The 54903-nt window shown below is 62.7% G+C and carries 58 protein-coding genes, 2 tRNA genes and 1 pseudogene (2 of these 61 cut by a window edge); 32 read left to right on the forward strand and 29 right to left on the reverse strand.

What is annotated here, in order from left to right:
- On the reverse strand, positions 1 to 154 hold the 5' portion of the coding sequence (locus NKI24_RS03575; protein WP_023677660.1) for a hypothetical protein. It extends 20 nt beyond the left edge of the window; only the first 154 of its 174 coding nucleotides appear in the window; it begins with the start codon at positions 152 to 154; its stop codon lies beyond the left edge, outside the window.
- 131 nt (positions 155 to 285) lie between these two features.
- On the opposite strand from NKI24_RS03575, the gene NKI24_RS03580 reads away from it, so the two are divergent.
- The 8 genes from NKI24_RS03580 to NKI24_RS03615 all read left to right on the forward strand — a co-directional run bounded on the left by NKI24_RS03580 (position 286) and on the right by NKI24_RS03615 (position 9455).
- A complete protein-coding gene (locus NKI24_RS03580) occupies positions 286 to 465 on the forward strand; it encodes a hypothetical protein (protein ID WP_023677659.1) in 180 nt (59 codons plus the stop codon).
- A 447-nt stretch (positions 466 to 912) separates the two neighbouring features.
- Positions 913 to 2790, forward strand: a complete 1878-nt coding sequence (locus tag NKI24_RS03585; RefSeq protein WP_352743382.1) for an ABC-F family ATP-binding cassette domain-containing protein — start codon at positions 913 to 915, stop codon at positions 2788 to 2790.
- A gap of 4 nt (positions 2791 to 2794) precedes the next feature.
- Positions 2795 to 2992: a hypothetical protein gene (locus NKI24_RS03590; RefSeq protein WP_352743384.1), complete on the forward strand. Its 198-nt coding sequence runs from the start codon at positions 2795 to 2797 to the stop codon at positions 2990 to 2992.
- A gap of 42 nt (positions 2993 to 3034) precedes the next feature.
- Positions 3035 to 5143 (forward strand): molybdopterin-containing oxidoreductase family protein, encoded by a 2109-nt coding sequence (locus NKI24_RS03595; RefSeq protein WP_352743385.1) that lies wholly within the window; start codon positions 3035 to 3037, stop codon positions 5141 to 5143.
- 56 nt (positions 5144 to 5199) lie between these two features.
- Complete coding sequence (locus NKI24_RS03600) at positions 5200 to 5898, forward strand: DUF2270 domain-containing protein (RefSeq protein ID WP_352743386.1); 699 nt, start codon at positions 5200 to 5202, stop codon at positions 5896 to 5898.
- Between the two features lie 170 nt (positions 5899 to 6068).
- Positions 6069 to 8291, forward strand: coding sequence for a cation:proton antiporter domain-containing protein (locus NKI24_RS03605; protein ID WP_502901428.1), 2223 nt, complete (start codon positions 6069 to 6071; stop codon positions 8289 to 8291).
- Between the two features lie 378 nt (positions 8292 to 8669).
- Complete coding sequence (locus tag NKI24_RS03610) at positions 8670 to 8906, forward strand: DUF680 domain-containing protein (protein WP_352743390.1); 237 nt, start codon at positions 8670 to 8672, stop codon at positions 8904 to 8906.
- Between the two features lie 276 nt (positions 8907 to 9182).
- Positions 9183 to 9455, forward strand: coding sequence for a DUF680 domain-containing protein (locus NKI24_RS03615; RefSeq protein ID WP_352743392.1), 273 nt, complete (start codon positions 9183 to 9185; stop codon positions 9453 to 9455).
- 109 nt (positions 9456 to 9564) lie between these two features.
- On the opposite strand, the gene NKI24_RS03620 is transcribed toward NKI24_RS03615, so the two are convergent.
- The 7 genes from NKI24_RS03620 to NKI24_RS03650 form a co-directional block, all read right to left on the reverse strand.
- Positions 9565 to 10080 carry a SixA phosphatase family protein gene (locus NKI24_RS03620; protein ID WP_352743394.1) on the reverse strand — a complete coding sequence of 172 codons (516 nt, stop codon included), beginning with the start codon at positions 10078 to 10080 and terminating at the stop codon, positions 9565 to 9567.
- A gap of 138 nt (positions 10081 to 10218) precedes the next feature.
- Positions 10219 to 10422: a hypothetical protein gene (locus NKI24_RS03625; protein WP_352743396.1), complete on the reverse strand. Its 204-nt coding sequence runs from the start codon at positions 10420 to 10422 to the stop codon at positions 10219 to 10221.
- 18 nt (positions 10423 to 10440) lie between these two features.
- Complete coding sequence (locus NKI24_RS03630) at positions 10441 to 10734, reverse strand: type II toxin-antitoxin system RelE/ParE family toxin (protein ID WP_352743398.1); 294 nt, start codon at positions 10732 to 10734, stop codon at positions 10441 to 10443.
- Entirely contained in the window at positions 10727 to 11014 is a 288-nt protein-coding gene (locus NKI24_RS03635; RefSeq protein ID WP_352743400.1) for a type II toxin-antitoxin system ParD family antitoxin, read from the reverse strand. Before NKI24_RS03635 ends, NKI24_RS03630 begins: the two co-directional genes overlap by 8 nt.
- A gap of 59 nt (positions 11015 to 11073) precedes the next feature.
- A complete protein-coding gene (purN, locus tag NKI24_RS03640; RefSeq protein WP_352743402.1) occupies positions 11074 to 11781 on the reverse strand; it encodes a phosphoribosylglycinamide formyltransferase in 708 nt (235 codons plus the stop codon).
- Positions 11778 to 12842, reverse strand: a complete 1065-nt coding sequence (purM, locus tag NKI24_RS03645) for a phosphoribosylformylglycinamidine cyclo-ligase (protein ID WP_352743404.1) — start codon at positions 12840 to 12842, stop codon at positions 11778 to 11780. The genes purN and purM overlap by 4 nt, the downstream gene beginning before the upstream one ends.
- Positions 12843 to 12953: 111 nt before the next feature.
- Positions 12954 to 13361 carry a hypothetical protein gene (locus NKI24_RS03650; RefSeq protein WP_352743406.1) on the reverse strand — a complete coding sequence of 136 codons (408 nt, stop codon included), beginning with the start codon at positions 13359 to 13361 and terminating at the stop codon, positions 12954 to 12956.
- Positions 13362 to 13716: 355 nt separating this feature from the next.
- Between NKI24_RS03650 and NKI24_RS03655 the strand changes: the two genes are divergently transcribed.
- Positions 13717 to 14169, forward strand: a complete 453-nt coding sequence (locus tag NKI24_RS03655; RefSeq protein ID WP_352743408.1) for a hypothetical protein — start codon at positions 13717 to 13719, stop codon at positions 14167 to 14169.
- Between the two features lie 94 nt (positions 14170 to 14263).
- Here NKI24_RS03655 and NKI24_RS03660 read toward each other — a convergent pair whose 3' ends face one another.
- On the reverse strand, positions 14264 to 14914 hold the full coding sequence (locus NKI24_RS03660; protein WP_352452979.1) for a glutathione S-transferase family protein: 651 nt from the start codon (positions 14912 to 14914) through the stop codon (positions 14264 to 14266).
- A 198-nt stretch (positions 14915 to 15112) separates the two neighbouring features.
- Between NKI24_RS03660 and NKI24_RS03665 the strand changes: the two genes are divergently transcribed.
- The 3 genes from NKI24_RS03665 to hdaA are packed head-to-tail and all read left to right on the forward strand — an operon-like array spanning position 15113 to position 17590.
- Entirely contained in the window at positions 15113 to 15670 is a 558-nt protein-coding gene (locus NKI24_RS03665) for a CDP-alcohol phosphatidyltransferase family protein (protein WP_352743497.1), read from the forward strand.
- The gene (locus NKI24_RS03670; protein WP_352743410.1) at positions 15642 to 16883 is read left to right on the forward strand and encodes an AI-2E family transporter; all 1242 of its coding nucleotides are present in this window, start codon (positions 15642 to 15644) and stop codon (positions 16881 to 16883) included. The genes NKI24_RS03665 and NKI24_RS03670 overlap by 29 nt, the downstream gene beginning before the upstream one ends.
- Before the next feature lie 5 nt (positions 16884 to 16888).
- Entirely contained in the window at positions 16889 to 17590 is a 702-nt protein-coding gene (gene hdaA, locus NKI24_RS03675) for a DnaA regulatory inactivator HdaA (protein WP_352472673.1), read from the forward strand.
- Positions 17591 to 17790: 200 nt separating this feature from the next.
- Here hdaA and NKI24_RS03680 read toward each other — a convergent pair whose 3' ends face one another.
- A complete protein-coding gene (locus tag NKI24_RS03680) occupies positions 17791 to 18792 on the reverse strand; it encodes a GlxA family transcriptional regulator (protein ID WP_352743412.1) in 1002 nt (333 codons plus the stop codon).
- Between the two features lie 131 nt (positions 18793 to 18923).
- Between NKI24_RS03680 and NKI24_RS03685 the strand changes: the two genes are divergently transcribed.
- Positions 18924 to 19751 carry an alpha/beta fold hydrolase gene (locus tag NKI24_RS03685; protein WP_352743414.1) on the forward strand — a complete coding sequence of 276 codons (828 nt, stop codon included), beginning with the start codon at positions 18924 to 18926 and terminating at the stop codon, positions 19749 to 19751.
- Between the two features lie 116 nt (positions 19752 to 19867).
- Here NKI24_RS03685 and NKI24_RS03690 read toward each other — a convergent pair.
- Positions 19868 to 19944 (reverse strand) — tRNA-Pro (locus NKI24_RS03690).
- 159 nt (positions 19945 to 20103) lie between these two features.
- Between NKI24_RS03690 and NKI24_RS03695 the strand changes: the two genes are divergently transcribed.
- The 3 genes from NKI24_RS03695 to NKI24_RS03705 all read left to right on the forward strand — a co-directional run bounded on the left by NKI24_RS03695 (position 20104) and on the right by NKI24_RS03705 (position 21822).
- A complete protein-coding gene (locus NKI24_RS03695) occupies positions 20104 to 20409 on the forward strand; it encodes an ETC complex I subunit (RefSeq protein WP_352479279.1) in 306 nt (101 codons plus the stop codon).
- A 56-nt stretch (positions 20410 to 20465) separates the two neighbouring features.
- Positions 20466 to 20542, forward strand: a tRNA-Arg gene (locus NKI24_RS03700).
- A 59-nt stretch (positions 20543 to 20601) separates the two neighbouring features.
- The gene (locus NKI24_RS03705) at positions 20602 to 21822 is read left to right on the forward strand and encodes an anion transporter (RefSeq protein WP_352743416.1); all 1221 of its coding nucleotides are present in this window, start codon (positions 20602 to 20604) and stop codon (positions 21820 to 21822) included.
- 107 nt (positions 21823 to 21929) lie between these two features.
- Here the strand turns inward: NKI24_RS03705 and NKI24_RS03710 are convergent, their stop codons facing one another.
- From NKI24_RS03710 to NKI24_RS03725, 4 genes are all read right to left on the reverse strand, one after another.
- Positions 21930 to 22241 carry a cupredoxin domain-containing protein gene (locus tag NKI24_RS03710; protein WP_352743500.1) on the reverse strand — a complete coding sequence of 104 codons (312 nt, stop codon included), beginning with the start codon at positions 22239 to 22241 and terminating at the stop codon, positions 21930 to 21932.
- A 14-nt stretch (positions 22242 to 22255) separates the two neighbouring features.
- Positions 22256 to 22780 (reverse strand): DUF4142 domain-containing protein, encoded by a 525-nt coding sequence (locus NKI24_RS03715; protein WP_352615724.1) that lies wholly within the window; start codon positions 22778 to 22780, stop codon positions 22256 to 22258.
- Between the two features lie 104 nt (positions 22781 to 22884).
- Positions 22885 to 23556, reverse strand: coding sequence for an RNA polymerase sigma factor (locus NKI24_RS03720; protein ID WP_023677637.1), 672 nt, complete (start codon positions 23554 to 23556; stop codon positions 22885 to 22887).
- A gap of 252 nt (positions 23557 to 23808) precedes the next feature.
- The gene (locus NKI24_RS03725; protein ID WP_352743417.1) at positions 23809 to 24978 is read right to left on the reverse strand and encodes a cystathionine beta-lyase; all 1170 of its coding nucleotides are present in this window, start codon (positions 24976 to 24978) and stop codon (positions 23809 to 23811) included.
- A 427-nt stretch (positions 24979 to 25405) separates the two neighbouring features.
- Here NKI24_RS03725 and NKI24_RS03730 point away from each other — a divergent pair, with 427 nt between their 5' ends.
- The 4 genes from NKI24_RS03730 (at position 25406) to NKI24_RS03745 (ending at position 29667) form a co-directional block, all read left to right on the forward strand.
- Positions 25406 to 26434 carry an amino acid ABC transporter substrate-binding protein gene (locus tag NKI24_RS03730; protein WP_254820740.1) on the forward strand — a complete coding sequence of 343 codons (1029 nt, stop codon included), beginning with the start codon at positions 25406 to 25408 and terminating at the stop codon, positions 26432 to 26434.
- A gap of 63 nt (positions 26435 to 26497) precedes the next feature.
- Positions 26498 to 27685: an amino acid ABC transporter permease gene (locus tag NKI24_RS03735; RefSeq protein WP_352452783.1), complete on the forward strand. Its 1188-nt coding sequence runs from the start codon at positions 26498 to 26500 to the stop codon at positions 27683 to 27685.
- 4 nt (positions 27686 to 27689) lie between these two features.
- Entirely contained in the window at positions 27690 to 28847 is a 1158-nt protein-coding gene (locus NKI24_RS03740; RefSeq protein WP_352452782.1) for an amino acid ABC transporter permease, read from the forward strand.
- A 70-nt stretch (positions 28848 to 28917) separates the two neighbouring features.
- Complete coding sequence (locus NKI24_RS03745) at positions 28918 to 29667, forward strand: amino acid ABC transporter ATP-binding protein (RefSeq protein ID WP_031194215.1); 750 nt, start codon at positions 28918 to 28920, stop codon at positions 29665 to 29667.
- Positions 29668 to 29793: 126 nt separating this feature from the next.
- Here NKI24_RS03745 and NKI24_RS03750 read toward each other — a convergent pair whose 3' ends face one another.
- Positions 29794 to 30231 (reverse strand): YqaA family protein, encoded by a 438-nt coding sequence (locus NKI24_RS03750; RefSeq protein WP_352743421.1) that lies wholly within the window; start codon positions 30229 to 30231, stop codon positions 29794 to 29796.
- 13 nt (positions 30232 to 30244) lie between these two features.
- Positions 30245 to 31675 carry a multicopper oxidase family protein gene (locus NKI24_RS03755; RefSeq protein ID WP_352743423.1) on the reverse strand — a complete coding sequence of 477 codons (1431 nt, stop codon included), beginning with the start codon at positions 31673 to 31675 and terminating at the stop codon, positions 30245 to 30247.
- 664 nt (positions 31676 to 32339) lie between these two features.
- Here NKI24_RS03755 and NKI24_RS03760 point away from each other — a divergent pair.
- Positions 32340 to 34256 (forward strand): multicopper oxidase domain-containing protein, encoded by a 1917-nt coding sequence (locus NKI24_RS03760; RefSeq protein WP_352743425.1) that lies wholly within the window; start codon positions 32340 to 32342, stop codon positions 34254 to 34256.
- Positions 34257 to 34281: 25 nt separating this feature from the next.
- Here NKI24_RS03760 and NKI24_RS03765 read toward each other — a convergent pair.
- Both NKI24_RS03765 and NKI24_RS03770 read right to left on the reverse strand, forming a co-directional pair.
- A pseudogene (locus NKI24_RS03765) lies at positions 34282 to 35292 on the reverse strand (cation diffusion facilitator family transporter); the annotation flags it as partial.
- Between the two features lie 5 nt (positions 35293 to 35297).
- Positions 35298 to 35561: a metal-sensing transcriptional repressor gene (locus NKI24_RS03770; protein WP_023677629.1), complete on the reverse strand. Its 264-nt coding sequence runs from the start codon at positions 35559 to 35561 to the stop codon at positions 35298 to 35300.
- A gap of 104 nt (positions 35562 to 35665) precedes the next feature.
- Here NKI24_RS03770 and NKI24_RS03775 point away from each other — a divergent pair, with 104 nt between their 5' ends.
- Positions 35666 to 36337, forward strand: coding sequence for a TIGR02117 family protein (locus tag NKI24_RS03775; RefSeq protein ID WP_352743427.1), 672 nt, complete (start codon positions 35666 to 35668; stop codon positions 36335 to 36337).
- Between the two features lie 9 nt (positions 36338 to 36346).
- On the opposite strand, the gene NKI24_RS03780 is transcribed toward NKI24_RS03775, so the two are convergent.
- Both NKI24_RS03780 and NKI24_RS03785 read right to left on the reverse strand, forming a co-directional pair.
- A complete protein-coding gene (locus NKI24_RS03780) occupies positions 36347 to 37579 on the reverse strand; it encodes an FAD-dependent monooxygenase (protein WP_352743429.1) in 1233 nt (410 codons plus the stop codon).
- Positions 37580 to 37598: 19 nt separating this feature from the next.
- A complete protein-coding gene (locus tag NKI24_RS03785; RefSeq protein ID WP_023677627.1) occupies positions 37599 to 37844 on the reverse strand; it encodes a zinc-finger domain-containing protein in 246 nt (81 codons plus the stop codon).
- 149 nt (positions 37845 to 37993) lie between these two features.
- Between NKI24_RS03785 and NKI24_RS03790 the strand changes: the two genes are divergently transcribed.
- Genes NKI24_RS03790 through NKI24_RS03800 form a run of 3 tightly spaced genes read left to right on the forward strand, consistent with a single transcriptional unit; the run spans position 37994 to position 42402 of the window.
- A complete protein-coding gene (locus NKI24_RS03790; protein ID WP_352458380.1) occupies positions 37994 to 40195 on the forward strand; it encodes an RNA degradosome polyphosphate kinase in 2202 nt (733 codons plus the stop codon).
- On the forward strand, positions 40195 to 41727 hold the full coding sequence (gene ppx, locus NKI24_RS03795; RefSeq protein ID WP_352743432.1) for an exopolyphosphatase: 1533 nt from the start codon (positions 40195 to 40197) through the stop codon (positions 41725 to 41727). Before NKI24_RS03790 ends, ppx begins: the two co-directional genes overlap by 1 nt.
- Positions 41728 to 41775: 48 nt before the next feature.
- The gene (locus tag NKI24_RS03800) at positions 41776 to 42402 is read left to right on the forward strand and encodes a hypothetical protein (RefSeq protein WP_352743433.1); all 627 of its coding nucleotides are present in this window, start codon (positions 41776 to 41778) and stop codon (positions 42400 to 42402) included.
- 17 nt (positions 42403 to 42419) lie between these two features.
- Here the strand turns inward: NKI24_RS03800 and NKI24_RS03805 are convergent, their stop codons facing one another.
- From NKI24_RS03805 to betI, 5 genes are all read right to left on the reverse strand, one after another.
- Positions 42420 to 42833 (reverse strand): DoxX family protein, encoded by a 414-nt coding sequence (locus NKI24_RS03805; RefSeq protein ID WP_352743435.1) that lies wholly within the window; start codon positions 42831 to 42833, stop codon positions 42420 to 42422.
- Positions 42834 to 42952: 119 nt separating this feature from the next.
- Positions 42953 to 43387 (reverse strand): DoxX family protein, encoded by a 435-nt coding sequence (locus tag NKI24_RS03810; protein WP_352468371.1) that lies wholly within the window; start codon positions 43385 to 43387, stop codon positions 42953 to 42955.
- 128 nt (positions 43388 to 43515) lie between these two features.
- Positions 43516 to 44913: a class II fumarate hydratase gene (fumC, locus tag NKI24_RS03815; RefSeq protein WP_352743438.1), complete on the reverse strand. Its 1398-nt coding sequence runs from the start codon at positions 44911 to 44913 to the stop codon at positions 43516 to 43518.
- A 265-nt stretch (positions 44914 to 45178) separates the two neighbouring features.
- Complete coding sequence (locus NKI24_RS03820; protein WP_352743439.1) at positions 45179 to 45937, reverse strand: SDR family NAD(P)-dependent oxidoreductase; 759 nt, start codon at positions 45935 to 45937, stop codon at positions 45179 to 45181.
- Positions 45938 to 46036: 99 nt separating this feature from the next.
- The gene (gene betI / locus NKI24_RS03825; RefSeq protein ID WP_352479299.1) at positions 46037 to 46639 is read right to left on the reverse strand and encodes a choline-binding transcriptional repressor BetI; all 603 of its coding nucleotides are present in this window, start codon (positions 46637 to 46639) and stop codon (positions 46037 to 46039) included.
- A 122-nt stretch (positions 46640 to 46761) separates the two neighbouring features.
- Here betI and choX point away from each other — a divergent pair, with 122 nt between their 5' ends.
- From choX to NKI24_RS03840, 3 genes are read left to right on the forward strand one after another with little or no spacing between them, the layout of a single operon-like run.
- The gene (gene choX, locus NKI24_RS03830; RefSeq protein WP_352743441.1) at positions 46762 to 47697 is read left to right on the forward strand and encodes a choline ABC transporter substrate-binding protein; all 936 of its coding nucleotides are present in this window, start codon (positions 46762 to 46764) and stop codon (positions 47695 to 47697) included.
- Positions 47694 to 48554, forward strand: coding sequence for an alpha/beta fold hydrolase (locus tag NKI24_RS03835; protein WP_352743443.1), 861 nt, complete (start codon positions 47694 to 47696; stop codon positions 48552 to 48554). Before choX ends, NKI24_RS03835 begins: the two co-directional genes overlap by 4 nt.
- A gap of 8 nt (positions 48555 to 48562) precedes the next feature.
- Positions 48563 to 50011 (forward strand): amidase, encoded by a 1449-nt coding sequence (locus NKI24_RS03840; protein WP_352743445.1) that lies wholly within the window; start codon positions 48563 to 48565, stop codon positions 50009 to 50011.
- A gap of 47 nt (positions 50012 to 50058) precedes the next feature.
- Here NKI24_RS03840 and NKI24_RS03845 read toward each other — a convergent pair whose 3' ends face one another.
- Positions 50059 to 50853, reverse strand: coding sequence for an NIPSNAP family protein (locus NKI24_RS03845; RefSeq protein ID WP_352743447.1), 795 nt, complete (start codon positions 50851 to 50853; stop codon positions 50059 to 50061).
- Positions 50854 to 51003: 150 nt separating this feature from the next.
- Between NKI24_RS03845 and NKI24_RS03850 the strand changes: the two genes are divergently transcribed.
- Positions 51004 to 51597, forward strand: a complete 594-nt coding sequence (locus NKI24_RS03850; RefSeq protein WP_352743449.1) for a TetR/AcrR family transcriptional regulator — start codon at positions 51004 to 51006, stop codon at positions 51595 to 51597.
- Positions 51598 to 51659: 62 nt separating this feature from the next.
- Here NKI24_RS03850 and NKI24_RS03855 read toward each other — a convergent pair whose 3' ends face one another.
- Positions 51660 to 52253 (reverse strand): hypothetical protein, encoded by a 594-nt coding sequence (locus tag NKI24_RS03855; RefSeq protein ID WP_352452760.1) that lies wholly within the window; start codon positions 52251 to 52253, stop codon positions 51660 to 51662.
- Between the two features lie 119 nt (positions 52254 to 52372).
- On the opposite strand from NKI24_RS03855, the gene NKI24_RS03860 reads away from it, so the two are divergent.
- The gene (locus NKI24_RS03860; RefSeq protein WP_352743451.1) at positions 52373 to 53503 is read left to right on the forward strand and encodes a metallophosphoesterase; all 1131 of its coding nucleotides are present in this window, start codon (positions 52373 to 52375) and stop codon (positions 53501 to 53503) included.
- Between the two features lie 63 nt (positions 53504 to 53566).
- Here NKI24_RS03860 and NKI24_RS03865 read toward each other — a convergent pair whose 3' ends face one another.
- On the reverse strand, positions 53567 to 53746 hold the full coding sequence (locus NKI24_RS03865) for a CsbD family protein (protein WP_254820647.1): 180 nt from the start codon (positions 53744 to 53746) through the stop codon (positions 53567 to 53569).
- A gap of 147 nt (positions 53747 to 53893) precedes the next feature.
- Here NKI24_RS03865 and NKI24_RS03870 point away from each other — a divergent pair, with 147 nt between their 5' ends.
- Both NKI24_RS03870 and NKI24_RS03875 read left to right on the forward strand, forming a co-directional pair.
- Entirely contained in the window at positions 53894 to 54562 is a 669-nt protein-coding gene (locus NKI24_RS03870) for a glutathione S-transferase family protein (protein WP_352743453.1), read from the forward strand.
- A gap of 83 nt (positions 54563 to 54645) precedes the next feature.
- Positions 54646 to 54903, forward strand: partial view of an SDR family NAD(P)-dependent oxidoreductase gene (locus NKI24_RS03875; RefSeq protein WP_352743455.1) — the 5' portion only. The gene runs 498 nt beyond the window's last position; 258 of the gene's 756 nt are visible here — the first part of the coding sequence; its start codon is at positions 54646 to 54648; its stop codon lies beyond the right edge, outside the window.

Here is a 54903-nt window from a genome sequence, read left to right on the forward strand (position 1 = left end):
CCATCCTTGCCGATTGCCGCCGTAGCGCCTCGCGATCGTCCTGTGGCGGTGGCAACAGCAGCGGATCGAAATCGTCGGGCACCTCATCGATCACTTTCTTGGCGACGCGATAGGCAACATAGACGATTGCCCCGGCGATGAGCAGACGGATCATGCCATCCTCCATTGATTGTGGAGCAACCGGAGACGCGGCATTTTGTTCCCAGGCCCCTGGCGAATGCAGGAACGACACCGGCCGCGCAACCAAATCGCCGACGCCTCGTTGTCGGGCGAGAGGAGACTGCGATGAAAAAGCGCTCAATCCTGCTGCTTATGGCAGCTCTGACTGTTGCGGGTTGCGACAACAATATCCAGCCGACCAAGGCCCCTGGCGACACGGTCGATCAGAACCCGCAGGTCGACAAGAATCCGGTGCCGAAGTCGACGACCGGCGGCGATCAGCCCGGCACGCCGCCGAAACAATGACCGCCTCAAATGGCGTCGGCGCCGGTCAAGGAAGGTGGCCGGCGCCGCTTGGGAGGAAGCTGATGGCGCCGGCCAGGCGGAGATCAGGCCCGCCGCACATCCAAGGATAGCCGAGTCTTTCCGCAGCGTCATGGTCGATAGCGTACAGACGGCACGCCCCTGTGGACAAACCTGCCGGCCACAGCAGCGTTTGTTCATCACATAGTTCGTTCTTCCCATGGAACAAACCAAGCTGCTGCGTGTTTGGATGTCGATCGGACGCTCCCAAGGCCGCCGTTCACGAAAGAGCCCGCTCTCCTTGTCCCCCCTCAGGATAGCGGGTTCTTTTTGCGTCTTGCGGGAAGTCGCGGCGCGGCCGCTGACTTGCTTGCCGGTTTTCGCGGCTTATGCGGCGAACTGGGGCTCAAGCCCTTGCGAAGCATGGTTGTCCCGTGCAAAAGCCCGGCCATGCTGATCATCAACGACCTTTCGCTCCGTATGGCCGGACGCCTGCTTCTCGACCATGCCTCGCTGACCTTGCCGGCCGGCAGCAAGGCTGGCCTTGTCGGCCGCAACGGCACCGGCAAGACGACCCTGTTCAAGGCGATCACCGGCGACCTCGCCTCCGAGACCGGCTCGATCAGCCTGCCCAAGAACACGCGCATCGGCCAGGTCGCGCAGGAAGCGCCGGGCACCGAGGAGCCGCTGATCGAGATCGTGCTCAAGGCCGACCTTGAGCGGAGTGCACTGCTCGAAGAGGAAAAGACGGCGACCGATCCGCACCGCATCGCCGACATCCACATGCGGCTGGCCGATATCGATGCGCACTCGGCCGAGTCACGCGCGGCCACCATTCTCGCCGGCCTCGGCTTCGACGATGCCGCGCAGCGGCGCCCGGCCTCGTCCTTCTCCGGCGGCTGGCGCATGCGCGTCGCGCTGGCCGCGGTGCTGTTTGCCGAGCCCGACCTTCTGCTGCTCGACGAGCCGACCAACTATCTCGACCTCGAAGGCACGCTGTGGCTGGAAAACTACGTGTCGAAATACCCGCACACCGTGCTGCTGATTTCGCACGATCGCGACCTGCTCAACCGCGCCGTCAACTCGATCGTCCATCTCGACCAGAAGAAGCTGACCTTCTGGCGCGGCGGCTACGACCAGTTCGAGCGCCAATACACCGAGCAGCGCGAATTGCAGGAGAAGGGCCGCGTCAAGCAGGAAGCCGCGCGCAAGCACATGGAATCCTTCGTCGAGCGTTTCCGCGCCAAGGCGTCGAAGGCGAGGCAGGCGCAGTCGCGCATCAAGGCGTTGGAGAAGATGAAGCCGATCGCCGCGATCGTGAACGACACGGTGCGACCGTTCTCCTTTCCGGAGCCGGTGAAGTCGGTGGCCTCGCCGATCATTGCGCTGAACAACGTCAACGTCGGCTACACCGAGGGCGAGCCGATCCTGAAGAAGATGACGCTGCGCATCGATGCCGACGACCGCATCGCGCTGCTCGGCGCCAACGGCAACGGCAAGTCGACTTTCGCCAAGCTTTTGGCCAGCCGGCTGAAGCCGGAGACCGGCAGCATGACGGTGGCGCCCGGGCTCAAGGTAGCAATCTTCGCCCAGCACCAACTCGACGACCTCAGGCCGGACGAAAACGCCTATGAGCATGTCCGCCGGCTGATGCCGGAAGCGCCGGAATCGAAGGTGCGCGGTCGCGTCGCCCAGTTCGGCCTGACCACCGAAAAGATGAACACCGCAGCCAAGGACCTGTCCGGCGGCGAGAAGGCGCGGCTGCTGATGGGACTGTCGGCCTTCGAGGGGCCGAACCTGTTCATTCTCGACGAGCCGACCAACCATCTCGACATCGACAGTCGTGAATCGCTGATCCACGCGCTGAACGATTTTCCCGGCGCGGTCATCCTGATCTCGCACGACCGCCATCTGCTCGAAGCGACCGCCGACCGGCTGTGGCTGGTCAAGGACGGCGCGGTTAACCCGTATGACGGCGACCTCGAGGATTACAAGACGCTGGTCACCGGCGTCTCCGGCGACCGCCGCGGCAAGCGCGAGGCGGATAAAGCGTCGAAGGCCGACCGCCGCCGCGATGCAGCCGCGCGCCGCGCCGCCTTCGAGCCGCTGGCCAAGGAAATCCGCGCCACCGAAGCGCTGATGGACCGCCTCCGCAAGCGCATCGACCTGATTGAGGACGAACTCACCAATCCGGCCGTCTACGAAAAGGACCCCTCGACCGCGACAAGGCTGGCCAAGGAGCGCTCACAACTTGCGCAACAGCTGGCCGGCCATGAGGAGAAATGGCTGTCGATGTCAGCGGAGTACGAGGAAGGCACGGCGGAGTAGGACGATGTCGACAAAACTTTGGATCGAAGCTGCCAAGGTTTTGGTTGTCAATTCCCAAGCTGTCGTAAAATGCCCTGAGTGTGGAGACGGCAATCTGCTGGTCATCGACGCCGGAGCCGGATCATCGCATGTCGAGCGCTACATACATTGCCCGAAATGCGGCGCCTACAACGCCTTGCTCAAGCGCATTGATGGCGGGTAACTGGCCCTACACGCCGCCGCCATAAACGACTAGTTTGCTCCCATGAATCAGCACGCGAAGCTCAGAATCGGCCATTCGGCCTGTCCGCATGATTGCCCGTCGACCTGCGCGCTCGAGGTCGAGTTGCTCGACGCCAGGCGCATTGGCCGCGTCCATGGCGCCAAGGCCAACAGCTATACGGCCGGCGTCATCTGCGCCAAGGTCGCCCGTTACGCCGATCGCGTCCATCATCCCGACCGCCTGCTGAAGCCGCTGGTGCGGGCCGGCGCCAAGGGCGACGGCGCCTGGAAGGAAGCGAGCTGGGAGGCGGCGCTCGATCTGGTCGCTGAAAAATTCATCGCGGCGGAGGCAAAATACGGCTCGGAGACGGTCTGGCCCTATTACTATGCCGGCACGATGGGGCTGGTGCAGCGCGACGGCATAGAGCGGCTCAGGCACGCCAAAAAATACTCCGGCTTCTTCGGTTCGATCTGCACCAATCTGGCCTGGACCGGCTGGATGATGGGCGCCGGCGCGCTGCGCGGCCCCGACCCGCGCGAAATGGCAAAGTCCGACTGCGTGGTGATCTGGGGCACCAACGCCGTGGTCACGCAGGTCAACGTCATGACCCACGCCATCAAGGCGCGCAAGGAACGCTGCGCCAAGATCGTCGTCATCGACGTCTACGAAAATGCAACGATGAAGCAGGCCGATCTCGGCCTGGTGCTGAAGCCCGGCACAGACGGCGCGCTGGCCTGCGCGGTGATGCACGTGCTGTTCCGTGACGACATGGCCGACCGCGCCTATCTGGAACAATACACCGACGATCCGCACGGTCTGGAAGCGCATCTCAGCACAAAGACGCCGCAATGGGCCGCTGATATCACCGGGCTTTCCGTCGACGAAATCGAGACCTTCGCCCGTCTCGTCGGCACGACGAAGAAGACCTACTTCCGCCTCGGCTACGGTTTTTCGCGGCAGCGCAACGGTTCGGTCAACATGCACGCCGCGGCCTCGATCGCGGCGGTTACCGGCTGCTGGCAATATGAGGGCGGCGGCGCCTTCCATTCCAATTCGGGCATCTTCAAGCTCAACCAGGAACTGCTCGAAGGCACACGGATGCGCGACCCCGCGATCCGTCATCTCGATCATTCGCGGATCGGCCCGGTGCTGACCGGGGCTGAGGATGCGCTCTATGGCGGCCCGCCGGTGACGGCGCTGCTGATCCAGAACACCAATCCGGTCAATGTCGCGCCGGAGCAGCGGCTGGTGAAGCAAGGTTTTCTGCGCGACGATCTGTTTTCCTGCGTGCACGAGCAGTTCATGACCGACACCGCCAAGCTCGCCGATGTGGTCCTGCCGGCGACGATGTTTCTCGAGCATGACGACGTCTACAAGGGTGGCGGCAACCAGCACATCACACTCGGGCCGAAGCTGATCGACCCGCCGGAAGGCCCGCGCACCAACCATTTCGTCATCGAGGAGCTCGGCAAGAGGCTCGGTGTCGCCGACCGTCCGGGCTTCGGCATGACCGAGCAGCAGCATATCGATATCATCCTGGGCAAGCGCGGGCTGGGCAGCTTTTCGAGCCTGGAAGAGCAGAAATGGGTCGATTTGCAGCCGGATTTCGAGGCCGCGCATTTCCTCGACGGCTTCGGCCATGCCGACAAGAAGTTCCATTTTCGCGCCGACTGGACGGGCCAGGCCGCACCCAACCGCCCACCGAAAAGCATGGGCCTGTTCGGGCCGGTGGCGAGCCTGCCGGAATTCCCCGACCATGTCGACCTGATCGAAGTGGCGGACGAGGCGCACCCGTTCCGGCTGACCACCTCGCCGGCGCGCAATTTCCTCAATTCGACCTTTGCCGAAACGCCGGTATCGCAGGCAAAAGAGCGCCGGCCGGAGCTGCTCTTGCATCCCGATGATGCGGCGGCACTCGGCGTCGCCGACGGCGGCCGTGTCGAGGTCGGCAACCAGCGTGGCGAGGTGGTGCTGCACGCAAAGCTGTTCGACGGCATCAAGCGCGGCGTCGTCGTCGCCGAAGGCATCTGGCCCAACAGCGCCCATGAGCGCGGCGAGGGCATCAACGTGCTGACCGGCGCCGATGCGCCGGCGCCCTATGGCGGCGCGGCCTTCCACGACAACAAGGTCTGGCTGCGCCCGGCGGATTGAGCGTCGGAACGATATCTCCATCCGGCCGTTTTCGCGTGGCGGGTGGAGGCATTGTCATGGCAGAAGTGTTGCCGGCGCCGGATCCTATCGGAAGGACACTGTCGTCCGGCGAACTCGTAACCACAATGTCCCACTTTCATCGCGCCGAGATTGCGCGCATGGCTGGGTGGCGTGACCGCCTGGACCGGACGAGCAACTGGGCGATAACCGTTGTCGCGGCCATGCTGTCCGTTTCGCTTTCGACAGCCAGCGCTCACCATGGCGTGCTGCTGTTTGCCATGCTGCTTGTTCTGCTGCTGCTGTGGATAGAGGCCCGCCGATATCGCTTCTTCGACTTCTATCGGGCTCGCGTGCGCCAGTTCGAACGGCACTATTTCGCGCAGATATTCTCGCCGCAGCCGGACTTCGCGTCCGATTGGCTGTTGATCGTCGGCGAGAGCCTGCGCGCGCCGAAATTCCTGATTTCGCAACGCGTGGCTTTGGCGCGCCGCCTGCGTCGCAATTACATTTACATGCTGCTGATTCTGCTGCTGGCCTGGATCCTCAAACTGTCGACCCCCAGTCTTCTGACCGAAGGCGTCCGCATCGGCTTCGTCGGGTCGATGCGTGGGGCCGTCACCAGTGCTGCCCTGGGTCCCGTTCCTGGTGGCGCCATCGTCGTGCTGGTCGCCGTCCTCTATGCAGGCCTGCTGATGACAGCCTTTCTGACAGAGAGCGACGACGGCGAACTCTCCTTCGGTGACGTCCACGTCTAGCAACGCAACGCCGTGTCGCGCGTTGTTGGACACGTGCATTGGGCGATGGGGGTTTCATGGCTTGGCAGGCTCCGACACGTTCCAGCCTGACACTGCTGGTTTGCGCTTTCGTCCCCGCGGGCGCGGCCTGGGCAGCGGAGACGCTCGTTGCCGGTACCCGGGCCTCCGGCATGGGTGGTTCGGGCGAAGGCGCTTTCGTCGCCGAGATCGTGCTTCTGCTGCTTGTCGGGCGCGGCCTGGGCGAAGTGCTGCAGCGTTATGGCCAGCCGGCAATCATGGGCCAACTGATCGGCGGCATCCTGCTCGGTCCTTCGCTGTTCGGCTGGCTGTGGCCGTCGGCCCAGCACCTGATCTTTCCCAGTGATCCTGCGCAAAAGGGCATGATCGACGCCGTCTCGCAGCTCGGCATCCTGATGCTGCTTTTGCTGACCGGCATGGAGACGGACCTGCGGCTGGTGCGCCGGGTTGGCGCGGCCTGTTTTTCCATTTCGGCTACCGGCGTCGTGGTGCCCTTCATCTTCGGTTTCGCGCTGGCGCAGTTCCTGCCGGACGCATTGCTGGCTGAGCCCACGCAGCGCACCGTTGCCGGGCTGTTCCTGGGCACCGCGCTGTCGATCTCGTCGGTCAAGGTCGTCGCCATGGTGGTGCGCGAGATGAACTTCATGCGCCGCAACCTCGGACAGGTGATTATTTCCTCGGCAATCATCGAGGACACGATCGGCTGGCTGGTCATCGCCGTAACCTTCGGCATCGCCACCAATGGCAAGCTACAGTTCGCGCCGCTGGTGACCACCATCGCCGCGGTGGCACTGTTCATGGTGTTCTCCTTCACCATTGGCCGCCGTCTTGTCTTCACCTTGATCCGCTGGACCAACGATCAATTCCGCAGCGAGTTTGCGGTGATCACCATGATCCTCATCATCATGGGAGCGATGGCGCTGATCACCAATCTGATAGGCGTCCATACCGTTCTGGGGGCGTTCGTCGCCGGCATCCTTGTTGGTGAATCACCCATCCTCTCCAGCCATATCGAAGGCCAGCTGCGCGGCGTCATCACCGCGCTGTTCATGCCGATCTTCTTCGGCATGGCGGGGCTTTCCGCCGATCTCACAGTGCTCGCCGATCCGACCCTTGCCATGCTGACGGGCGCTCTCGTGGTCATCGCCAGCATCGGCAAGTTTGGCGGCGCCTTCATCGGCGCCAAGCTCGCCGCCATGTCGTTCAAGGAAGCAATCGCCGTCGGCAGTGCCATGAACGCACGCGGCTCGACCGAGGTGATCGTCGCCAGCATCGGCCTGTCGATGAACATCCTGTCGCACAATCTCTTCACCATGATCGTGACCATGGCCGTGATCACCACCTTGGCCATGCCGCCGATGCTGCGCTGGGCGCTCGGCCGGCTGCCGGTTGGGCACGACGAGCAGCAGCGTGTCGAGCGCGAGGCGTTGGACGAATACGGCTTCATTTCCAGGCTGGAGCGGCTGCTGGTGCTGGTCGACGACAGCAGGATCGGCAAGTTCACTGCATATCTCGCCGGACTGGTCGGCGGAGGCAGCGGCATGCCCACCACCTTGCTTCGCCTGCCCACCACCTTGCTTCAGCCGAAAGACGGCCGAGTTGACAGGCCGACCGACAGCAAGGGACAGGAGCGCGCCCTGCAGGAAATCAAGAAGGGTGCAAAAAAGAGCGCTCAGGCGGTGAAACGGATCGAAGATACGCTTGTCGACAAAGTCCACCTGACGGCCCGCACCGAATTGGAGGCCACGGGTGAGACGATCGCCGAAGAGGCCCGCAAGGGATACGGCCTGTTGCTGGTCGGCCTGGACAATGTGCTGACCGCCGATGGCGCCTTCGCGCCGGCCCTCAACGACATTGCCGCAGGATTTGACGGCCCGCTTTGCCTGGTCCTGAACGGCGGCAATGCTGGCGAAAAGATGCCGACGCTGAGGGCCGGCACCAGCATTCTCGTCCCCGTCAACGGTACCCAGGTGGCGCGTCGCGCCGCCGACTTGGCGCTGGCGCTGGCCCGTCCAAACCGGGCGCGGATCAAGGTTCTCTACGTCTCGCAAAAGGCAGCCAAGGGCCGCAGGTCGACATCGGTGTCGCATAGCCGCGAAGAGGCCGTCCTGAAAGACATCGCTGATCTGGCGGGCCGCTACGGCCTGCATATCGACACAGCGTTCCATACCCGCGTCACACCCGACAAGGCGATCACCCGGGAGGCGGCCAAAGGAGCGGCGATCGTCGTGATGGGCGTCACCCAACGTCCGGGTGAGGACCTGTTCTTCGGTGAAACCGCCGGCGCTGTTTTAGCCGCCTGCAACTGCCCGGTCGTGCTTCTGGCCAGCGCGCGGCCCAAGCACGACGCCGCTGGCGCTGAGCTGGCAGCGTGAATTTCACCGCGCATTGATCGGTCGGCAGGAATGTCGATCGAGCCTCTGAAAGCGCTGATCAGCCAAGCGTAAAAGAACTCGAACCGAACGGCTCGGTTCCGTTAGCAGAGAGTACAGGAAAGGGTGAACGCCGGCTCAAAGAATGTTCGCGCGGCAAATCACCACTGACCGCATAACTAATTGAAAAGAAATCAGAAGATTGTGGCAGAAGGGACCTTATGCCGGATTTTCAAGCGGCCAATTTGGCGCACCGGCACAAAATTTTCGTGATTGGCAACGACAGACTTGCCGACCCATCTCGGGGTGGTCCGAGCGACGCGAATTCCTCCCGAGGCACGCCACTTGACGGACAGACCAAAGAACTACCGGAGTACCGAAATGACCAAGCTCGCTCTTACCGCCGCCGCCATCCTCGTTGCCACCGGCACTGCTTTTGCCGGCAGCGACCATTATGGCTCGGACAACGTCAACCAGCCGGCCGCTGCTGCTGCTGCCAACGTCGACAACACCTTCACCGGTTCGATCCGCAAGCCGGTTACTTCCGAGCATACCGGTGCCAAGATAACCTCCGAGTCGCTGGCGCCTGAATCCGGCCAAGGCATCTGGGGCCGCTGATTATCACGGCCCGCAACACAAAGAGCGGCGGGCTTGGCCCGCTACTCTTGCTTTCGCGTATCAACGGGCGTGTGCGCCGAATAGCATCCTGCGCCAATCGAATACTTTGATCTGCAGGTTTCATCTGTAGCCACAATCTCGGTTGCTGAAATCGTCCAGCAACGTGCACATCGGAAAAGGCCGGGTGCGTATTCGTCGGCGCGGACAGCGCTCTCATCTCGAATGCGTCGAAAGCAACGACAACTCACGAATGACCAGTACATTGGAGTACCTGAAATGACCAAGACTGCTCTTACCGTCGCCACCATCGTCCTCGTCGCCACGGGCAGCGCCTTTGCAGGCAGTGATCACTATGGTTCGGACGGCGTCAACCAACCGGCCGCGCCTGTTGGCAACGCGCCTGTCGGCACCATCGACAGCGGGTTTACCGGTTCCATCCGCAAGCCGCTGACGGCCGAGCACAACGCCGTCGACACCGAGGCGACGACCCGGTTCGGCGCGGAGCAACCCATAGTGCCCCAATCTGGCCGGGGCAACTGGGGCCGATAGTTCCTCAAACCCCGGAGCACGAAGAGCGGCGGGCTTGGCCCGCCGCTTTTGTTTGTGCGAAGCCGGGTTTGGTCAAAGGTCGGCGGTCCCCCGGCCTGTCAGGCAGTCCCTAGCGAAGATCCTTCGGCCAAATGCAGTGCGTCAGCCGGGCGCTGCCGAAGGTGAGACCGGCCCAATCGCCATCGACGTCGAACCGAGCCAGGGCCGCGGTGGGGTATTTTTCCGCCAGTTTTTTCAGCGCCGCTTCATCAGATCCAGCCCCGGCAAGACCGCGCGCGAACTCCTCCAACCCGGGATTGTGGCCAAGCACCAGCAGCGTTCCGGTCCCCGCCTTCACTTGCCGCACCTTGGCGAGGATGTCCGCCGCCGCTGCCTCGTAAAGCGCCTGGGCAAATTTGGCCTGCACCTTCGCCGGCAATTCCGCCGAGACCAGCCGCCACGTGTCGCGGGTGCGCAGCGCCGGCGACACCAGCGCCAACTCCGGCAGCCAGCCGCGCCGGGCCAGTTCGCGGCCGACCAGCGGCGCTGCCTTCAGCCCGCGCGCGGACAGCGGCCGGTCGAAGTCGATGAGGTTGGGATCGTCCCAACTCGACTTGGCGTGACGCAGGAGCAGCAGTTGCTTCATGGATTCAACTCAAGTCCAAGGGATGTCGGGCTGAAAGTCTTTCCCATAGCCGCCGCCATGTTTTGTGCCCATGGCGGTATCAAAACTCGCCCAAAGCGCACCAAAGATGAACAGGCCTACATGCCGTTCATCTTTATCTCATCTGACCAAAATGTCTGCTTCAGTGATGGCCCAATCGCCCGATCGAACGTGAATTGCATCGACGACGGGACCTACTCGTCCGTCCTCGATCCGACAGAGATAAAAATATGCCGTGGCACTTTTCGGATCGTCCGCCTCGTCGTACTCGAAGACGCCGGCGAGATCACGCTTTGTCCGGATCGCGCTGTCGAAAACGTCCATTTGCTTGTCCGCAATCTATCAAAACAATGCCGAGACATCGCGTGCGCCATGCACGACGCGGACGATTTCGACCCGCTGTTCGGCCAGGCGATAAAGCACGAGATAATTGCCGATCGTCAACGCTCGCGCATCGGCAGCGATGTCGGGCCTCTTGGGACCGGATTCCGGGAATGTGCCCAATTGCACGATGCGCTCGGCAATAGCATCCAAAAAGCGGTCCGCGGCAAGCGGGTTGTCCCTTGCAATGCCAAACCAAATATCGATCAGGTCGTCTTCTGCCGCCGGGCTGCGGACAATGCGGATGTCAGCCATTCCGCCGGTTTTTGCTGGTGTTGCCCAACCGGCTGCGGGCTTTGTGTTTTATGTCCTCGATGTCGAACGGCGCAAACGGACCGCTCTCCAGCCCTTCCGTCCAGGCTTTCCGCAACCGCTCCGCTTCGGCCTCGCGCAAGGGCTGGCGAAGCCGCCATTCGCGCAGTGCCTCGCGGATCACTTCACTTGCCGAACCGTACTGCCCGCTGGCCACCGCGCCTTTGACCATGTCCAGCAGTTCCGGGGAAAGCGCTACGCTGACTTTTTCGACTGTCGCCATCAAGCCGTCTCCTCACGAAAACGGTAGCAAAATTTGCTACCAAATTCAAGAACTGACTCTTACGGCGTTATCCGCGCCAGGTGCTCGAGATCGGTCTCTTCGCGCATCGGGTCGGGCGCGATCACCACCGACGTGGCGTTGTCGGCATCGTCGGCGAAGCGCGAAAACACCGTGCGGCCGCCTTCCATTCGCGCCTTGCCTTCGGCGACCAGCCCCAGCGCCAGCGGATAGAGCTGGTGCTCGGCCTTGAGCACGCGCGCGGCCAGCGTGTCCTCATTGTCGCCGACCATCACCGGCACGGCGGCCTGGGCGATGATCGGCCCGTCATCCATGTCGAGCGTGACGAAATGCACCGTGCAGCCATGGATGCGCATGCCTGCGCGGAGGGCCCGCGCATGCGTATCCAGCCCCTTGAAGGCAGGCAGCAGGGCAGGGTGGATATTGATCATGCGGCCCTGCCACTTCTCTACGAAGCGCGCGCCGAGGATGCGCATATAGCCGGCCAGCGCGACGATCTCGGCGCCGAACGACAAGAGGGCCGCATCGATCGCCTCGTCATGCGCTTGCTTGCTGGCATAGTCGGAGCGCGAAATCACTCTGGTGGCGATGCCGCGCGCCGCGGCGATGCCAAGGCCGGCGGCATTGGCGCGGTCGGAGATGACGCCGACGATCTCGGCCGGATAGGCCGGGTTGCTCGCCGCCGCAACCAGCGCCGTCATGTTGGAGCCGCGCCCCGAGATCAGTACGACCGTCCGTTTCCTGGTCATAGGCCAATCGAGCCCCGATAGATGACGCCGGCATCGCGGCGCGGCACGATCTGGCCGATCGGCGTCACCGTCTCGCCGGCCTCCTGCAGAACGGCAGCGACCTGCGCCGCCTGGCCGGAGGCGACGACCAGGATCATGCCGATGCCGCAATTGAAGGTCCGCATCATCTCTTCCGGCGCGACGCCGCCGGTCTTGGCCAGCCATGAGAACACCGGCGGTACCTCGATGGCGCCGAGATCGAGCTCGGCCGAAAAATCCTTGGGCAGAACGCGCGGGATATTTTCGGGAAAGCCGCCGCCGGTGATATGGGCCAGCGCCTTGATGCCATGCGTGTTGCGGATCGCCTTGAGGATCGACTTGACGTAGATGCGCGTCGGCTCGAGCAGCGCCTCGGCCAGCGTCGCCTCGTCATTGAACGGCGCCGGATCGCCCCAGCCAAGGCCGCTTACCGCGACGATGCGGCGGACCAGCGAAAAGCCGTTCGAATGCAGGCCCGAGGAGGCAAGGCCGAGCAGCACGTCGCCTTCGACGATGTCGTCGGTCGGCAGCAGCTGGCCGCGTTCGGCGGCACCGACGGCAAAGCCGGCAAGGTCATAATCCTTGTCGTGATACATGCCGGGCATTTCCGCCGTCTCGCCGCCGATCAGCGCGCAACCGGCCTGCCGGCAGCCCTCGGCGATGCCGCCGACGATCGAAGCACCCTGCTCGGGATCGAGCTTGCCGGTGGCGAAATAGTCGAGGAAGAACAGCGGCTCGGCGCCCTGCACGACGATGTCGTTGACGCACATGGCGACCAGGTCGATGCCAATCGTGTCATGCTTGCCGGCGTCGATGGCGATCTTCAGCTTGGTGCCGACGCCGTCATTGGCGGCGACCAGCACCGGATCGATGAAGCCGGCTGCCTTGAGGTCGAACAGGCCGCCGAAGCCGCCGATCTCGCCATCGGCGCCCGGCCGGCGGGTGGCGCGCACCAGCGGCTTGATCTTCTCGACCATGAGGTTGCCGGCATCGATGTCGACGCCCGCTTCGGCATAGGTGAGCCCGTTCTTGCGCTTGCTCATTTCCGGCGCCTGCTCATCTGTTGCGCTTGCCTGTCGCTGTTTTCACTCGCGTGCGGGCTCTTCGCATGAACGGTTTTGCCCCGCAAGGCAAGCGCGCGATTAATGGTGTTTTCAGTTGGATGCCGCGGGAACCGGGCATGATACACTCCAACAGTAAAAAGAAATCCCTGCCAGAATTGCGGCGAGGCCACCGACGGTGGCAAGAGACCTGATCTCACCGTCGAAGGGCTGAGTTCCATACGAGAAGCCGGCGGCGAGCAAAGCCGCCGCGGCAGCCCACAGACCTGGATTTACAACGACCGACCGCGCGAACAGGAACGCCACGACCGCAGCCGTCAGCCAGACGGGCCAAAAGACGACCACGCCCACGGCCAGCTCAAGAGCGAAGGCCCACAGGAGATCTTGCGTCGCCACCTTGCGGTGCGGGGCTCCGAAAAATGCGAAGACCAAAAGACTTTCTGTCAGTCCGGCCAGATAACAAAGCGTTACTCGCCAAGCGATTGTGATTCTCTGCGCCATCGTCATTCAGCAGTGGGGAAATAGGCTGTCGCTTCACGGGCTCTTCGCATGAACGGCCGCACCTCGCAAGGATGACGGCGGGATCAGACGGTCTTGGCTCGACAAAGGAGTGGACAGTCGCCCAAGCTGCCCCCCTTATGGACGCCTCTCTCGTTCCGCCAGAACCATGTCGACGCGGTCGAGTTGTGCCTTGGCGTAGCCGCTCAGCGCTATTCCGCCATTGTTCGTTCGAATCCAGTGCACAGCCTGCTTTACCCGCTCGTAGTGCCCAAGTTCGATTTCGCAGGCAATCAGCGCGAGGAATTCGAACTGCGAAGGGCTGTGTGAATTCGTAAGGTTTGTCGAGCAACTCGCTATGTCCGGCGACGTAACTGGCGAGGTCCGGGTTCTGAGCGCTGATCCGTCGCGCCAGCTCGACATATTTCCCCAGCAACCTGTCTATGCTCGTCTGGTCAAGGTGCTCGAAGTAACGAGCATAAGCTTTCAGCTCATTGTTAAATATCGTTTCAGGATGAAACTGCGACAGTCCGGGCCAGATCCATTTTTTGCCGTACAGCCTTTCAAGCAACGGCCTGACGGTAAGAAAGTCCAGGTAAACGAGCATGTTCAAATGAACATCGCCATAGCTTGCAGTAAAGGCCTCTTCGAGAATCAGGCTGATATCGTCGCCCCGGTCGACTTCGAAGACGCCTTTCCGGATGCGGCGAAAGCCATGTCCCGTCATGAATGTATCGAGATACTTACGCGCTTCGCCAACGGCCAAAGACAAGGTTCCACTCCCTCTCTGTTGCGCATCGTGCCTTGCTAGCGGCCTATTAGTCCATCCACAGCGCGCCTTGTTTCCTAACGGCCAAAGGATAGCGCGCTTCGGGCTCGCTTCCATTTGGTTAGTTCAACGCTGGCTATTCTTCACGCACCTCTGCGTTGATTGCAAATTGCGCGGCGAAAGCCCGGATATAAGCCGGCCGAGCTTCCCCGCGCGCTACATAGGCAGCCAAGTTTTGATATTCGTCCAAAATGCCTGACATTCTTAGTCGCAGCAGCACCGATACCATCAATAAATCGCCTGCGCTGAACGTATCATCGAGCCAGTCGGCGACGCCCAAGTGGGCCGAGAGTTTGTCCAGCCGAGCGCGAACACGGTCCTTTACCAACGGCAAGCGCTCCTCGCTCCAAGGCTTGTCACGTTCGAATATTCTTGCCGTCGTTAATTCGAGGATCGGCGGCTCGACGGTGTTAAGTGCGGCAAACATCCACGTGATCGCACGCGCGCGGGCATTGCGATCCTTCGGCAGCAATCCCGCATGCTGCTCAGCAAGGTGAAAGACGATCGAGCCGGTTTCGAACAGCGAGAGAGAACCTTCCTCATAGGTGGGGATCTGGCCGAAGGGATGGATGGCCAGATGGCCAGGCGCCTTCATTTCTGCGAAGGAAACAAGACGAACCTCATACGGCTGCCCCACTTCTTCGAGCGCCCAGCGAACGCGCGTATCGCGCGCCAGTCCCTTGCCGCCATCGGGCGATCGTTCAAATGCTGTGATAGTGATTGTCATCGCGTCCGTTTCCTTGCTGGGCGAATTCCTCGGCTTGCTATCGTGAGACGAATGAGCCTCCCCGAAATCGACATCGGTCTTGACCTATTTCATTGCTGGCGCGCTCGTGGGGGATTGGCAGCTTCTGTGTCGCTTCTCACTTGCCGTAACCCTCCATCTCCATCATGTATCGGCAAACAAGAGCGACGGGATATGCGTTTGACCATCCCCAACATGATCACGATCATGCGCTTCGTGCTGGTGCCGGCCGTGGTGCTGGCCATGCTGCAGGACCGCTGGGACTGGGCCTTTGCGGGCTTCCTCATTGCCGGCATTTCCGACGGCGTCGACGGCTTCATCGCCCGCCATTTCAACCAGTTTTCCAGGCTCGGCGCCTATCTCGATCCGATGGCCGACAAGCTGCTGCTGGTCTCGGTTTTCGTGGTCCTGGGCTTCAGCGGCGAACTGCCGCTGTGGCTGGTCGTTACCGTGGTGTCGCGCGACGCACTGATCGTCTGCGCCGTGCTTTTATCCACCGTCATGGCGCATCCGGTCGAGATGAAGCCGCTCCTGGTGTCGAAGGCCAACACCGCGATCCAGATCGTGCTGGCGGCAGTGGTGTTGGGCGAACTCGCCTTCGACATCCGTCTCGATCCGCTGAGGCCGGCCCTCATATTGCTGTCCGGGGTCTTGACCGTGGCTTCGGCCGCGGCCTATCTCGTGGCTTGGCTGAGGCATATGAGCGGCTATGGCGAAGGCTCCACACCCGGCACCTGAACACGGGGCACCTGACCACCGGGCACCCGAACACCGGGCACCTGACGAACGGTCCATCGACGCCGAGGCCGAAGCCGCGGCAGCGGAGGCTGCGGCGTCGGCGTCGTTTCGCCGCCAGATACGCTTCTGGCTGATCAGCGCCATCATCCTCGCCGTCTTCCTCTATGTCTTCAGCGGCATCCTTCTGCCGTTCGTCGCCGGCATGGTGCTCGCCTATTTCCTCGACCCTGTCGCCGACCGGCTGGAGCGGCTTGGCCTGTCCAGGCTGATGGCGACGGTGGTCATCCTCATCGCCTTTATCGTCGTCCTGGTGCTGGCCTTCGTCATCCTGGTTCCGGTGCTCGCCTCGCAGATGGCTGATTTCGCCAGCAAGCTGCCGGACTATCTGACCCGGCTGCAGGGCCTGATCACCAGCTTCGACCCGAAATGGCTGGAAGAGAAATTCGGCGTCGACGCCAACGGCCTGCGCGAAGGCCTGAACTCGCTGCTGACCTCCGGCTTCGGCCTCCTGACCACTGTGTTCACCTCGATCTGGAGCTCCGGCGTGGCGCTGGTCTCGGTGGTCAGCCTGTTCGTGGTGACGCCGGTCGTCGCCTTCTACATGCTGCTCGACTGGGACCGTATGGTGGCAATCGTCGACAGCTGGGTGCCGCGCGACTATGTCAAGACCGTCAGGACGATCGCCAGGGACATCAACACGGCGACCGCCGGCTTCGTGCGCGGCCAGGGCACGCTGTGCCTGGTGCTGGGCGCCATGTATGCCACCGGCCTGACACTGACGGGCCTGAATTTCGGCATCCTCATCGGTCTGTTCGCCGGGCTGATCTCCTTCATCCCCTATGTCGGCTCGCTGACCGGCCTGGTGCTGGCCGTCGGCGTCGCCTTCGTCCAGTTCTGGCCGGACTGGACCATGATCGCAGCGGTGGCCGGTGTGTTCTTCGTCGGCCAGTTCATCGAGGGCAACATCCTGCAGCCAAGGCTGGTCGGCAAAAGCGTTGGCCTGCATCCGGTATGGCTGATGTTTGCGCTGTTTGCCTTCGGCGCGCTGTTCGGCTTCGTCGGCCTGCTGATCGCCGTTCCGGCTTCCGCCGCCGTTGCCGTTCTGGTGCGCTTCGCCATCGCCCGCTATCTCGAATCGCCGCTCTACAAGGGCCACGCCGACGAGCCGGTGCCGCCGCTGCAGGTGCGCCGCCGCGGGGGCGCGCGCGGTTGAGCCAGATGCCGGACAAGATCGATCCGCCGCGTCAATTGCCGCTCGATCTAGGCCACGGCACCGGCTATTCGCGCGACGAGCTCGTCGTCTCCAGCACCAACAGCCAGGCGGCGGCGCTTGTCGACCGCTGGCCGGACTGGCCGTCGCCGGTCGTTGTGCTGGCCGGGCCGGCCGGCTCGGGGAAAACCCATCTGGCCTCGATCTGGCGGACCCGCGCCGACGCGGTGAAAGTGGAGGCCGGCCGCATCGGCGACTGCATCGAAAATCTCGGCGCGCATCCGGCCCTGATCGACGATGTCGATGCCGGCCCGATCGATGAGCACGGCCTCTTCCACCTGATCAACGCGGTGCGCGGCGCCGGCTCGAGCTTGCTGTTGACGGCGCGGCGCTTCCCGTCCGCCTGGGGCGTCAGGCTGCCCGACCTGGCGTCGCGGCTGAAGGCGGCGGCGACCGTCGAGATCCACGAACCCGACGATCTTCTGCTGGCCGGCGTCATCACAAAGCTGTTCGCCGACCGCCAGGTCGAGGTCGAGCCGCATGTCGTGCAATATCTGGTGCGCCGCATCGAGCGCTCGCTGGCCACTGCCATGCGGGTGGTCGAACGGCTCGACCGCACCGCGCTCGAGCGCAAGACGCCGATCACCCGCGCGCTCGCCGCCGAGACCGTCAGCGCCATGGATGAAGGGCAGGGCGAGTTCGAGATTTGACGATTCCAGTTCCGCCACTGTCCCATTTCGAGAACAAAACCTGGCATCTGTCTTGCACCTGACAGCTTGCCGGCTAATCCCGGTCCTGATTGCGTATCAAATCAGGTAGTAGGCTCGCCGGGAGATGGGTGGTTGGGGTTCTCGCCCGGCGAGCTTGCCTTTGGCAGCATCGAATCGATAGCGCCATTGCGCGGCTGGCCTCAGCTCTCTCCGCCTGCAATCACCGCTCGTTCCGTGCCAAAGCGCTTGCGATAGTCGCCGGGTACCAGGCCGGTTATCCTGGCGAATACTTTGCGGAACGAGCCGGGATCGTCATAGCCGATCTCCCAGGCGATCTGGTCGATCGACCGCATCGTAGTTTCCAGCATCTCGCGCGCCTTGCCGACGCGCAGGTGCTGACAATATTCGGTCGGCTTGAGGCCGGTGGCGCTGCGGAAGCGCCGCAGAAAAGTCCGCTCCTCCAGCCCGGCATGCTCTGCCATAGCGCCAAGCGTCACGTCGCGGGCGCCGTTCGCCTGCAGCCAGTGCTGCACCTTGAGAATCGCTTCATCGCCATGGGTCAGTCGCGGCGCAAACGGACTGTAAAAACGTTGCTCGCGGCCCGGCGGGTCGACCAGCATGAAACGCGCCGTGTCCATCATCACGGTTGACCCGAGCACCCTGTCCACGAGCTTGAGGCCGAGGTCGGTCCAGGCCATGTAGCCGCCGGCGGTGATGATATCGGCATCGTCGATGACCAGCCTGTCGGCGTCGAGCAGGATGTCTGGAAAGCGCAGCGCCAGCGCGTCGCGATAAGCCCAGTGCGTCGTCGCCGCACGGCCGGACAACAGGCCGGTTTCGGCAAGCACGAAAGCGCCGGCACAGACCGAACCGAGTGTCGCGCCTGCCGCATGACGGTCCCTGAGCCAGCCGGCATAGGGCGCGGCTGCTTCCCGAGCGATCGGATCTCCCAAGGTCGGCGGGAGGATAACCATGGCTGGTTCATTGTCGGCGCCGGGGTCGCTGTCGAAGGTGCGGACTACGGTGTGGCCCGCGTCCTCCAATTGCCAATGACTGACGCGAAGCCTCGCCGCCTCGGGCGACCGCTCGACAGCCAGCCGGTTTGCCAGCATGAAAAGATCGGTCAGGCCGAGCACGGCTGCTTCCTGCACGCCGGGATACAAGACAAGGCCGATTTCGATCAGATCACGCGCAGCCGTCATTTGTCAGTTTTGCCACGTTGATTGTCCGTTTTGCCAATGCTCACCCTGGCCGCACTGTTATAATTTGTCTAGCTGAAGGGGGCTAAAAGCTTCCCTGTTACCCCCCGACTTTTCCATCAAGGAGTAGGACGATGAGCACATTCACCACCCATGACGGCGCCGAGATTTTCTACAAGGATTGGGGCAAGGGCCAGCCGATCGTGTTCCATCACGGCTGGCCGCTGAGCTCAGACGATTGGGACAACCAGATGCTGTTCTTCCTCGAAAAGGGCTACCGCGTCATCGCCCATGACCGCCGCGGCCACGGCCGCTCGTCGCAGACCGCGACCGGCAACGAGATGGACACCTACGCCGCCGATGTTGCGGCGCTGGCGGAGCATCTCGATCTCAGGGATGCGATCCACATCGGCCACTCGACCGGTGGCGGCGAGGTGGCGCGTTACGTCGCGCTTTATGGCGGCGGCGGCCGTGTTGCCAAGGCGGTGCTGATCGGCGCCGTGCCGCCGATTATGGTCAAGACCGACAGCAATCCGGGTGGCCTGCCGATCGAGGTCTTCGACGGCTTTCGCGCCGCTTTGGTCGCCAACCGCGCCCAGTTCTACAGGGACGTGCCGGCCGGCCCGTTCTATGGCTTCAACCGCGCCGGCGCCAAGGTCTCGCCAGGGGCTGTCGACAATTGGTGGCGCCAGGGCATGATGGGTGGAGCCAAGGCCCATTACGATTGCATCAAGGCGTTCTCGGAGACCGACTTCACCGATGACCTCAGGAAGATCGAGGCCCCCGTCCTGATCATGCATGGCGACGACGACCAGATCGTGCCGATTGCCGACTCCGCGCTGCTTGCGGCCAAGCTGGTGAAACATGGCACGCTCAAGGTCTACAAAGGCCTGCCGCACGGCATGTGCACCACCCATCCGGAGATCATCAATCCGGATCTGCTGGCCTTCATCCAGGGCTGACGGCTGGAGCCTCTGACGGGCAGCGCGGAGATCCGTGCTGTCCGTCGGTCGCTTGAGCATGCCGATAGGTTCAAGCGTGATCCGCTTGCGCTGCCGACGAGATTTCGCGTGATGAATGGTCGGAGTGGAGAGATTCGAACTCCCGACCCTCTGGTCCCAAACCAGATGCGCTACCAGGCTGCGCTACACTCCGAACGGTCTGTTGCCTAGTGATTTCGGCCCACCAAAGCAAGCGCAAAAACCATCGGCCTTGCTGCCGGCGGCATTGCGCAGTAATGACGGGTGAGTGCATGACCCGGGAATAGTAGTCTGGTTTCGAGGTCGTGTGCTTGCAACCAGCAATGAGGTGGTCATGTCAGCCCGCATTTTCAGCCCAGCCAAAACCGCGATGCAGTCCGGCAAGGCCAAGACCGGCCATTGGGTGCTGGAATTCGATCCGGAGCAGCGCAAGAAGATCGATCCGCTGATGGGCTACACCACGTCCGGCGACATGCGAAGCCAGATCAGGCTGACCTTCGACACCAGGGAAGAGGCGGTTGCCTATGCCGAGAAGGAAGGGCTGGCTTTCCGCGTCGAGGAGCCGAAGGAAATCAAACGCCGCCAGATTTCCTATGCGGAGAATTTCCGCTATGACCGCAGGACACCCTGGACGCATTGATCCTATGCCGGCCCTGCCGGCGCCCAACAAATCAGCCGGTCGTGCGGCCGGCCAGCGGTCCCGTAGCTCAGCTGGATAGAGCACCGGCCTTCTAAGCCGATGGTCACAGGTTCGAATCCTGTCGGGATCGCCAATAATTTCAGGGTCCATTCCGGACAGGTTCACTCGCCAGTCGCACAGGATTTCCAACACATGACAGCGATGGGCGCGGCGGCACTGCTGATCCTTGTCCTGACCTATGCCGGCGTCGCAATCGGCAGGATACCCGGGCTGCGCCTCGACCGGGCAGGCATCGCGCTGCTCGGCGGTGCGGCGATGATCGCCATCGGCGCGCTCGACATGGAAGACGCCTACCGCGCCATCAGCTTCGACACCATCACGCTTCTGCTCGGCATGATGATCGTCGTGGCGCATCTGAAAGTGTCGGGCGCCTTTCGCGCGCTCGGTGGGTTCGCCATCGAGCACGCCCATGCGCCATTCATGCTGCTGGTGATGGTGACGCTGTTGACCGGCGTCCTCTCGGCGTTCCTGGTCAACGACGCCATCTGCCTGGTCATGGCGCCGATTGTCGTCCATGTCACCCGCGTCATCAACCGCAACCCGGTTCCCTACTTGATCGCCACGGCGACCGCATCCAATTGCGGCAGTGTCGCGACCATCACCGGCAATCCGCAGAATATGGTCATCGGCGCGCTGTCGCGGATTTCCTACCCGGCCTTTTCGGCGGCGCTGGCGCCGGTCGCGGCGTTCGGCCTCGTCGCCGTCATCGTCATCATCCGCATCGTCTACCGCGCCGAATTTTCGCGCAAGGCCGAGCTCAGCCCCGAAGTCTATCGCGGCCGCATGCTGCCGGGGCAGGTGGTGAAGGCGGTGGTCGTCTGTGTCGGTTTGGCGATCGCCTTCTTCGCCGGCGTTCCAGTCGCCAAGGCAGCGCTGATCGGCGGCGCCATTCTTCTTTTGACCCGCGCCATCAAACCTGAGCGCATCTATCGCGAGATTGATGGGCCGCTGCTGTTCATGTTCGCCGGGCTGTTCATCGTCGTCGCCGGGGCGGAGAAGACGCTGCTGACGCCCGACATCGTCGCCTCGGCAAAGGACCTCGGGCTGAATGATGTCTGGCGGCTGTCCGGCTTCACCGCAGTGCTATCCAACATCATGAGCAATGTCCCGGCCGTGCTGGCGCTGAAGCCGTTCGTGCCCGGACTGGAAAACCCCGAGCGGGCCTGGCTGGTCGTCGCCATGAGCTCGACGCTGGCCGGCAATTTCACGCTGCTCGGCTCGGTCGCCAATCTGATCGTTGCCGAGCACGCGCGGGTCTCCGGCAAACCGCTGGGCTTCATCGCCTTCTTCAAGGTCGGCCTGCCGTTGACGCTGGTCACGCTTCTTGTAGGGACGGCATGGCTGGCAGCCTAAAAGCGCGTCGCATTAGACCGGCCTCATGCGACGCGCTTTAGGCTCTTTTTTATGCATGTCGTTATCGCAAAACCGCTGCACACCTTTGCGCGGCATGCATCAGCCAGTCAGGGCGATGTCACCGTCAGATGGCCTCTCATGTTGGGATGGAAGCGGCAGAAATAATCGACCGATTCCGCCTTCTTCACCGTCAGGCTCGCCGCCTTCTTCGGCGGGATCATCACTTCCCAGGCGCCGTTGACGGTTGCCGTGTGGGCGAACACGTCCTTGTTTACCCACCTGATCGTGTCGCCGACCTTCGCCTCGATCTTTGCCGGCGAAAACACAAGCTTCTCGATCGTCACCTCGATGGTTTCGGCCTTGGCCGGCGCGGCACCCATGGCCAATGCCAGCGCAACCCACAGATGCCGCCTCGACATCATTGGCCCAATCCTCACTTCAGCATGCCGGCGACGTGTTCGGCGTGCTGTTCGTGGCCCTGGAATATTTTCAGGCCGGTTTCCAGCAGGCTTTTCAGCTCGGCATTGCTGGCCGACGGAATCAACAGTGTTTCGAGCGCGCCATTGACCTGCTTGTGATAGGCCACCTCGCTGGCGACATAGGCCTTGTCGAACGCCGCACCCTTGAGCTTGGCAAGCTTGGCACGTTCCTCGGCCGCTGCCTTGGTCAGCGCCTTGCTGGTCGGATTATCCTCAGGCGTGACCTTGAGCTTCTTGACCAGGTCGAGAGCCTGTTTGTTGACCGCCTCGTGATCTCGCACCATGTCCTTGGCGAAATCCACGACCTCCTTGTTCTTCGATTTCTTCAGCGCCTGCTTGGCCGCCTCGACGTCAAGCACGCCTGCTGTGTAGGCGATATGTGCGATCTGCGGATCGGTCGGTTTGTCGGCAGCTTGCGACAAGGGCGCTGCGCTAAGCAGGAAAAATGCGGCCAGTGCCGTGGTCGATCGAATAAACATGATGCTCTCCTTCGCCCCGACGCGGAACTGCATCGGGCTTCGTTTTCAGTGATGCTCATTGGATGCAGGTCGCCGCCAAACGTTCCCGCGAAAATCGGCGCGGCCTATCCGGAAAGACCAAGCCGCTGCATCACGGCATTGGTCAGCCGTTCGCAGCGCCGGCCCGCGAAGGGAAAGGCGTCGAGCAGCACCGGGCCGATCTGGTCGTCCAGCGCCTTGCGCACCAGCGCGCGGGCGCGGTGCAGCCGGGTCTTGATGGTTTCTGGTCGCACGCCAAGCAGTTCGGCGGTTTCCTCGATGCTCAATCCCTCGATGACGCGCGCCACGAACACCATCCGGTAGACATCGGGAAGACTGTCGGTTGCCCGTTCGACAAGCTCAAGGATCTGCCGTTGCGCCATCGTCCGCTCCGGATCGTCGCTCGGGTTGAGGGGAAACCGGATGATTTCGGCTTGCGGGTTTTCAGGCATCGCTACCATTCGCCGCCTTTTGCGCAAGCGGCCGAGCGCTTCGTTGATGACGATACGCGATAGCCACGTGGCGAGCGAGGCATCGCCGCGAAAGGCCTCGAGATGGGCAAAGGCGCTGACATAGGCCTCCTGGACGATGTCCTCGGCCTCGCTGTCGTTACGCACGACGCCTCGGGCGATGCGGTAGAGCCTTTGGTTGTGCGTCTTGATGATGGTGCGGAATGCATCGCCATCACGTGCCAGCGCGCGGCCGACAAGCTGCATGTCACCGGAAGCGGCGGGCGTTGCCGTCAACGCAGCAGGCATGGCCGATCTCCTGATAGGCTTCTCATCGGACATTGGATGAATCGGCCGACAAAAGGTTCCCGACCAATCCGCTGGCCGGCCTCGATCCGTTTCAAGCGCCGGCAGAGGCTATTCTAACGCCTCCACCACACCGGCGTCTCTATTTTGTAGACGCCGTGTCATCGGCTGATCGGTCGCCATGACATCGCTCAGGATCGCAATTTTTCCAGGCTGTTACGCCGATTTCCTGACTCAGTCTGGAAAGGTGCTGGCTCAGGCCTCAGCGGCCGCCGCCAGCCCGCGCGCCAGGTCGGCCTTCAAATCCCCGACATCCTCAAGCCCGATCTGCAGGCGCACCAGCGGCCCGTCATACGGGCCCTTGGCGATGGTGCGGTCGCCAAGGAATACCGGCACGGCAAGGCTCTCATAGCCGCCCCAGGAATAGCCGAGGCCGAAAAACTTCAACGCGTCGAGGAAGGCGTGCTGCTGCTTTTGTCCACCGCCCGCAAGAACGATCGAGAAGATGCCGCTCGATCCGCAAAAGTCGCGCTTCCAAAGATCATGGTCGGGATGGCTGGGCAGCGCCGGATACAGCACCTGCGCCACGCCCGGCTGGCCCTCCAGCCAGCCGGCGAGGGCAAGCGCGCTCTTTTGATGGTGCTCCAGCCGCACGCCCATGGTGCGCAGGCCGCGCAGCACCTGGTAGACGTCGTCCGGCCCCGCGCAGCAGCCCATCGTGTTGAACGTCTCGCAAAGCTGCTTCCAGCAGTCCGCATTGGCCGACACGGTGCCGAGCAGCACGTCGGAATGGCCGGCCGGGTATTTCGTCGCCGCGTGGATCGAGATGTCGACGCCGTGGTCGAGCGGGCGAAAGTAGAGCGGCGTCGCCCAGGTGTTGTCCATCATGACGATGGCGCCGACGGCGTGTGCTGCCTTGGCGATGGCCGGTATGTCCTGCACCTCGAAGGTGTTGGAGGCCGGCGATTCGGTGAGTACCACCTTGGTGTTGGGCCTGAGCAGCGCCGCAATGCCGGCGCCGATGCGGGGCTCGTAATATTCGACCTCGATGCCCAGCCGCTTCAGCATCGTGTCGGCGAAATTGCGGGTCGGATGATACACGGAATCGACGATCAGCAGATGATCGCCGGCCGACAGGAAGGCGAGCAGCGGCAGCACCACGGCCGCCAGGCCGGACGGCACCGCGACCGTGCCGGCGGAGCCTTCCAGCGCATCGATGGCGCTGGTCAGCGCATCGGTGGTCGGGGTGCCGCGCGTGCCGTAGGTGTATTTCTGGCTGCGCGCCGCCATTGTCGCGGCATTGGGATAGAGCACGGTCGAGGCATGCACGACCGGCGGATTGACGAAGCCGAAATAGTCATGCGGGTTGTTGCCGGAATGGGCGAGCCGCGTGTTGATGCCCATCTCGCTGCCGTCTTTTGCCATTGCTTTTTATCCCATGAGTAAGTCGTTAGCCATAGTGCGGCGGCATTGGCCGCGCAACCGCACCGCACTCGCCAGGCCAAGGTCTTGAATATGCCAATTCAGCAATGCGCCGTAGATCCTCTGGACGGCTGCCAGGTGCGCTTGGCAAGTCACGGTCCGACTTTGCCGGCTTTATTGGCGCGCTGACCAATTTGCGAGCGCGTTTGTCTGCAATTTCAGGCATTTCAGGCGGTTGGTTTTCAAAGTCTTTCGGATTTGGTCATTTCCCTTGACCTCACAGGAATAATCGCCTTCGATGTTGTTCGTGAATGGGAGGCAGCGCGTCGGTTACGATGCGGGATTCCGGTAATGGGCCGGGATACATAGCTGCGTTCACACGGGAAAAAGTCAGGTTCGCCTGGAAAAAACAGAAAAGGGTCTGTGGGTCATGAAACACATTGCAATCGGCGTTTTGGGCGCCGCCGCGTTTGGATTCGCGGCTTCGGCGGCTTCGGCGGCCACGCTCGACGATGTCAAGGCGAAGGGCTTCATCCAATGCGGCGTCTCGACCGGTCTGGCCGGCTTCTCGGCGCCGGACGACAAGGGTGAGTGGCAAGGCATCGACGCGGACTTCTGTCGCGCTGTGGCGGCCGCCGTGTTCGGCGATGGCACCAAGGTGAAGTTTACGCCGCTCAGCGCCAAGGAGCGGTTTACCGCTCTGCAGTCGGGCGAGATCGACATCCTGTCGCGCAACACCACCTGGACCATCAATCGCGACACCGCACTCGGCCTGAACTTCATCGGCACGACTTATTATGACGGCCAGGGCTTCATGATCAACGCCAAGAAGCTACCGGGCGTGAATTCGGCGCTGCAACTTTCGGGCGCGGCGGTCTGCGTGCAGAGCGGCACCACGACCGAGCTCAACCTTGCCGACTATTTCAAGTCGAACAAGATGGAGTACAATCCTGTCGTCTTCGAAAAGCTGGAAGAGGTTAACGCCGCCTATGACGCCGGCCGCTGCGACGTATACACCACCGACCAATCGGGCCTCTATGGCATCCGCCTGACGCTCGGTGCGCCGGCCGACCACGTCGTGTTGCCCGAGATCATCTCCAAGGAACCGCTTGGGCCGGCTGTACGCCAGGGCGACGACCAATGGTACCACATCGTCAAGTGGACCTATTTCGCGTTGCTCGACGCCGAGGAACTCGGCATCACCAAGGCCAATGTCGACGAGATGAAGAACTCGGACAGTCCCGAGATCAAGCGCGTGCTCGGCCAGGAAGCCGACACCAAGATCGGCACCGATCTCGGCGTCTCCAACGACTGGGTCGTCAACATCGTCAAGGCCGTCGGCAATTACGGCGAGATGTTCGAGCGCAATGTCGGCTCGGGCAGTCCGCTGAAGATCGCGCGCGGCATCAACGCGCTGTGGACCAAGGGTGGTCTGCAATACGCTCCGCCGATCCGCTGATCGAAAATGGATCCGGAAGGCAGATCGTCTGCCTTCCGGTCTCTCTTTCCAGGGGACTGTCGAATGGCATCGCAGGAAGTTCTTCGCGAGGAGCCAAGCCGCGGTTCCTTCATCAATGATCCTCGTGTCCGCGGTATATTCTTTCAAGCGTTGGTCCTCGTCCTGCTGGTAGCGGGGGTCTGGTGGGTTACCCACAACGTCATCGTCAATCTGACGCGCTTGCACATCGCTTCCGGCTTCGGCTTTCTCAAGGGCCGCGCCGGCTTCGACATCAGCGAAAGCGCCATCGCTTATTCGTCGGATTCGACTTATTTCCGAGCCATCCTGGTCGGCTTCATCAACACCGTGATCGTGGCCGTCGTCGGCATTATCACCGCCACCATCATCGGTTTCATCGTCGGCATCGGCCGACTGTCGCGCAACTGGCTGATCAGGAAGATCTGCACGGTCTATGTCGAGGTCTTCCGCAACATCCCGCCGCTGCTGGTCATCTTCTTCTGGTATTCCGGCGTGCTCGCCGTGCTGCCGCCGCCGCGCGAGAGCATTAATTTGCCGTTCGGCTCCTTTCTCAACCAGCGCGGCTTCTATTTTCCGCGCGCTGTCTGGGGCGAGGGCTCCTGGCTGATCCTGGTCGCCCTGCTCCTCGGCATTGCCATGGCCTGGTTCGTCGCCCGCAAGGCGCGGCAGCGGCAGATGGCGACGGGTCAGCCGTTCCCGGTGCTCTGGACATCCATAGCGTTGATCGTCGGCCTGCCGCTGCTGGCCTACGCGCTGAGCGGCTTTCCTCTGAGCTTCGAATTCCCGAAACAATCGACTTTCAACCTGGTCGGTGGCTTTCAGGTCAGACCGGAGTTCCTGTCACTCTATCTGGCGTTGTCCTGCTATACGGCCGCCTTCATCGCCGAGATCGTGCGCGCCGGCATCAGGGGCGTCAGCACGGGCCAGACCGAGGCGGCCGCGGCACTCGGGCTGCGCTCGGGATCGATCCTCAGGCTTGTCGTCGTGCCGCAGGCGATGCGCATCGTTATTCCGCCGCTGACCAGCCAGTATCTGAACCTGACCAAGAACTCTTCGCTCGCCATCGCCATCGGCTATCCGGACCTGACGGCGACTGCCGGCACTGTCTTGAACCAGACCGGGCAGGCGGTCGAAGGCGTGGTGATCATGATGGCTGTCTATCTCGCGCTCAGCCTGATCACGTCGGCGATCATGAACGTCGTCAATGCCAGGATGGCGCTGGTGGAGAGGTAGGGCCATGCAGGAACACGACATGTCCTGGGTGCGGACGGAGATGACGCTGGCGCAGCCGGCGCCGTCGAGCGAGCGTGGCCTCACCGCCTGGATCCGCAAGAACCTGATTGCCACCACGGGCGACACCATCTTGACCATCGTCGGCATCGCGCTGGTTGCCATGATCCTGCCGCAGATCGTCAATTGGGCTTTCATCAACGCCCAGTGGACGGGACCGGACCGCACGGTCTGCGCCACCGTGGCGCAGGGCGGCATCCAGTCGGACGGCTGGACCGGCGCCTGCTGGGCTTTCGTCAACGCCAAGTTCGGCCAGTTCATGTTCGGCACCTATCCTGTCGAGGAGCGTTGGCGGCCGATTGTGGTGGCCATCCTGTTCGTGGCACTGCTGGTGCCTTTGCTCATACCGCGCGTACCGCGCAAAGGGCTGAACGCCATTCTTCTCTTCCTGGCGCTGCCGGTCGTCGCCTTCGTTCTGCTGGTCGGCGGCATGTTCGGCCTGCCGCATGTCGAGACGTCGCGTTGGGGTGGGCTGCTGGTGACGCTCAGCCTGTCCTTCGTCGGCATTGCCGTGTCGCTGCCGATCGGCATCGTGCTGGCGCTCGGCCGGCGCTCGAACATGCCGATCGTCAAGCTGCTGTGCGTGATCTTCATCGAGACGGTACGCGGCATCCCGCTGATTACGGTGCTGTTCTTTGCCAGCGTGATGCTGCCGCTGTTCCTGCCGGCCGGCGTCAGCTTCGACAAGTTCCTGCGCGCGCTGATCGGCGTGTCGCTGTTTGCCGCCGCCTACATGGCCGAAGTGGTGCGCGGCGGCCTGCAGGCGATCCCCAAAGGCCAGTATGAGGGCGCCGATTCGCTCGGCCTCAGCTACTGGCAGAAGATGGGTCTGGTCGTCATGCCGCAGGCGCTGAAGCTGGTCATTCCCGGCATCGTCAACACCTTCATCGGCATGTTCAAGGACACCAGCCTGGTCATCGTCATCTCGATGTTCGACCTCCTCGGCATCGTCAAGCAGAACTTCTCCGACGCCAATTGGGCGACGCCGCAGACGGCCAGATCCGGCCTGGTGTTCGCGGCCTTCATCTTCTGGCTGTTCTGTTTCGGCATGTCGCGCTATTCAATGTACACGGAACGCCGTCTCGACACCGGCCACAAACGCTAAAAAAGGGGACCTTGTCATGGCCATAGAAAACGCCGTCAGCGCGGAAGAGATCAAGGTCAATGCCGCCAAGATGCACATTTCCACCACCGATGTCGCCATCGACATCATTGCCATGCACAAATGGTACGGCGAATTCCACGTGCTGAAGGACATCAATCTAAAGGTGATGCGCGGCGAGCGCATCGTCATCTGCGGCCCGTCGGGCTCCGGCAAATCGACGATGATCCGCTGCATCAACCGACTGGAGGAACACCAGAAGGGCAAGATCATAGTCGACGGCAAGGAACTGACCAACGATCTGAAGAAGATCGACGAGGTGCGCCGCGAGGTCGGCATGGTGTTCCAGCATTTCAACCTGTTTCCGCATCTGACCATCCTGGAGAATTGCACGCTGGCGCCGATCTGGGTGCGCAAGATGCCGAGGAAGCAGGCCGAGGAAATCGCCATGCATTTCCTCACGCGCGTCAAGATTCCGGAACAGGCCAACAAATATCCCGGCCAGCTTTCCGGCGGCCAGCAACAGCGCGTGGCGATCGCCCGCTCGCTGTGCATGAACCCGCGCATCATGCTGTTCGACGAGCCGACTTCGGCTCTCGATCCGGAAATGATCAAGGAAGTGCTGGAGACGATGGTCGGGCTGGCCGAGGAAGGCATGACCATGCTCTGCGTCACCCACGAGATGGGCTTTGCGCGCAAAGTCGCCAACCGGGTGATCTTTATGGATCAGGGTCAGATCGTCGAGCAGAACACGCCGGCCGAGTTCTTCGACCACCCGCGCCATGAACGCACGAAACTGTTCCTGTCGCAGATCCTGCACTGATCCTGTACGCCGGTTCGGGACAAGACCGGCGGACCGGGCTCTCTGTCTTGCTCGGGCCTTACGCGTATTCGACGAGCGGTGATGCTCGGGAGGATCTGCCCTTTGGTCGATGGCGAGCATCAGCAATTATCTTAGCACCCACAATCCTGCGACGATTGCCGCATATCGTGCAGCCTTGCCCAATGCGACAAGCATCACGAATATGCCGAGATGCATGCGGGCCGCGCCTGCCGCGACAGTGAAGGCGTCCCCGACGACCGGCAGCCAGGCGAATAGGAGCAGCCACGCGCCAAAGCGGCGAAAGCTCCGGCTGGCCCGCTGGTATCGTTCACGGGTGATGGGAAACCATCGCCTAGATTGCAGCGTATCGATGCCACGCCCCAGCGTCCAGTTCACCACCGAGCCGAGCGTGTTGCCGATTGTGGCGACCGCAAGCAGTAGCACCGGATCGCCACGGCCGCCGGCGATCAAGCCGGCGAGCACAACTTCCGACGAGACCGGCAAGATGGTTGCGGCTAGGAATGCGCTGGTGAACAGGGCGCCATAGATTGCCAGTGCAGCCACGTCGAGCGACCGGCTAGGCCTGCACGTCGACGACGCCCATCATGCCGAGCTGCTCGTGCTCCAGGATGTGGCAATGATACATCCTCCGCCCGGGGCGATCCTGGCGCAGCAAAAGCCGCATCGTTTCGCCGCGCGCCACGTTGACCGTGTCCTTCCAGGCGAGATAGGCCGGTTTCGAGACCTGCCCACCACGTTCGTGCTCGACCACTTGGAACTGCGTCCCGTGAACATGGAACGGATGGTCCATGTCGGCCTTGTTGACGATTTCCCAGAGCTCGACCTGTCCTGTTTTCGACACCACGTCGATGCGGCCCATGTCGAACGCCGCGCCGTTGATCAGGAAGCCCATCTGCATATCCGTCGCGCTCATCGTCGTCGTTTCGGTGAACACGAAACGCCGGCTGACGGCAGGGGTGCCAAGTTGCGCAATTGGTCGAAGCTTTTCCGGCAGCGGAGGAAACGTCTCTGCAGGCGTGTCCAAAACATTGACCGTAAGCAATGTCAGGCCTGCATCGGCGGGGCGGCCTGCGCCCATCCAGCCGCGATCGTAGTCGAGCGTGTTCAGGGTGACAGGGCCGCGCTTCTCAAACGAGACGATCAGTTCAAGGCGTTCCGCCGGGCTGAGCAGGACATCCTTGGCTGCCACCGGCGCCTCCAGCAGACCGCCATCGGTGCCGATGATTGTCATGGGTGCGCCGTCGAAGGAGAGCCGCAAAAAGCGCGCGTTAGTCGCGTTGTAGAACCGAAATCGCCGCTTTGTTCCAAACGGAACCGATAGCGCGGGATTTTTTTGTCCATTGACCAGCACGTGATCGCCGACGCGCCCGTTCATCAAATCGACCATGGTGTTGTCCGGCATGGTGCCGTCGGCGGCAAGGCGAAGGTCTGTGAACATCAGCACAGTGTCGCCATACTCGGCCGGGATCGGGTCCGCCTTCGGCTTGACCACGAACGCGCCGGCAAGTCCGCGATAGACCTGCTCGGCCGTCTTGCCGTGCGGATGCGGATGATACCAGTACGACCCCGCGCTTCCTTCGGGCAGTTCGAAGCTGTAGGTGCGCTCCGTGCCCGTCGCAACGGGGTCCATAGGATTGCCATCCTGGTCAGCTGGAACCGGCATGCCATGCCAATGGATGGTGCTCGTCTCTTCAGGAATTCGGTTCGTGAATGCAATCTCGACACGGTCGCCTTCAGTCACCTCGATCAATGGCCCCGGGCTCATACCATTGTATCCAAGGATTGGCGTGTCGAGCCCTTCTGCAAAGCGAACCATGGCGGGTTCAGCCGTGAGGTTTGCTCTGAACAGGCGGGGCGCATTGGCTTCATTGGCTAGCAGCGGCAACTCGCGCAACGCCTGGCCCTCAGGCAGCATGGTCGCGCTTTTTGGTGCCGCGCCCATGTCGTGGCCCGCGTGCCCCATATCCATGCCGGGCATCTCGTCCATCTTCATCTGGGCGATGGCGCGCGGGCTGGCGAGAACCGTGGCAACGCCTGCCGCCAGAAAACAGCGTCGATCCATGTGTTGTCTCCGAGATTAAGGTCACGCGCGTCGGCACGCGGTGTAACTCACGTGGCACGCTCCGTAGCCAGGTTGACACTAGCCTCGGTCACGTCATGCCGCCGTCTTCAGCGCCTTTCAAGCGGGCGACACAGGAGGCGGAGGTCATGCCCTCGATCCCAATCTGAATCGCGGGAGCGGAAACAGGCTCGGCTGGGGTTATGAGCGACAGCGTTCATGGGTTTGCAGCTCCAACTGGGTAACTGCGACACGATAAAGGTTCCCATCACGGGAAGGTCAAGGGGCAAATTTCGAGCGCTGCTTCGGCACCACAGCGATGATTTGAGCTGGCTCAAAAGCCCTTGACCTTCCTGTGATGGGAAGCCCCATGACAACCCCACTAGAGGAGAGCCGCAATGATAAGACTGACAGTTCCGGAAATGAACTGCGGGCAGGCGTCATCAGATCAGTCGGTTACAACGAAAATTGGCCTGCCTGAACAGCGTACGGTCGGCGCGGATCATAAGCGCGCCAGCCGCGTTTGTTGCCATTAGGAGTTGTATAACAAGCCGAGTGGGCGAGTGCGGCGATAGGTCAAGGGTTCATCCTGATGCTCATCCAACCGATCGATTATTTCCTCGTCGTCTGGTTCGCGCTGGCGCTGGCTTCGACGCTTTATGTCGGCTTCGACCAATATCGCAACAATCCCGAGCCGGTGGTGATGAAATGGGGCTTCATCCTGGTCACCCTCTATATGGGTCCGCTCGGCTTGCTGCTTTATGTGCTCGCGGACAAGGAGCCACGGCCGGGCGAGCATGATGTGTTCACCCGGCCGCTCTGGAAGCAGGGCGTCGGCTCCACCATCCACTGCGTCGCCGGCGATGCCACCGGCATCATTCTTGCCGCCGCCGTCACGGCGGCGCTCGGCCTGCCGATGTGGATCGACCTGATCGTCGAATATCTCGCCGGCTTTGCCTTCGGCCTGTTCATCTTCCAGTCGCTGTTCATGAAATCGATGATGGGCGGCACCTATTGGGAAAACGTACGCAAGAGCTTCCTGCCCGAGTTCATCTCCATGAACTTCATGATGGCCGGCATGGCGCCGGTCATGAGCTTCCTGATGATGGGCCGCGACATGCGCGCGATGGAACCGACGGAGCTGTTGTTCTGGGGCGTGATGTCGATCGGCGTCATCGCCGGCTTTGCGCTTGCCTACCCGGCCAATGTCTGGCTGGTCGCCCGGGGGCTGAAGCATGGGCTGATGACACAGCGCGCGCAGGCAGCCGGCATCGATGGTCGAGAGCAGCCTGCAACGAGGCAACATGCGCAGATGCAAATGCAGCAGGCCGACGCCAGTGGCCATCGCGGACAGCGCCACGATATAGCTTCCCACAAAGGCAAAGGCGGCGGCCATCACATGGAGACAGATGCCACAACGCCGCAGGTGGCTGCCCTGGGTGCCGTCTCCCTGCTGGCGCTCGCCATCGGCATGATCGCGCCGGCGAACTGGCTGAACCTGACGCTGTCGGCACGCGACGTCGGCGGGGTGATCATGCCGCGAGGCATGATCATGGATCGCGACACGCCGGCTGATACGATGCGCGACATGGCCGCTACCGATCCACGCCTCGTGGCCGCCTCTTATGGCCTGACGGCAAGGGGCGACCAGGAACTGCCGTTTCGGATAGAGAATGGCATCAAGGTGTTCGAGCTCAGGCCTTCAGTGGTCCGCTGGCAGATCCTGCCGGACGTCGCGGTCGACGCCTATGCGTATAATGGCCAGATTCCCGGCCCGCGAATTCACATTCGCCAGGGCGATCGGGTCAGGATCAACGTCACCAACGGCCTGCCTGAGGAAACGACGGTGCATTGGCATGGCTTGATCCTGCCGAACCAGATGGATGGGCCGGCCGAGATCACCCAGGCGCCGATCGAGCCCGGCCAATCCTATTCATACGAATTCACCGCAACCCAGCACGGAACCTATTTCTACCACCCCCATGCCAAGCCGGACCGGACCCAGGCGCTCGGCCTCTACGGTGCGCTGATCATCGATCCCGCCAATCCCGCCGACGAGGTCGCGGCCGACCATGATTACGTCATCCAGCTTCAGGAATGGCTGGTGCGGGAAGGGCTGACCTACCCGTCGATGCCGATGGACGGCGGCATGCCGAATTTCTTCACCATCAACGGCAAGGCCTATCCCTCGACCGAGACGATCCCGATGAAGGTCGGCGACACGCTCAAGGTGCGGTTCATCGGCACCAACAACGGCTTCATCCATCCGATGCATATCCATGGCGGACCGTTCGAGGTCGTTGCCCGCGACGGCGAGACGGTCCCCGCTTCGGGTCGTTTCCTTGCCGATACGATCAACGTCGGGCCGGGTCAGCGCTACGACGTGATCTGGAAGGCGCAGCGTCCGGGCAAATGGCTGATCCATTGCCACATCCCGCATCACACCACGAACAACAATGTCGAGGAGAAGGGCGGCGGCGGACTGATGGTCGTGATCGATGTCACCTGACCGTAGCCGTCTAAAAGGAGCGTCAGTGCATGTGGCCGTGGTCATGCGTGTGCTCGTGAGGATGGTCGTTCTCTCCACGTTCCGTTGAAAACCGCACATTCGCCTCAGCCAGGGCCGGCATATGCTGGGATAGTTCGTCCTTCACCGCTGCGGCGATCTTGTTCGCTTCCGACAGCGGCAGGGTTTCGTCCGCGGCAATTGCGATGTCGGCGTGCAATCTATGACCGATCCAGCGCGCCTTGGCATCGACAATGCGCGTGCCCGGAACATGCTCGGCGGCATGTCGGATTTCGTCCATCACACCGGGTTCGATTCCATCCAGCATGCGGGTCAGCACCGAGCGGGCCGATTGCCAGACGATACCGAAGATCGCAATCGTGATCAGCAGACCGACGATCGGATCGGCCAAGGAAAAGCCGAACCAAACGCCGACGGCTCCGATGACCACGGCAAGGCTGGTAAGTCCATCTGTGCGGGCGTGGTAGCCGTCGGCAATCAGTGCCGCGCTGTTGATTTCGCGACCGACGCGGATACGGAACACGGCAACCGCCTCGTTGCCGAGGAAGCCGACAATGCCCGCCGCAGTCAGCCAGCCGAGGTGTGTCACCACTTGTGGATTGATCAGCCTGTCGATGGCTTGGTAGGCAGCGACTACAGCGCTGAACAGGATGATGAGCACGATGATGATGCCGGCCAGATCCTCGACCCGGCCCAAGCCATAGGTGAAGATCCGCGACGGCTTGCGCCGCGCCAGCACGAATGCAATCCATAGCGGGATCGCCGTGGTCGCATCGCCGATGTTATGGATCGTGTCGGCCAGCAATGCCACGCTCCCCGACAACGCAACCACGACCATCTGCAACGCCGCGGTGATGGCCAGGATCACGAACGACCATTTGATTGCCCAGATGCCCCGGTCGGTGGTGGCAATTGTCGCGTCGATGACGCCATGGCTGTGACCGTGCGGACCGTGACCGCCGTGATGATGTGCGGCGTGCGAGCCGAACCCGAGCCAGTCCAGAATGCGGACTACGATGGCATTCATAGATATTTCGCCAGCTGCTTGAGTTCCGCCAGCGAGTTGCCGCCGGTTTCGACGCTGTCCGTCAGGCAATGCTCGATGTGATCGTTGATCAGCTCGCGCTTGGCGCTGCTGATGGCCCTTTCGACGGCATGAAGCTGCTGCGCCAGGTCAACGCAAGGGCGATGCGCCTCGATCATCGCCAGCACCGCCGCAAGGTGGCCTTGCGCGCGCTTCAGGCGCTTTACGATGGAAGGATGCGAGGCGTGGAGGTGATCTGACATGCTTGAGCATATCCTCCCGGGGAGGATACGCGTCAAGCTCTAAGTCAGCTGTGCAACTTTCGGAGGGGCTTCACCGTGAGCATTGCTTGTTCTATGCCTTTCCCATGAAGAAGCTTGCCCGTTTTCTTGGCCTGCTGGTCGTTGCAGCAGTCCTTGCGGTGGCGCTGGGCACGCTGCTGCCGCGCCCGCTCTGGCCGGCGGCCGTTGCCGATCCGATCGGCACAAGCCACCGTATCCTGGTGCTGCAAAATCCGATCCACACCGACATCGCCATCCCGGTCGACGACGATGTGCGCCGGCGCTTCCATTTCCTGGTCAATGCCGGCATTCCAGCAGACATGGCGGAGGTCCGCTACATCGTCTTCGGCTGGGGCGGCCGCGCCTTCTATCTGGAGACGCCGACCTGGTCGGAGCTGAAGGCGGTGCCGGTGATGAAGGCGCTGACGGTCGATGCCTCGGCAATGCATGTCGACATTTCCGTCGACATCGCCGAGCCGCATCGCGACGTCGCTGGCTTCGACATCGGCGAGGAGCGGTTTACGGCGCTGCTCGATTACATTGCGGCAAGCTTCCGGCAGGGGCCGAACGGGGCCATCCCGATCGAGAGTGCGGCCTATTCCCGCTTCGATCGGTTCTTCGAAGCCAATGGTCATTTCAACGCGCTGATCGGCTGCAACACCTGGACGGCGGCGGCATTGCGCACGGCCGGGCTGCGCACCGGCTGGTGGAATCCGCTGCCGGCCTCGCTCGGCCTGTCGATGCGGCTTTACAATTGACAAGGCGACTTAGGACCGCCGAGCGTCCAACGCCCGCCAGCCATAGAGCCAGTCGAGATCGGCGGCGAGTTTTTCGGGCGAGCGCATCGCCAGGAACAGGTTGCGGGCCATCGCCACCGGCCCGGCCGCATGCCAGGCGAGGCGATTGACGGCGCCGCGGCGGGCGACCTGGGCGACGCGCGGCCGCCGCGCCTGTTCCCAGGCGGCAAGCGCCCCCTCAAGATCGGCTGTGGAGGCCGCAACGAAGCCGGCAAGCGTCGCCGCGTCCTCGATCGCCATCGCCGCGCCCTGTGCGGCAAACGGCGTCATCGCGTGCGCCGCATCGCCGATCAGCGCGATGCCTTCCGGCGTCGTCCACCGCCGCTGCTCGACAATGTGGATCGGCCATGCCGTCCACGGCGCCGCCTCGTTCGCCAGGCGAACCAGCGCCGGCGCGGTACCGCGCATGGCGCTGGCGAGGATGGCGGGATCGGCATGCCCCGACCAGCTCTCGGCGATGCGCTCGCCCTTGGTGAAGGCCGCGAGGTTGAAGACCGTGCCACGGCTGACCGGATAGGCGACCATATGAAAGCCTGGATAGAGGAATGCGGTAACGCAATCGGGCGCACCGATCACCCTGAAGGCTTGTCCGGCGGGGCTGTCGGCGGCCACCGTGGCGCGCCAGGCAAGCTCGCCCGAAAACCGGCTTCTCCGGAAATCGGCTGCGTTGCGGGCAAGCGTTTCTCGCACCGACGACCAGACGCCATCGGCGCCGATCAGCAGACAGCCAGCCTCGACCGTGTCGCCATCAGCCGATGCAGTGACGGTAACACCTTTCGATCCGGCTGCGATGTCGGTCACCCGCGCGCCGGCGATCAGATCGATACCGGGCTGCTCCGAAACTCGCTGTATCAGCGCTGACTGCAGATCCGCGCGGTGGGCAACGAGATAGGGCGCTCCCCAGCGCGTTTCGGCCGCCTGGCCAAGCGGTACGCGCGCCAGCTTGCGCAGCGTGGCGGCATCCTTGAGCACGACCGCCTCCGGCCGCACCGCCGTCGCCAGCAGCCGATCGAGTACGCCGAGCTGCCGTAGGATGCGCGTCGCGTTGGGCGAAAGCTGGATACCGGCGCCGGCAGCCTCGAGGTGCTGCGCCTGTTCGAACAGTTTTATCCGATAGCCGCGCTCGGCGAAGGCCAGTGCCGCGGTCAGCCCGGCGACGCCCGCCCCGGCGATGACCACCTGCCGGGACTGCGTTTCCTGCATCAGGCTTGTCGCGGAAGAATCAGGCGGCCTGGTCGAGATAGAGGCAGCCCGGCGGCTGCGTTTCCAACGCCTTCAGCTTCGGCGAATAGCGATAGAGCGTCGAACAATACGGGCAGACTTTTTCATTGTCGTCGCCCATGTCGAGAAATACATGGGGGTGGTCGAAAGGCGGATTGGCGCCGGTGCACATGAATTCCTTGACGCCGATGTCGATTGCCGGATAGCCCGCATCGTTCTGGAAATGGGGAATGGAACCGCCTGCCATCGTCGTCTCCTGATCTTGTCGATTGCATCTGGATCATAACCCGTCTCTTTGCAAGATCGATGAAATGAAACTGTCGCAAAAGCCTGTCAGAGGATAAGTTAAGCCGGTTAAGGCTATGGTCGTCGAACGGTGTGGGAAGAGCGGAAACCATGAACGAACTGAAGCCGGTGCAGAACGAATTCATCACCGTCGAGGCGGCGAGCCGCGAAGGCGGCAATCCCGACCGCTTCGTCAACCGCGAGTTTTCCTGGCTGCAATTCAACCGGCGCGTGCTCGAAGAGTCGCTGAACGCCAATCATCCGCTGCTCGAGCGTGTTCGCTTCCTGTCGATATCGGCCGCCAACCTCGACGAGTTCTTCATGGTCCGCGTTGCGGGTCTTGCCGGCCAGGTGCGCGAGGGCATCGTGCTGAAGAGCCCGGATGGGCGCACGCCCGAGCAGCAGCTCGAACAATTGCTGCGCGAGGTCGAGCGCCTGCAGGAGGACCAGCAGAAAAGCCTTTCGGCGCTGATGCTGCTGCTCGACAAGGAAGGCATCGAGAGCATCACCCGCGATGCGCTGAGCAAGGACGAGAAGATCTGGCTCGAGGACCATTTCCAGGAGCAGGTATTTCCGGTGCTGACACCGTTGTCGATCGATCCGGCGCATCCGTTCCCGTTCATTCCCAATCTCGGCTTCTCGATGGCGCTGCAATTGCGCCATCGCAAGAACGGCGAGGAAATGAGCGCGCTTCTGCGCCTGCCGGTGGCGCTGAGGCGCTTCATCCGTTTGCCGGATCGCAAGCGCCATGTCCGCTTCATCCCGCTCGAGGAGGCGGTCGGTCTTTATATCGGCAAGCTGTTCCCGGGCTACGAGGTCAAGGGTTCCGGCACGTTCCGCATCATCCGCGACAGCGATATCGAGGTCGAGGAAGAATCCGAGGATCTGGTGCGCCTGTTCGAGACGGCGCTGAAGCGGCGGCGCCGCGGCTCGGTTATCCGGATCGAATTCGACCGGCTGATGCCGCCCGAACTGCGCGACTTCGTCGCCGGGGAGCTTGGCGTTTCGGCAAGCCGCATCAGCGTGCTCACCGGTCCGCTGGCGCTCAGCCAGATCTCGGAGATCGTCGCCGTCGCCCGCGACGATCTGAAGTTCACGCCCTACAATCCGCGCTTCCCCGAGCGCATCCGCGAGCATGGCGGCGATTGTTTTGCGGCGATCCGCGAGAAGGACATCATCGTCCACCACCCCTACGAATCCTTCGACGTCGTGGTGCAGTTCCTGCGCCAGGCAATGGCCGATCCGGAAGTGGTGGCGATCAAGCAGACGCTCTATCGCACCTCCAACGACAGCCCGATCGTGCGCGCTCTGGTCGACGCCGCCGAGGCCGGCAAGTCGGTGACCGCGCTGGTCGAGCTCAAGGCGCGCTTCGACGAGGAGGCCAACATCCGCTGGGCCCGCGACCTCGAGCGCGCCGGCGTCCAGGTCGTCTTCGGCTTCCTCGAACTGAAGACCCATTCGAAAATGTCGCTGGTCGTGCGGCGCGAGGATGGCAGGCTGCGCAATTACGTGCATCTCGGCACCGGCAACTACCACCCGGTCACCGCGCGCATCTACACCGACCTGTCCTTCTTCACCACCGCCCCGACGATCGCGCGCGATGTCGCCCAGCTGTTCAACTTCATCACCGGCTATGCCGAGCCGGCCGAGCAGATGCGGCTGGCCATATCGCCGTTCACGCTGCGCGACCGCATCCTCAAGCACATTTCGGACGAGATCAGTCACGCGCTGGAGGGCAGGCCCGCCCGCATCTGGATGAAGATGAACGCGTTGGTCGACCCGATCATCATCGATGCCCTCTATGATGCCAGCCGCGCCGGCGTCGAGATCGATCTCGTCGTGCGCGGCATCTGCTGCCTGAGGCCGCAGGTGCCCGGCCTGTCGGAGAACATAAGGGTGAAATCGATCGTCGGCCGCTTCCTCGAGCACAGCCGCATCTATTGCTTCGGCAACGGTCACGGCCTGCCCTCGGACGGGGCGATCGTCTACATCTCCTCAGCCGATCTGATGCCGCGCAATCTCGACCGCCGTGTCGAGACCATGGTGCCGATCACCAATCCAACTGTGCACGAACAGGTGCTCGGCCAGATCATGCTCGGCAACATCATGGACAACCAGCAAAGTTTCGACGTATTGGCTGACGGAACCTCCCGGCGCGTCGTGCTGGAGGAGGGCGAGGAACCGTTCAACGCGCAGGAATATTTCATGACCAATCCGAGCCTGTCCGGACGGGGCGATGCGTTGAAGTCGCATGCGCCCAAGCGCATCGCGCAGTTCAAGCGCCGCAAGAAACAGAACGCAGCGACGGGCTGATGATTTCAGCATCCCAGGGCCGGCTTCAGGACCGCCGACCGCTGTCCATTATCGATATCGGGTCGAATTCGATCCGTCTTGTCATCTATGAGGGGCTGGCGCGTTCGCCGACCTTGCTGTTCAACGAAAAGATGCTGGCCGGCCTCGGCCGCGGCATCGTTTCGACCGGAAAGCTCGATCCCGAGGCGGTGACGCGCTCGATGGAAGAGTTCCGCCGCTTCCGCGCGCTCTCCGACCAGGCCGGCGCCGAGCGCATATATGTGCTGGCGACCGCCGCCGCTCGCGAGGCCATCAACGGCCCCGACTTCATCCACCGCGCCGAGGATGTGCTCAAGACCGAGATCCAGGTGCTGAGCGGCCGCGAGGAAGCCCATTCTTCGGCGCTCGGCGTCATCTCCGGTTTCCACCCGGCCAACGGCATTGCCGGCGACCTTGGCGGCGGCAGCCTCGAACTGATCGACATCGATGGTGAGACGATCGGTGACGGCATCACGCTGCCGTTGGGCGGCTTGCGCCTGCAGGACATGGCGAAGAACTCGCTGACCCAGGCGGCAAGGATCACGCGCGAGCAACTGGCGCGGGCGAAATTGCTGAAGGGCGGGCAGGGCAGGGCGTTCTACACGGTCGGCGGCACCTGGCGAAACCTCGCCCGGCTGCACATGGAAATGACCAACTACCCGCTCGGCGTCATGCACCATTACGAGATCGGCATCGAAAGCGCCGCGAACTTCCTCCGGCAGGTCGCCAAGGCCGAGATCGACAAGATCAAAGGCATCGAGGGCATCTCCAAGAACCGCCGTTCGCTGCTGCCCTATGGCGCCATCGTGCTGCAGGAGATCATGGCGGCGATGCAGCCGTCGAAGATCATCGTGTCGGCGCTGGGCGTGCGCGAGGGCTTTCTCTATTCGCTGCTCGACAAGGCCGAGCAGAAAGCCGATCCGCTGATCTCGGCGGCGGAAGAGCTTGCCCGCCTGCGCTCGCGCTCGGTCGACCACGCGCATGAGCTTGTCGAGTGGACCGGCAAGGCGTTCGCCGCCTTCGGCATCGACGAGACCAGGGATGAGGCGCGCTACCGCCACGCCGCCTGCCTGCTCGCCGATATCGGCTGGCGTGCCCATCCCGAATATCGCGGCAAGCAATCGCTCAACATCATCGCCCACGCCTCCTTCATCGGCGTCGATCATCCCGGCCGCGCCTTCCTGGCGCTTGTCAGCCTGTTTCGCCACGAGGGCGTGTTCAATGAAGCCGCTCCGGAAATCCGCGGGCTGGCGACACCGCGCTATCTCGAACGGGCCCGTGTGCTGGCCGCGCTGCTGCGCGTCGTCTATTTGCTGAGCGCGGCAATGCCCGGCGTCATGCCGCGACTGAAATGGGAAAACCGCGGCAATGGCGTGCTGGCGCTGGTGCTGCCGGCAGCGCTGGCCGATCTTTACGGTGAGCGCCCCGCCGGCCGGCTGGCACAACTGGCAAGGGTCACCAATCGCCGGCTGGTGCTGGCGGTCGAGGGCGGGCCTAGCATGTCTGTCAAATAGACGCCCGCGCTGTCGCGTCGCGACCGTTGAGGAAAGAAGGGAAACGCCGTGAAATCCAGGCAGGTTCTTCAGCTGTTGGTTGCGGGGATCTTCGTCCTCTTCGCGGGCACCGCCAGTGCCCAGACGCTGTACACCCTGTCCGTCGTGGCCAAGGGGACGTTCGATCTGGATCGACATTATCCCAAAGGGATGGGCGTCAGAATGCCGTTCAATTTTCATAGGATGTTGAGAACACCCCAGAACGGGGAGCGTATAAATTACTTTGTATTCAAGCCAAGCACGGACGTTCTCAAATTTATGAAATCGCTGTCGAAGAGCGATTTGTTTTCAAGGCTCGAGCCATGTTCAAGAGGTATTGACCAAGCTCTTTCCGACAGGGCTCAGACCATTGGCGGATCGATCAAGCCCATTTTTGGTCGAGTCGATCTGTTACCATACGTGAAGAGACAAGAACTGATTCAATCAGATGGTTATGTGTACGTCGCCATTGACAGCAATCTTCGAAATTACGTCAAGGACCCAAACGATTTTGGATCCGAGTGGGTGGCAATGGCGGTAAAGAAGAAACAGCTCTGTCTGTATGTGGGAGTGGGGGAGATGGGGTTCCGCGGTTTTGCGTCGGTGCCCGTCAATATAAGTCGCCTCGCAAATTTCGTCTTCCTAGACACCAAGTAGACAGGTGCGGGTGGCGCTCAGGCGCGGGCTCCAAGCATTCTGCTGTCGATCGAGTACGCCCCGGCGCTGGCCATTGCCAGCGCCAGAAAACCGCCTGATATGGCGATGTCCTTCATCAGCATCTGTGAATGCATGAAGGTCAGCGTCGGATCGTCGCCACCCTGGCCATAGTGGCCGATGAAGCCCGCCGCGATGCAGAACGCGGCAAGCAGGAGCGCCACGATCGGCGTCTTGAGGCCGACGAGGATGAGCAGTCCGGCGATCAGCTCGAACAGGCCTGTCGCCCAAGCCACCAGCGTCGGCAGCGGCAGGCCGAGGCCGGCGAAATAGCCTGATGTGCCGGCGATGTCGGCAAGCGCATGGAAGCCGGACGGCACGAACAGCGCGGCGAGCAGCAGCCGGGACAGCAAGAGCAGCGCATTGCGAGGCATGGTCTCCTCCCATATCGGCGGCTGATCCTAGCAGAGTTCCAGCCAGCGGATATAAACCGACAACGAAAAAGGGGCGCGGAAAATTCCGCGCCCCTTTGTTCAGGAAATGCTGGGCCGCTTCAGCCGCGCTTGGCGTCGATCGAATACGCGCCTGGACCCGAGGAGGCGAGTACGAGGAAGCCGCCGGCGATGCCGAGGTTCTTCATGAAATTGATCATCTGCATCTGATCGGCCCAGCCGGTGTGGGCGACCAGCGCGGTGGCGACGGTGAAGATCGCCATTACCCAGCCGACGATCCGGGTCTGGAAACCGACGAGGATGGCCAGGCCGCCAAGCAGTTCGATAAGGCCGACGACAATGGCGGTCACCATCGGCAGCGGCAGGCCGAGGCTGCCGAAATAGCCGGCCGTGCCGGCAATCGCCGTCAGCTTGCCGAAACCGGAAAGCAGGAAGATGACCGAAAGCAGGATGCGGCCGAGCAGGATCGTGCCCGAGGCGCCGGAGGCGGTGCCGGAACCGGCAAACGAAGTATTGGTGGACGTGTTGGTGGACATGCGTAACTCTCCAGAAGGGTTTGGCCAAACGGCTTGGGATACCCGTCCACTTAGCGCAGTCCGACTGTTCACCAAAGACGTCAGATTGGTTACGGATTGTTCACTCAGGTAACGTTTTCGCGATCAACTTACCCTGGGTGCGTCATGTCCTCCGGCCGCACCAGCCGCTCATAATCGGCTTCGCTGACCAGCCCGGTGGCCAGCGCTTCCTGGCGCAGCGTGGTGCCGTTCTTGTGCGCCGCCTTGGCGATCTTGGCGGCGTTGTCATAGCCGATCGTCGGCGCAAGCGCCGTCACCAGCATCAGCGAACGGTCGAGTGCTGCCTTGATGTTGTCTTCGCGGGCCTCGATGCCGACGACGCAATTGTCGGTGAACGACACGGAAGCGTCGGCCAGCAGCTGTACCGACTGCAGGAAACAATAGGCCATCAGCGGATTGTAGACGTTGAGCTCGAAATGGCCCTGGCTGCCGGCGAAGCTGATCGCCGCGTTGTTGCCGAACACCTGCACGCAAACCTGCGTCATCGCTTCGCACTGGGTCGGGTTGACCTTGCCCGGCATGATCGACGAGCCCGGTTCGTTTTCCGGCAGCGACAATTCACCGAGGCCCGAACGCGGGCCGGAGCCGAGCAGGCGGATGTCGTTGGCGATCTTGAACAGAGCCGCCGCGCAGGCATTGATGGCGCCGTGCGAGAAGACCATGGAATCATGGGCGGCCAGCGCCTCGAACTTGTTCGGCGCGGTGACGAAATCGATGCCGGTGATCGCGGCGATGCGCGCCGCCACCTTTTCGGCAAAACCGACCGGAGCGTTGAGACCGGTGCCGACCGCGGTGCCGCCCTGTGCCAGCTCCTGCAGGCCGGGCAGGGTCATTTCGATGCGCTTGACCGACGAGGCGACCTGCGCCGCGTAGCCCGAGAATTCCTGGCCGAGCGTCAGCGGCGTCGCGTCCTGCGTGTGGGTGCGGCCGATCTTGACGATGTGGGCGAAAGCCCTGGTCTTGGCCTCGAGTGCCGCATGCAAATGTCTCAGCGCCGGCAGCAGGTCGTGAATGATGCGCTCTGCGCAAGCGATGTGCATGGCCGTCGGATAGGTGTCGTTCGACGACTGGCTCATGTTGACGTGGTCATTGGGATGCACCGGCTTCTTCGACCCCATGACGCCGCCCAAAAGCTGGATCGCCCGGTTGGAGATCACCTCATTGGCGTTCATGTTGGACTGGGTGCCTGAGCCGGTCTGCCAGACGACCAGCGGGAAATGCTCGTTCAGCTTGCCGTCGATGACCTCCTGGGAGGCCTCAATAATGGCCTTGCCGATCGCCGGATCGAGCCGCTTCAGCTCCATATTGGCCTCCGCTGCCGCCCGCTTGACGATGCCCAGCGCCCGCACGATCGAGGCCGGCTGTTTCTCCCAGCCTATCTTGAAATTGGCCAGCGAACGCTGCGCCTGCGCGCCCCAATAGCGGTCGGCGGCGACCTCGATGGGACCGAACGTGTCGGTTTCGGTTCTGGTCTCTGGCGCGCTCACGAAGTCTCTCCGGTTTGCAATTTGCAAACGGCGTATCGCGTTGCACAAGTGCCTTCAAGCGGAGATTGCGGGTGACGGGAATGCAAATCGGTTGAAGGTGCTGGCAATCTCCCCACTTGAGGGGGAGATGTCGCCGAAGGCGACAGAGGGGGTCGGTAGGTCTTGACGCAACTCCCATAGCGGACGGAACAGGCTGGTGTTCCACGCGAGACGACCCCCTCTGGCCCTGCCGGCCATCTCCCCCTCGAGGGGGGAGATCGCCACCTCACCCCGCCGTGTATCCTCCATCCACGGCGAAGATTCCGCCGCTGGTCCATGCCGCTTCGTCGCTGGCGAGATAGACGGCGATGCCGGCAAGGTCGCTGGTTCGGCCGATGCGGCCGAGCGGATAGCTGCGCTCGACATAGGCCTTGAGCTCGGCTTGCGCGGCCTCAGGCAGGTTTTCGATCGACCTGCGCCGCATCGCTGTGTCGACCGTGCCGGGCGCGATGGCGTTGACCCTTATGCCGCGCGGCCCAAGCTCGAAGGCGAGCGACTTGGTCAGCGAATTGAGCGCGCCCTTCGACAGCGAATAGAGGCTGGACGGCCGCTTCGGGATCATCTTGTGCGCGAAATAGGACGAGATGTTGATCACCGAAGCCGCGCCCGGCGCGAGATGCGGCAACAGCCGCTGGGTGAGGAAGAATACCGCCGTGACGTTGAGTGCGAAGGACTGCTGGAACTGATCCTCGCTGACGGTTTCGAACGGCACAAGGAACGCCACGCCGGCATTGTTGACGAGGATATCGACAGGTGGGCCGCGCCTGGCATGCTCGACCACGGCATCGATGCCGGCGCTGGCCGACAGGTCGGCCGAAAGCGTTCCGACATTATCCCCGAGCTGCTTGCGGGCGGCGTCGAGTTTTTTGCCGTCGCGGCCGACGATCAGCACGTCCGCGCCTTCGCGCAAAAACGCCTCGGCGATTGCCAGCTCGATCCCGTCCGAGCCGCCGGTGACCAGTGCCCGTTTGCCGCCTAGTCTCATCCAACACTCCCGCACGTGCCGCCTTGTCTGATAACGAGAACAGCGCCGTTGCCAATTGTGGTCAAGCCGCCGGCCTATCCTACAATATGATGCGCCTGTCTATTCGGCAGCGGCTGCACCGCGCCGAACAGCCAGCCGCGTAGCGACGAAATCCTTGACCTGATGAATGGCCTGTTCACGCGTGACGCTGCCGGGTTGCAGGCCAAGCCGCAACCACAGCCCGTCGATCAGGGCGGTGACGCCGAAAGCGATCTCGTCAGCATCGCGCGCCGGCGCCAGACCGCGCAGGCCGGACAGCAGGTTGGAGCGCATGCGCGCATGGATCACCTTCTGGATGCGGGCAAGCTTTTCGTCGCGCGGCACCTCCGCGCAAAGTGAAAGCCAGGCGTGGCAGAGCGAAGGCTGGAAGAGATGCGGCTCGAAATTGCCTTCGATGATGGCATCTATCCTTTGCATTGGCGTGCGCGCCTGTCTCAGCCGCTCGACCACCGCATGCCGCAGCACCAGGTTCGATTCCCGCATGGCGTGCTCGAACAGTTCCCGCTTGCTGTTGAAATAATGCAGCACGATGCCCTTCGACGCGCCGGCCTGTGCCGCCACCTTTTCTATGGTCGCGCCAGCTATGCCTTCGCGCTGAAGCACGGCAAAGGCGGCTTGCCGCAGCTCCTTGCGGCGTATGTCGCTGAGACGCTTGAGTTTCACGGGCCGGGATCCTGCATCGAAAACCGACGTTGACATTTTTGTCCGCCGAGATCAATGATTGACCACTGGGACAATATAAAAACCGAGTGGTCAACATCGTTGGTGAAATGAGGAGAACCGAAATGCTTCGTAGCCTTGGAATAGGCGCCTCGCTCTGCGTCCTGCTGGCGATCCAGCCGGCCTTTGCGGCTGAACCTGAGCAATGCAAGGTCGTGCGCATGGCCGAGCCTGGATGGAACGACCTTGCCTTCACCACCGGCGTCACCAGCGTCTTGCTCGATGCGCTCGGCTACAAGCCGGCAAGCTCGCTTCTGGGCATCAACGTCATCTATGAATCCTTGAAGAACAATGATTTGGACGTGTTCCTTGGCTATTGGGATCCGGCGATGATCACCTACTACGAGCCCTATAAGAAGGACGGCTCGGTAGACGATGTGCGCGTCAATCTCGTCGGCGCCAAATACACCTTTGCCGTGCCGACTTACGTTTGGGAGGCCGGCGTCAAGGATTTTGCCGACCTGCAAAAGTTCGCCGACAAATTCGGCAGGAAGATGTACGGCATCGAGCCGGGCTCGAACCAGCTGATGATGGACGCCATCGCCGATAAGTCGCTCGGCCTCGATGGCTGGCAGGTCGTCGAATCGAGTGAAGCCGGCATGCTTTCCGAGGTCGGCTACGAGATCAAGGAAAAGCGCTTCATCGTCTTCCAGGGCTGGGCGCCGCATCCAATGAACACGATGTACGACTTCAAATATCTGAGCGGCGGCGACAAGTTCTACGGCCCGAACTTCGGCGCCGCGACGGTGACGACGCAGGTGCGCAAGGGCTATCTGCAGCAATGCCCGAATGTCGGGCAGTTGCTGAAGAACCTCGCCTTCGATATCGATTTCGAAAATCTCGGCATGGGCTATCTCATCAATGACGGCATGAAGCCGGAGGAAGCCGGCCTGAAGGCCCTCAACGAGAATCCGGATAGGCTCGGCGCCTGGCTTGCCGGTGTCACCACATTCGATCGCAAGCCCGCGCTCGATCCAGTCAAGCAGCAGCTCGGCCTGTGATATCGGCCGATCAGGCGGGCTGGAACGGCCGCAAGCGCAGGGTCGGTGCCGGCTGCACTGAAACGGCCTGCGTCGAAATCGCCGGGCAGGAGCCCACGCTGGTGCTGGTGCACGGCTTCTCCGACACGAGCCGCAGCTTCTCCTTGCTGGCGCCGCATCTCGCCGGGCGCCGGCTTGTCATTCCAGACCTGCGCGGGCATGGCGCCTCGCCGGCCAGGACACGCGGCTTCGCCCCAGCGGATTTCGCGGAAGATGTGGCGAGTTTGATCGAGCGTTTGCGGCTCGAGCGGCCGGTTCTGGTCGGGCATTCCCTGGGCAGTATGGTGGCGATCGAGGCAGCCGCGCGCTACGCCGAGCTGATCGGCGGCCTGGTGCTGATGGCCGGAACGCTGCGGCCGCAGATCGGTGAGGATCACCCGATGACCATTGGTGTGCGGGCACTTCGAGACCCGATATCGCCGGCCGATCCGTTCTATGACTATTGGCATGCCTGCGAGACCGAGGTTCCAGCGGACTTCCTGACCATGATTGCAAAGGAGGCGTCAGCCATGCCGGCGGCACTTTGGTGCGCAATCCTGGAGCAGGTTCGGCGCGTCGATCTGACCGACAAGGCGCGCAGGCTGCGCCTGCCGGCGCTCGTCATTGCGGGCGGGCGCGACCTTCTCTTCGACGAAACGCACCAACGGCGGCTCCTCGAAGAAATCCCTAGCGCCGCGTTCGTAAGCGCGGTGCGATGCGGACACAACCCGCACTGGGAGGATCCGGCATTGGTCGCGGCAGCCATCGGCCGGTATTTCAAGGTCGGTACCAAAGCTGGACCCCAGCCGACAGCCGAAGCGACCGGTAGTCCGGGCTGAGAGCAGTCATGAATCTTTCCGAATACGTGGCGTTGGATGCCGTCGCCCTGGCCGGGCATGTTCGCTCGGGCGAATTATCCGCCGTCGAGGTCGTCGAGGCGGCTATCGAAGCGATCGAAAGCATCAATCCCGCCCTCAATGCCGTGACGCTGATCGATGCGGACCGGGCGCTTTCCGTCGCGGCAAGCTGCAACCGGCAGGCGGCACTCGCCGGCATTCCTTTCCTGGTCAAGGACACCGGCGTCAATGTACGGGAGTGGCCGACGACGCACTCGTCGCTCTACTTCAAGGATGCCGCGCCGAAGCCCGACAGCGAGATCGTCGGGCGCTGGCGGGCCGCCGGTCTGATCTTGCTGGGCAAGACAAACACGCCTGAATTTGCCAACGACTTCGTCACCGAACCCAGCTTTCGCGGCCCCACCTCGAACCCCTGGGATCCTTCGCTGACGGCGGGCGGCTCAAGCGGCGGAGCTGCTGCCGCGGTGGCGAGCGGCATGGTGCCGGTCGCCCACGGTTCCGATATCGGCGGATCGATCCGGGTGCCGGCTGCCTGTTGCGGCGTGTTCGGCATGAAGCCGTCGCGCGGGCTCACGCCTGTCGGGCCTGGTCGAGGTCAGGTCGGCGCCGGGCTCTACGCCGAGAACGTCCTGTCCCGCACCGTTCGCGACAGCGCCGCCATGCTGGACATGACTGCCGGTCCAGAACAAGGAGCGCCTTACTCCGTGTCCAAATCGGTGCCGTCCTACCTGGATTGGTTGTCTTCCCCCGGCGAGCGTCTGCGCATCGCATGCCTGGCGCACCGGCCGGACGGCACGCCCGTCGCGTCCGAGATCGGGGCAAAATTCCAGGAAGCCATGATCCTCCTCGAGGAAATGGGGCACGAGGTCACAGAGGCGCGTTTCCCGCGGGAAGCCAGCGCCGAAGCGGACTGGAGCATGTTCTGGATGTCGGAGATCGCGCGGCTGGTTGACGAGCGCGCCGACGAGATCGGGCGGATGCCGGGGGCCGGCGAAATCGAAAGCCTGACTCGTCACGCGCTCGACCGTTTTCGACGGTCTTCGGCCGCCGACTATCTCAGGGCGCAGGACCATGTGCACAGCGCTTCGCTGGCGATGGCGATGGCGTTCGATGCGTTCGACCTGATCCTGACGCCGACGACGGCCGAGCTTACGCCCCGGCTTGGCGCCATCCATGGCGATGGTGCTCTCTTCGATTACGAGGCTTGGGCGAGCCGGGCCTACGGCTTTGCGCCTTTCACAGAAATCTTCAACGTCACCGGCCAACCGGCCGCCAGCCTGCCGCTTTTCCAGTCGAAAGACGGCCTGCCGATTGGCATCCAGCTCATTGGCCGCAAGAACGAGGATCACCGGCTGCTGCGCGTTTGCCTTGACCTGGAGCAGGCAACCGCATGGACCACGCGTTACCAGGCGATCCATGCCAGGCATTTTCAGGCGTGAACCAGACAGGGGGTTCAGTGCACATAGGTGGCTTTCAACGGCGTTGGTCACGCCGGCGTTGGCTGTCCGAGCAGCGATCGCGCCGTGGGCGCCAGGCGCAGAACCTCCACGGGCCTGGCCAAATCCCGCTGCGCGGCCTGCTCGAACACTTGCCACTCCGGGGAGGCAGCCAAGGCTGCCTCGTGGCGGGCATGTGCATCGGCGCTGGCGAAACCGGTGATGCTGATGAAGACGTTTTCGCTGGCCCGCACCGGCAGCCGCGGAAAGCTGTTTTCGGCATGTTCGGTAACGAAGGCGGCAAGCGGCCGTGCGCCAAGTGCGGCGAGCACCGGAAGAGCTGCGGTCTGACACTCCTTGGCGAAACGGGCTTCCAGGCCCGGTTGCAAATGATGAATCCTGATGACAACAATTGCCTGCAAATCGCTGCCTGCGCACGGTTTTTCGAGGTCCGCCTGGGGTAATCGTAGCGATCCCGAGAGGTCTAGGCCGGCGCCTGGCCAGGCCGGCTTCAGCAGCAGCACGTCGTCAGAATCGATCATCGTGGCGTTGGCGGCGTCGCGCCAGGCAGCCCAGACCGGCCCGTCATAGAAGGCGGTCAGAGCGTTTTTTCGCGCTTCCATACCGTCGAAGCCGCGCAGCCAGACGAACATATCCGGCCGGTCGAGATCGCGGAACTGGCCGATGATGGTCATCCCCGCGGTTTCCTGGCCCTCGATCAGGTGATTGTCGAAGATGCCGATCAGCGTCTCGCGCCTGCCGGGTTTCAGCGTGTATTGCCTGAGTTCGACGACGGGCGAGGCGAGCAGATCGGGATTAGGTAGGGCGTTCAAAGGCGGGTTCATTGCGCGATCTCCAAAACAGGACAGTCATCCTGTTTTACAAAACAGACCGGTTGTCCTGTTTTGTCAATCTGCTATCGTGTGAAGATGTCAGCAGAGATATCCGCTCGCCCAAGTTCGCGTGCTCAAAAACGCACCAACGACCCCGAAGGCATGCGCAAAAAGGTGCTCGATGTCGCCGAGGAGGCGTTTCAGGCACGCGGCTATCATGCGTCCAGCATGGGCGACCTGATGGCGACGGCGGGCGTCACCGGCGGCGCGCTGCACCACCATTTCCCAACCAAGAAGGCGCTCGCGCTCGCAGTGATCGAGGAGCGGGTCGCCGCCGCCGTAGAAGAGACATGGATCGCGCCGATGCGGATGGCTCCCTCAGCGCGCGAGGGCGTGCGCTCCGTGTTCGCGGCCGTCGCGGCGGAGCTGGAGCGGCAGGGTTTCGTGCGCGGCTGCCCGCTCAACAACCTGGCGCATGAACTGTCGCTTGCCGATCCGGATTTCCGCATTGCCCTTGCCAGCATTTTTTCTACCTGGCGTCAGGCGATCGCCGACAAGATCAGGGCCGACCAGCAGGCGGGCCGGGAGCAGGGCATCGATCCGCAGCGCTTCGCAGCGTTGGCTGTCGCCAGCTATTCCGGCGCCATGTCGATGGCCAAGACCGCGCAGGACGCAAGCGTGCTGCGCGATTGCCTGATGGCATTGGAACAGGGAGTCACGAGGCGACGTCGCAGGATACTGCACAGAGCGCTTTAACGCTGGCAGGACAGAGGCCGCAGTCGCTGATATCGCGACCGAGGCGGGGAGGCCGAGCTCTCCTAATTCGGCAGCGGCTTGATCAGCTCGTAGCCGACCACGCTTTCGGCACTGGTGCCCTCGTCATAGCGCCTGGCCACAACTGCCTGCAGGTCGGGTGCGTAAAGCGCGATGAATTCGTCCCGCGTCTCGCCGGCCTCGCTCCTGATCGTCTGCTTGACTGCGAGCACGGAGTATTTGCAATCACCCAGGCTGAACGTCTCCTTGCCCTTGACGTTGATCTCCAGCGTCTCGGTGCCCTTCGGCGGCTTGTTCGGTGCGAGACGGGCAAATACGATCTTGCTCTTGGCACCCGCCTTCAGCGGGAACACCTTCCTGAGATCGGAAAACGGGATCATCGCCAGCTGCCCCGTGCTGCTGTCGCGAAACACTTCGATCAGCCCGCCGAACAGGTACTGCGACTGCGGCGATTGCGACTGGTATTTGTTGGCAACCGCCACCATTCCGCCCGCCGCCGGACGAAATTCGCTGTGGATGCCGGGCCTTTCGAGAATGAAGCCGGCCTTGGCCGATTTGGCGTCGATGCACCCGGCGCCATGCGCTGCGCTCGTCACCGCCAGAATCGCCATTGTCATGCCGATGGATGTAGCTTTCATGGCGTCCTCCTTTGCCCGCGCAAGTTGAATGCCGAAAGCAATGCCAGACCTGGGAGAACGTGTCGACATACTTTGCGAGCAACTGGACTGCCGGTCCGCGTCGTGCTGAATTTTAGCGCATGATGTATCGCATTCCCGCCCGGCCGGTTTCCCGGCGCAGCTTCCTGATGCAGGCAGCGGGCCTTGCCGCGGCCGGCGCCGTTTCGCACCCGGCCTTCGGCCAGACCGGCCAGCGCATCCCGCCGATCGACGCCACTTTTCTGTTCATCGCCGATGTCCATGCCTGCCGCATGGCAAACGGATTGAGCCCGCATTGCGAGCAGGAGGGCAAGACAGACGCTGCCTTGCTGCGCAATGTCGCCGCACTCAACGGCGTCGGCGACAGGCAATGGCCGGCTGAAATCGATGGCGTTGCCACCGGCCTGCGCTCGACGGGCAACATCGGCACGCCGCTCGGCCTCGTCGTTGGCGGCGACATCACCGATGATGGCGGCGGCCAGATCACCCAGCCCAGCGAGGGCACGCAACTGCTTCAGTTCAGCCAGCGCTACCAGCAAGGCGTCGGCCCTGACCGCGTGCACATGCCGGTCTATGTCGGCCTCGGCAACCACGACCTCGACCAGAACGGCCCGCGCTCGCATGTCGACTGGTACCGCCGCGAAATGCGCGACTACGTCGAGATCAACCACCGCCCCGGCGTGTTCTTCAAGCCGCCTGCGCCGGCGACCGACTACGATGTCGGGACCGATTGCTATTCATGGGATTGGGGCGGCCTGCATCTTGTCCAGACGCACCGTTTCGCCGGCGATACCGGCCATGGCGCCACCAGCAGCCTGCCATGGCTGAAGCAGGACCTGGCAACCTATGCCGGCGACGGCCGCCCGGTCATCCTGTTCCAGCATTATGGCTGGGATACTTTTTCGATCGAAAGATGGGACGCCGCCGAGAAAACTTTCGACGACGGCGGCAAGGGTCCGCCCCACTGGTGGAGCGAAGCCGACAGGCAGGCGCTGCTGGCTGTGCTGAAGGGTTACAACGTCGTCGGCATCTTCCATGGCCACCAGCACGCGACGCCGATGATCTACCACCGTGACGAGGTCGACTTGTTCAAGCCGAAGGCCGCCTTCATGGGCGGCTTTGCGTTGGCGCGGGTGACGGGAAACAGCATGGATGTGGTGCTGGGCGAAGCCGCCGGAGATCATGGCGAGGTCACCTTCACCAATGCATACAGCAAAAGCCTGACTTTCTGACGGGCAGGAGAGGGCCAAAAAAGGCGGCCGAGCCGCCTTTTCCTCGTTTGCGAAGGGCCACCCTCAAAGCGCCTTCTTCACCTTGTCCTTCACGTCGCCGTAAGCCTTCTGCATCTTGCCGGTCGCCTTGTCGACGTCGCCTTCGGCCTCGGTGCGCCTGTTGCCGGTGGCCTTGCCGGCGGTCTGCTTGACCGAGCCCTTGGCTTGCTTGGCAACGCCGGCAACCTGATCCTTGTTCACCATCTCGCATCTCCTGAACCGTTCGCCTGGAGAAACGGTCGCGGATCGCTTAGGTTCCGGGTTCTGCCCGTCGATTGGGATAGCTTCCGGCCGCGAAGCCGACAGGATAGGGTGCACCAGAACGCCCGAACAGACAGGGCCGGAGGGACAATGGCTGAATTCACGCTCTTCATCGGCAACAAGTGTTTTTCGTCGTGGTCACTGAGGCCATGGCTGGCGATGAAGCACCTGGAGATCCCGTTCGAGGAGGGTTTTGTGCGCCTGCGCACGCCCGAGACCGCGGCCAATCTGGCCAGGATATCGCCGACCGGCCAGGTGCCGGTGCTGAACCATCGGCTGCCGAATGGCGAGGTCCGGATCGTCTGGGAAACCCTTGCCATCCTTGAATATCTCGCCGAGCTGTTTCCCGGGAAAGAGCTTTGGCCGGCCGACATCGGCGCCCGCGCGCTGGCCCGCTCGGCGGCGACAGAGATGCATTCCGGCTTTCGCGAGGTCCGCTATGGCTGGCCGATGAATTTGCGCCGGCCGAAAGGCTACAAGCCGCTCGACGCCGAAGGTGAGACGCAACGGGCGCGCATCGAAGGGCTATGGCGCGAATGCCGCGAAAAACACGGCAAAGTCGGCCCGTTCCTGTTTGGCCGTTTCACCGCGGCCGACGCCATGTACGCGCCGGTCGTCACCCGCTTCGACACCTATGGCGGCACGCTGGCGCCCGACACCCGCGCCTATGTCGACGCCGTGCTTTCAATACCGGCGATGCGCCACTGGTATGCCGAGGCGGCGAAAGAGCCTTGGCCGGAGCCCGGTCCCGACGAATAGAGCCGAGCAACCGAGGAGCCGGTCTTCCGCTTTGCGGCCCACGGCCTATCTGAAGCTCGGGCAGGGGCCTTGGAGACTTCACAATGACTTCTGTTTCTTCCGCACTGGCCGGCAAGGTCGCACTCGTCACCGGCGCCTCCTCGGGCATCGGCGAGGCAACCGCTGTGGCGCTCGCAGCCGCCGGGGCCAAGGTGGCGATTGCCGCACGTCGCGCCGATCGTCTCGAAGCGCTGGCCGCACGTATCGAAAAGGCCGGCGGCACGGCGCTCCGCATCGAGGCCGACGTCACCAGCAACGACGATGTCACCGCCATGGTCGACAAGGTTGTCACCGAATGGGGC

It is taken from the genome of Mesorhizobium sp. M0701 (genome assembly GCF_040320365.1).
In the GTDB taxonomy this organism is placed as follows: domain Bacteria; phylum Pseudomonadota; class Alphaproteobacteria; order Rhizobiales; family Rhizobiaceae; genus Mesorhizobium.

Coding starts and splice junctions, on each gene's coding strand:
- NKI24_RS03770 (WP_023677629.1), bottom strand. CDS start 35,561: ATGTCAGATCACCTCCACGCCTCGCATCCTTCCATCGTAAAGCGCCTG.
- NKI24_RS03740 (WP_352452782.1), top strand. CDS start 27,690: ATGCAGGAACACGACATGTCCTGGGTGCGGACGGAGATGACGCTGGCG.
- NKI24_RS03845 (WP_352743447.1), bottom strand. CDS start 50,853: ATGAACCCGCCTTTGAACGCCCTACCTAATCCCGATCTGCTCGCCTCG.
- NKI24_RS03810 (WP_352468371.1), bottom strand. CDS start 43,387: ATGTCCACCAACACGTCCACCAATACTTCGTTTGCCGGTTCCGGCACC.
- NKI24_RS03745 (WP_031194215.1), top strand. CDS start 28,918: ATGCACATTTCCACCACCGATGTCGCCATCGACATCATTGCCATGCAC.
- NKI24_RS03730 (WP_254820740.1), top strand. CDS start 25,406: ATGAAACACATTGCAATCGGCGTTTTGGGCGCCGCCGCGTTTGGATTC.
- NKI24_RS03860 (WP_352743451.1), top strand. CDS start 52,373: ATGATGTATCGCATTCCCGCCCGGCCGGTTTCCCGGCGCAGCTTCCTG.
- choX (WP_352743441.1), top strand. CDS start 46,762: ATGCTTCGTAGCCTTGGAATAGGCGCCTCGCTCTGCGTCCTGCTGGCG.
- NKI24_RS03805 (WP_352743435.1), bottom strand. CDS start 42,833: ATGCCTCGCAATGCGCTGCTCTTGCTGTCCCGGCTGCTGCTCGCCGCG.
- NKI24_RS03660 (WP_352452979.1), bottom strand. CDS start 14,914: ATGACAATCACTATCACAGCATTTGAACGATCGCCCGATGGCGGCAAG.
- NKI24_RS03610 (WP_352743390.1), top strand. CDS start 8,670: ATGACCAAGCTCGCTCTTACCGCCGCCGCCATCCTCGTTGCCACCGGC.
- NKI24_RS03855 (WP_352452760.1), bottom strand. CDS start 52,253: ATGAAAGCTACATCCATCGGCATGACAATGGCGATTCTGGCGGTGACG.
- NKI24_RS03600 (WP_352743386.1), top strand. CDS start 5,200: ATGGCAGAAGTGTTGCCGGCGCCGGATCCTATCGGAAGGACACTGTCG.
- NKI24_RS03760 (WP_352743425.1), top strand. CDS start 32,340: ATGCTCATCCAACCGATCGATTATTTCCTCGTCGTCTGGTTCGCGCTG.
- NKI24_RS03850 (WP_352743449.1), top strand. CDS start 51,004: ATGCGCAAAAAGGTGCTCGATGTCGCCGAGGAGGCGTTTCAGGCACGC.
- ppx (WP_352743432.1), top strand. CDS start 40,195: ATGATTTCAGCATCCCAGGGCCGGCTTCAGGACCGCCGACCGCTGTCC.
- NKI24_RS03785 (WP_023677627.1), bottom strand. CDS start 37,844: ATGGCAGGCGGTTCCATTCCCCATTTCCAGAACGATGCGGGCTATCCG.
- purN (WP_352743402.1), bottom strand. CDS start 11,781: ATGACCAGGAAACGGACGGTCGTACTGATCTCGGGGCGCGGCTCCAAC.
- NKI24_RS03775 (WP_352743427.1), top strand. CDS start 35,666: ATGAAGAAGCTTGCCCGTTTTCTTGGCCTGCTGGTCGTTGCAGCAGTC.
- NKI24_RS03865 (WP_254820647.1), bottom strand. CDS start 53,746: ATGGTGAACAAGGATCAGGTTGCCGGCGTTGCCAAGCAAGCCAAGGGC.
- NKI24_RS03685 (WP_352743414.1), top strand. CDS start 18,924: ATGAGCACATTCACCACCCATGACGGCGCCGAGATTTTCTACAAGGAT.
- NKI24_RS03615 (WP_352743392.1), top strand. CDS start 9,183: ATGACCAAGACTGCTCTTACCGTCGCCACCATCGTCCTCGTCGCCACG.
- NKI24_RS03710 (WP_352743500.1), bottom strand. CDS start 22,241: ATGTCGAGGCGGCATCTGTGGGTTGCGCTGGCATTGGCCATGGGTGCC.
- NKI24_RS03735 (WP_352452783.1), top strand. CDS start 26,498: ATGGCATCGCAGGAAGTTCTTCGCGAGGAGCCAAGCCGCGGTTCCTTC.
- NKI24_RS03755 (WP_352743423.1), bottom strand. CDS start 31,675: ATGGACGAGATGCCCGGCATGGATATGGGGCACGCGGGCCACGACATG.
- NKI24_RS03670 (WP_352743410.1), top strand. CDS start 15,642: ATGGCGAAGGCTCCACACCCGGCACCTGAACACGGGGCACCTGACCAC.
- purM (WP_352743404.1), bottom strand. CDS start 12,842: ATGAGCAAGCGCAAGAACGGGCTCACCTATGCCGAAGCGGGCGTCGAC.
- NKI24_RS03870 (WP_352743453.1), top strand. CDS start 53,894: ATGGCTGAATTCACGCTCTTCATCGGCAACAAGTGTTTTTCGTCGTGG.
- NKI24_RS03605 (WP_502901428.1), top strand. CDS start 6,069: ATGGGTGGTTCGGGCGAAGGCGCTTTCGTCGCCGAGATCGTGCTTCTG.
- NKI24_RS03720 (WP_023677637.1), bottom strand. CDS start 23,556: ATGCCTGCTGCGTTGACGGCAACGCCCGCCGCTTCCGGTGACATGCAG.
- NKI24_RS03650 (WP_352743406.1), bottom strand. CDS start 13,361: ATGGCGCAGAGAATCACAATCGCTTGGCGAGTAACGCTTTGTTATCTG.
- NKI24_RS03595 (WP_352743385.1), top strand. CDS start 3,035: ATGAATCAGCACGCGAAGCTCAGAATCGGCCATTCGGCCTGTCCGCAT.
- NKI24_RS03630 (WP_352743398.1), bottom strand. CDS start 10,734: ATGGCTGACATCCGCATTGTCCGCAGCCCGGCGGCAGAAGACGACCTG.
- NKI24_RS03625 (WP_352743396.1), bottom strand. CDS start 10,422: ATGGACGTTTTCGACAGCGCGATCCGGACAAAGCGTGATCTCGCCGGC.
- NKI24_RS03695 (WP_352479279.1), top strand. CDS start 20,104: ATGTCAGCCCGCATTTTCAGCCCAGCCAAAACCGCGATGCAGTCCGGC.
- NKI24_RS03725 (WP_352743417.1), bottom strand. CDS start 24,978: ATGGCAAAAGACGGCAGCGAGATGGGCATCAACACGCGGCTCGCCCAT.
- hdaA (WP_352472673.1), top strand. CDS start 16,889: ATGCCGGACAAGATCGATCCGCCGCGTCAATTGCCGCTCGATCTAGGC.
- NKI24_RS03635 (WP_352743400.1), bottom strand. CDS start 11,014: ATGGCGACAGTCGAAAAAGTCAGCGTAGCGCTTTCCCCGGAACTGCTG.
- NKI24_RS03585 (WP_352743382.1), top strand. CDS start 913: ATGCTGATCATCAACGACCTTTCGCTCCGTATGGCCGGACGCCTGCTT.
- NKI24_RS03590 (WP_352743384.1), top strand. CDS start 2,795: ATGTCGACAAAACTTTGGATCGAAGCTGCCAAGGTTTTGGTTGTCAAT.
- NKI24_RS03715 (WP_352615724.1), bottom strand. CDS start 22,780: ATGTTTATTCGATCGACCACGGCACTGGCCGCATTTTTCCTGCTTAGC.
- NKI24_RS03820 (WP_352743439.1), bottom strand. CDS start 45,937: ATGAGACTAGGCGGCAAACGGGCACTGGTCACCGGCGGCTCGGACGGG.
- NKI24_RS03580 (WP_023677659.1), top strand. CDS start 286: ATGAAAAAGCGCTCAATCCTGCTGCTTATGGCAGCTCTGACTGTTGCG.
- NKI24_RS03780 (WP_352743429.1), bottom strand. CDS start 37,579: ATGCAGGAAACGCAGTCCCGGCAGGTGGTCATCGCCGGGGCGGGCGTC.
- NKI24_RS03705 (WP_352743416.1), top strand. CDS start 20,602: ATGACAGCGATGGGCGCGGCGGCACTGCTGATCCTTGTCCTGACCTAT.
- NKI24_RS03790 (WP_352458380.1), top strand. CDS start 37,994: ATGAACGAACTGAAGCCGGTGCAGAACGAATTCATCACCGTCGAGGCG.
- NKI24_RS03620 (WP_352743394.1), bottom strand. CDS start 10,080: ATGAAGCAACTGCTGCTCCTGCGTCACGCCAAGTCGAGTTGGGACGAT.
- NKI24_RS03680 (WP_352743412.1), bottom strand. CDS start 18,792: ATGACGGCTGCGCGTGATCTGATCGAAATCGGCCTTGTCTTGTATCCC.
- NKI24_RS03840 (WP_352743445.1), top strand. CDS start 48,563: ATGAATCTTTCCGAATACGTGGCGTTGGATGCCGTCGCCCTGGCCGGG.
- NKI24_RS03655 (WP_352743408.1), top strand. CDS start 13,717: ATGTCCGGCGACGTAACTGGCGAGGTCCGGGTTCTGAGCGCTGATCCG.